Source organism: Citrobacter freundii complex sp. CFNIH4, assembly GCF_002934505.1.
Classification (GTDB): domain Bacteria; phylum Pseudomonadota; class Gammaproteobacteria; order Enterobacterales; family Enterobacteriaceae; genus Citrobacter; species Citrobacter freundii.
The window spans coordinates 1,487,262-1,544,932 of sequence record NZ_CP026231.1 but is presented as its reverse complement, the minus strand read 5'-3'; the positions used below and the strand labels follow the sequence as shown (position 1 = coordinate 1,544,932).

Below are 57,671 nucleotides of genomic sequence, written 5' to 3'. Positions count from 1 at the left end.
GTGGTAAAACACCTCGCTTAACGACAGCGGATATTGTCCGAGGCATAGCGAACTGACGCCCAGCAACAGGACCACAACGATTAAGAGCGGTTGCTGGGGCAAAAAACGGTTACTTAGCTGCATCAGACTGCCAGTTCACACGATAAAAACGCTGATAGTAATCATGCGCCTGCGCATCAACGTCCACATCTTTATAGGCATCCGGATACAGTTTTTTGGCCATCCACAGTTCACCGATCGCCAACGCCTCCGGCATCGGATAGCCCCAGGCTTTGGCGTATTCAGGCATCAACCAGACACGATGATTTTTCACCGCATCAATCCCCTGCCAGTTCGGATCGTTTTGGATCTGAGTTACCACCTGCGGATAGCGATCCTGGACAAAAATCACCTGCGGGTTCCACGCTAATACCTGCTCCAGCGCAACCTGACGGGCCCCTTTCACACTGGCAGCCGCCACGTTCAATCCCCCCGCGTGCTGCATCATCAGTCCGGTGTACTTCCCGGAGCCGTAAGTCATCAGGTCGGGGTTAGCCATATAAATACGGACTTTTTGCGCATCCGGGATGTTTGCAACCGGCGCATTGAATTTTGCTCGTGCCGCAAAAACGTAGTCGATTAACGTTTCAGCCTGCGGTTTGCGCCCCACGACATCCGCAATCAGGCGAATACCCTGCTTTAACCCTTCGTTGTAGACCTGCTCTTCATCGGCCATAGTCGGGTTCATTTTATTCTGTTGCCCGTCGGCATCTTTGCGCAATGAGATAGCCACGACCGGAATACCGGCGTTCTGAATCTGCTGGATCATCTCCGCGGGCGCATAGTTGGCGACAAACACCACCTGTGGATGAATTGCCAGCAGGCTTTCGATGTTCACGCTGGTGAGATCGCCCGGCGTCGGCAATGTAGTAATCGTCGGCATAAAGCGCGCAAATTCAGGCCCGAGCTGTTTTTTCCAGCTCGACATCACGCCAACAATGTCCTGCTGCGCATTGAGCTGGACCAGAATATTCAACGTCTGGTGTTGCAGCACGACCACTTTGTCCACATGGTCAGGAATCGTGACCTGACGACCAAGCTGATCGGTGATCGTACGGTCGGCCTGCGCAGAAAACGCAAATAACATGCTGGCGCATACCAGCACAAAAGAGCGGAAAGTTAACATGGGATACCATCTGAATAGAGGAGTAAAAACGATATGCATTAAATTATATAACGTAATGACTGGCAACCCATTCGCGATAAATACCGCGCTACACACGAGGAAGATCAATTTATGCCGGCAATAATAAAGCCGACGGTGATGACAACCGTCGGCTTTATGTCTTTTCTGCGGTATACGGGACTATTTCGTCGCCGCTTTGATGATCTGAAGCGCTTTGGCGAACTGATCCTGCGGAATCGTCAGCGGGTAAAGGAAACGAATAACGTTGCCATACTGACCGCAGGTCAGCAGCAGCAGTCCTTGCTCAAGGGCTTTCTTCTGCACGCGTTGTGCGGCGGAAGCGTTGGGTTCCCCTGTCGCTGGATCACAGAATTCAGCAGCAATCATAGAACCTAAACCACGCACTTCGGCCAGTTCAGGACACCCTGCTTGCGCATCTGTCAGAGCGGCGCGCAGCTGTTCGCCGAGGGCCGCCGCACGCTGGCACAGCTGTTCATCATGAATAATGTCCAGTACTGCATGGGCCGCCGCGATCGACAGCGGGTTCCCGGCGTAAGTTCCACCCAGACCACCCGGCGCAGGTGCATCCATGATTTCGGCTTTGCCCACGACGCCAGATAGCGGCATACCGCCCGCGAGGCTTTTCGCCATGGTCATCAGGTCCGCTTTATCGGCGTAATGATCCATCGCAAACAGCTGGCCCGTACGGGCAAACCCGCTTTGTACTTCATCGGCGATCATCACGATGCCATGCTCGTCGCAAATACGGCGGATGGCAGCCACAAATTCCGGCGGTGCCACCACGAAGCCCCCTTCGCCCTGGACGGGTTCGAAGATAATTGCCGCAACCTGGGTTGGATCGATATCGGCTTTAAATAGACGCTCAATCGCTTTTAGGGAATCCGCCGTGGAAATACCCTGTAATTCAGAAGGATACGGAGCATGGTAAACAGAGCCAGGGAACGGACCGAAACCTTTTTTATAGGGTGCCACCTTGCCGGTTAACGCCATCGTCATGTAAGTACGACCATGAAAACCACCGCCAAATGCGATAACGCCAGGACGCCCGGTATGTGCGCGCGCAATTTTCACCGCGTTTTCTACCGCTTCAGCCCCGGTGGTGAAGAATGTGGTTTTACGCTTGCCATCGATTGGCGCGACGGCGTTGATTTTCTCAGCCAAAGACACATAGCTTTCGTACGGGACAATCTGATAAGCCGTATGGGTAAAAGCCTGAAGTTGCGCTTCGACTGCCTGCACCAGGCGAGGATGGCGGTGTCCGGTGTTCAGCACGGCAATCCCGGCGGCAAAATCAATGTACTGATTGCCTTCGATATCGGTAATCGTGCTGTTTTCTGCCGACTGGGCATAAAAATCACACATCACACCCACGCCACGCGGGGTGGCATCCAGACGACGTTGTTGCAGGTTTTTATTGTTCATTCTCTACACCTTGCCCATTAATACATTTCGGTTGAATTACCCTTTAAATTTAGACGCCGTCTGGTACTTTAATCGAGAGCCAAATCGTTTTATTTTAAGGATCCAAATGCGTTCACTTGCCGGAGATGTGATCAAGCATGCATTTAGTCAGCAGACTGACGAAAAACTACATCGCCGCCTGTATGCCGCCATTTGTAGTTGCATCCTCGAAGGTAGCCTGAAACCGGCTACCCGAATGCCTCCGTCACGTGACCTGGCAGGAGAGCTGGCGCTATCGCGCAATACCGTCCTGCGGGTTTACGAGCAGTTGCAGGCCGAAGGTTATATTTCTGCGCGTACCAGTAGCGGCACATTTGTCACTGACAGCGTGCTGGACAATCTCAACCTGCGTCCCAATAAAGAACCTGTTGCTGCGGCTCTGGAGGATCACACCCGCTTATCTGCCCGCTGCCTTGAGCTGTTAGGTAATGCCAGCGCCAGTCCCCGTCAGTGGGGCGCGTTTATTCCAGGCGTACCTGATGTAGAGCATTTCCCACACCGGGTGCTCAAAAAAATTCAGGACAGGCTGGCAAGACGATTGCGCCCGGAGTTTCTCACTTACGATGCCGCAGGCGGTGTGAATGAGCTGAAAGAAGCGCTGGCGGACTATCTGCGCACCGCTCGCGGCGTGCGGTGTTCGCCGGAGCAAATTCTGATTACCGAAGGTATTCACCAGGCGCTGGATCTGGTGACCCGAACGTTATGCAACCCGGGCGATCACGCCTGGATTGAGGAGCCGGGCTACTGGGGAATCAAAAATATTCTGCGTATCAATGCGGTGAATTTTTCGGCTATTCCTGTTGATGAACAAGGTATGGTCCCGCCGGAGGCAGGCGAAACACCGCCAAAACTTATTTTTGTGACACCGTCACATCAATACCCTCTCGGTTCGGTGATGAGCCTCAGTCGCCGCCGGCAACTTATCTTTCGCGCACGTGAAACGCGAAGTTGGATAGTGGAAGATGATTACGACAGTGAGTTCCGCTTTTCCGGCCAGCCGATCCCCTCTTTGCAGGGGCTGGAAGAAGAGACACCGGTCATCTACATCGGGACATTCAGTAAAACACTCTATCCCGCACTGCGACTCGGGTATGTCGTGCTACCTAAATCGTTAGCCGCTCCGCTGAAAAAGGTTCATAACGACCTCTATCGTGGTGGACATCTGTTGATTCAGGCCGCGCTGGCGGAGTTTATTCGCGAGGGTTATTACGCAGCGCACATTCGGAAAATGCGCCAACTATACAGTCGTCGTCGCCAGATGCTGGTAGAGCTTATCAGCCGCCAGCTTGGTGAACATTATCTTGGTTCCTTCAGCAGCAACGCCGGGCTGCATATGATCTTACAGTTACCCGCAGGGAGCGATGACGCGGTCATTGCCCAACAAGCGAATGCGCAAGGGTTGTTGGTGCGCCCGTTATCACGCTATTACGTGAATGAAGAGAAACGCAGCGGCCTGTTGCTGGGGTTTGCAAGTATTGAAGAGCATGAAATGTCGGCGGCGTTTACCCGACTCGCGGATATTATCAGGGTAAACACCGTGTAAGCACTGCCGGATGGTGGTGCAAGCACCTTATCCGGCATACTGTTTAATGTGATGCTTTTTTAATCCCAGCCAGATCTTCATGGCTTACTTCGCCATTCCCTTCACCCCAGGTCTTACGCACGTAATTAATCACGTCGCGCATTTCGTTGTCACTTAACATGCCTCCGTAAGCGGGCATCTTGAAGGAGACGCTGCCACGCGTTGTCGGTGTTTCTGCGCCGTGGGCAATCACTCTGAACAGCGGCGTCGGGTCATCAACCATGACCAGCGGATTGTTGACCAAAGAAGGTGCGTTATCATCCGTACCTTTCCCTTCCAGACCGTGACAAGTTGAACAGTAACGGTTATAGGTCACTTTTCCCGCCTCAGGTGAATTCGACCAGGATGCTGTAGTCGCAGCAGCACGCACCGTTTCAGGCTTCGCGCTTTTCAGACTCAGCAGATATTGGGCGATCGCCGTGGCATCTTCGTCGGTCAGATACTGTGTACTCTGCGTGACGACTTCAGCCATCGAACCTGAAACCGCAGCATGCTTGCTCTTACCGGTCAGCAACAGCGATTTTAACGCCTGCTCAGACATACCGCTGCCCCGCAGCGAAGGCGCATACCAGCCGTCAATCATCGCGCCACTCAGGTACTCGGCATCAGCATGGGTATAGGCTTTTTCATTCATCGCCATGCCTCTCGGTGTATGGCAAGAACCGCAGTGCCCGGGACCTTCCACCAGATAAGCGCCCCGTTTTATCAGGGCTGCGTTTTCATCTGGTTTCGCGCTATCTACTGTCGTCGCTGGCGCGTCGGTAAACAGCCAGTTCCAGATATGCAGTGGCCAGCGGGCGGAGAGTAGCCACGGAATGGCATTCTCTTTATTGGGTTGCGCAGACGGTGTGACATCATGCATAAAATAGCGATACAGCGCCTGAACATCCTCGTCAGAAAGTTTTGCATAAGAGGGATAAGGCATGGCCGGATAGAGCGGATGACCGTCTTTGGCAATTCCCTGGCGTACCGCCTTTTCAAAATCCTCGTATGAGTAATTACCAATACCCTGTGCCTTGTCTGGGGTTATGTTGGTCGAATAAATATCCCCCACCGGAGTAGGAAACTTTTTGCCCCCCGCCATCGCCGCACCACCTTCAGCGGTATGACAGGCGACGCAGTCTGAAATTCGCGCGATGTATTCACCGTTAGATTCAGCAGCGCTTACCGAAGCGGTAAATAAACAGGCGGCGAGAATGGTTACGTTACGCATAGATCACCCCATATCCTTGAGTTCATTAACCGCACGCCATGCCTGATCGATTGCTGTGTGGGCATAAGCACTCCAGTCAGAATCTGAGTTAGCGATGGCAATGCGACCGACTGGCTGACGCGCCCGCTCGATAATTTCTGGCATTTTATCCATATCATCGAACAGTGAATTGGCGTAGTACGCATAGCCATGCGCCCAGCGGTTAACGGTAATGGCGGAGATATCGCGTTGATTATCAAAGCCTGTTGAGCCAAACATCTCCTGCAACTGGGAGCGAATCATCTCCTCATGCGCCGCAAAAGTGGTCCCCAGCAAATAGGCTCGTCCCAGGCGGAACTGCTCTCTGGCCGATAGGTTACTGCCCGGGTAGGTCGGCACATAGACCATGTGAATGACCATCGGATCGTCCGGGGAGGCCGGATGCTGATACCCACCAATACTGACCGGATAGTCGAGCTTAACCCGGCTGTAAGGTGCCGCTGGAGAATAAAATTCATGTACGCCAAGCTGTTTGAACGCCTGCCAGTTTTTGACCACCACGTTGGTGTACACCAGCGGAGCCTTGACGTTCAGTTTGAGATCCGCCTGCTGCTGTTCCGGCATCTCAGGCACCAGATACGGGATCATCATGTTATAGCCTGCCATGATGGTGTTCTTACCGCGCACACGGTGCATTTTACCGTCACGCAGGTAGGTCACCACAACGCCATCCTGCACGTTGGCCGCATTAATCACTGTGCTGTTCAGGCGCAGGCGCGTGGTGTTTTCTGGTAGATCCAGCTTTTCATAATGTAATCTGGCGAGAACAGAGTCTTCCATCGTGTTACCCGGTAGCGCATCCGGCAGCATATACCTGACTAACAGTCGGGCCAGACCGGCGTTACCGTCCGGGAAATGGTAAACATACGGCTCTTCGAGGTCGGCCAGCGACTCTCCGTCCAACGGCGGTAACCCCATCCCTTCCATGCCGGGTAAGGCGCACGCCCTGGCATCGCTGCAGGAGATGCCTTCAATGCCGATGGCAAAGAAGTCATTGGAACGCTGCTGAAAATAGAGCAGCGCCATTTTGCTCAAACCCACTTTTGTTGCTAAAAATTCACTGTAGCTGTGGGTATCCAGCCATTCCATTTTCTCATCAACCGTCATCCCCGGAAGGTAATCGCCAGGGCGCACATGCAGGTCGATCAGCGCTTTTCTGTCGTTCTCACCTAGCGGAAAATCATTGATAAAGTCTTCAATTTTACGGCCATTGAGCCTGTCCGGCGGAATATCATCAGATACCGCGCGGCCCGGATCGCCGCTGACGATTTTTGTTACGCCAAAATTCTTCTTGTCGAAAAAAACCCCGCGACTGAGCTGCCAGTCGGGGTAGAAGTTTACGTCAAAACTCTCTTTTAACCGCGTGACGCTGACGCCCACGGTTTCCATCAGTTTTTGTACTTCAGGGCTGAAATTATGCGCGGGTGACTGGAATGCTTCGCTGCCGCCATAACCGAGTAATTTCTTGCCCGAGCTGGTAAATTCATTACGTTTGGCGTGTCCGCCAAAATCGTCATGGTTATCGAGGATCAGGACCCGGCTATTTTGCCCGGCAACTTGACGCCAAAAACAACCGGCAGCTAACCCGCTAATCCCGCCCCCAACAATCACTAGATCGTATTCTTCCTCAACGGGCAGAGCGTTTAAATCAAAATGCTTCTGCTCGCGGCCTAGCGCATGCGCCATTTCAAATGATCCAGGATGATTACCCCGCAGCCCTGTCAGCGCAGGAGGATAATAATTTCCATCTATAAATGCGTTTCCCTTTCCTGTCGCCCTGACCCACTCCAGCGGGGTAAGTCCCGCCGCAATGGTCACCGCGACGCCGTTGAGAAAATCACGTCTGGTAATTGCCATTAACTTTTTTCCTTATTGCTACACACTGCCTTTAATACGACACAAATAAGAGAAATACCCCCTTCTTATTTATAAAGGGGTACAACCGACTACTTCACTGGCTTTAACTCTTCATCCAGTTTTTTAGAATCATAATAATCACCCTGCCAGGTGATTTTTCCTGCTTTAACATGAATATAGCTTACGCCTTCAAATTTGATCGGATTATTTGTCGGCGGACTCCCTGCCCATTCACCACTATTTTTGCCTGAAAATTCCCAACGGAATGCCACGGTGTCTTCGTCGTAGACGGGTTTGCCAACCATTTTCCAGTTCAGATCTGGCACCGCCTTAATAAAAGCGCCGATAACCTCTTTTTCCGCTTTTTCTCTCCCGTTTACCGGTTCACCCGCGGCGGCATCATAATAAACCGCATCATCCGCAAGATATTGAGCGGCTCGCGAAGCATCATGCGCATTCCACGCCGCCATATATTCTTTTACGGTACTCAGCGATGTACTTTCTGCAAAGCTATAGCCAGAGAGCATCACTAATGAAAGAACCGCAATTTTTACTGTTTTCATCGTAATCCTCTCTATTCAGAAATGTCACACATGATATGTTTCACCCGAGTGTATTCTTCGAGCGAATAGGATGAGAGATCTTTGCCATAACCCGATTTTTTGAACCCGCCGTGCGGCATTTCGGCACACAGAGGAATGTGATTGTTAATCCACACCGTGCCAAAATCGAGGTCAATGCTGAAGCGCTGCGCGCGACCATGGTTACTGGTCCAGACGCTGGCGGCAAGACCATACTCCACATCATTCGCTTTGTGTAGTGCCTCTTCGTCAGTAGAAAACGACTGAATGGTCATTACCGGACCAAATACTTCATGCTGAATAGCTTCATCATTTTGATGCAATCCGGAGACAATCGTCGGCTCAAAATAGAAGCCCGGACCTGGCCCGGCGCGCCCACCGGTTTCAATTTTTGCATGTGCCGGTAAACGCTCAATAAAACCTTTTACCTGCTCCAGTTGATTCCGGCTATTCAATGCGCCGTACAGCGCATTCTGATCTTCTGGCGGCCCAAATTTGATACTTTTTGTTTTCTGGATCAGTTTTTCCAGAAACTCAGCATAGATGGATTGCTCTACCAGGATCCGTGTAGCCGCTGTGCAATCCTGCCCGGCATTAAAAAAGCCTGCCGTAGTGATTGTCGCTATCGCCTTGTCCATATCCGCATCGGCGAACACGACTGCAGGCGCTTTTCCACCCAATTCCAGGTGTGCTCTGGTCAGGTTTGCCGCCGCCGAAGCCGCAACCTGCAAACCCGCGCGGACCGAACCGGTAATCGAAACCAGTGAAGCCTTCGGATTTGAAACCACCAGCGAACCGGTGCTGGCTTTGCCCAACACGACGTTAAACGCCCCCCTCGGAAACAAAGGTGCGGCCAGTTCAGCCAACAGCAGCGTACTAACTGGTGTGGTGTCGCTTGGCTTTAACACGACCGTGTTGCCTGCCGCCAGCGCTGGTGCAATCTTCCACACCGCCATCATGAACGGGTAGTTCCACGGCGTAACTTGCCCAACGATACCCAGCGGTTCACGACGGATGGTCGATGTAAACCCGGCGGAATATTCTCCGGCCGCCTTCCCTTCAAGACAGCGCGCCGCGCCAGCAAAAAAGCGGATGGCATCGCAGGATGCCGCAATCTCCTCTTTCTCAATAAAATGGCGAAGCTGACCGGTTTCCTGACTCTGCGCGGTTACCAGCCACTCAACGTTGCGTTCAATCTCATCGGCCAGCAGCAATAACGCCTTTTGCCGCTGTGCTGGCGTCGATTTTCTCCAGATGCTAAACGCCGCTTCCGCTGCTGAGTAGGCTTGCTCTACCTCCGCCTCGTTAGCGTTGGGAGAAATTGCGTATGTTTCACCGTCAACCGGACTCACCAGTTCGAAGCTATCTTCGCTGCTGCCTGCTACATAGTGCCCATTAATAAAATGCTTCAGGGTTTTCATGCTTGTCTCCTGCCAATTAATACATAAAGAATCTTATGTAATATATATATTGTAAAATTTTTTCAAATGCGCAACATTGACACTATGATAAGCCTCGCATTTTTAACTTAATTTTCACATTTGTAAGGTAAGGCTTTTCATTGCCAGCTGACGCGTTATGCTCAGCTCATCATGAGGTTATCGGGACACACATCCGCTTGTGCAGTGACGTTGCGCCCAGGCATGTAAAATAACTCGGCCATTCTTACCTTCCTTGCCCGACGGGCATGTGTTAAAAATGGTCGTTGTTTCAGGGAATTGAGTACAGAAAAGATTATGATTACTCACGCGGTCATATTTGCGCCTATCGGGCAGGTCAGTCGTTCAGACCAGATAGTCCAGCGCCTTTCAAATGCCATTATCACGGGGTTGCTGGAGCCAAAAGAACAGCTTCCCAACGAAACTGATTTGGCAAAAATGATGGGTGTCTCACATATCACTATCAGAGAAGCGCTAAACACGCTTCGGGCTAATAATCTTATCCATACGGTTCGTGGTCGTAATGGCGGGAGCTTCGTTTGCGAAAATATCGATGGCAAAAATAGCGCCCTGCACCCGTTCAAAGCGATCAGTACGGATTATCTGTCTGATCTGGGTGAAATGCATTGTGCCATTATTAGCCATAGCGCGAGGCTGGCTTCCCGACGGATGACCGGTGCGGATATCGCCAAATTTCGCGAGTTTGTCGAGGTACTCAGAAAGGCAAACTCACCTGAGCTGATGACCCAGGCCGATATGCGTTGTCTGCTGGCGATTGCCGCCAGTTCGCATTCAGCGCGACTGGCCAATCAGGAGCTGCAAGTTCAGGCTGAATGGGCATCACTTGTGGCGATACTTTATCGCACAGACAGTATTCATGCGGAAATTATCGCGCTTTATTCAGCGCTGGCCGATGCACTGGCTGCTCACAACGAGGCAGAGTCAGTACAGTTTGCTACACGGATCATCGACACGTTTACCTACTACCTTATTGAAAAAAAGCTGAAATATAACTCGAACTGACAATCAGTGAAGGCAGGACAGACAATGAGCTCTTCGACATCCCTAAGCGCATTAATCCGTAAAATTGATGACATAACTGTTTCTACCGTAGATTCTACCGTTGCGCTAGCGAGGAGCATCCATGAGGCGATTTCAGGGGTACAAAAGGCCTCAGCCGAGGTCGTTCTCGACCCATCAGTAAGATCCACCGTTCAACAGCACATCAAGCGCACGCTCAGTGACAACCATTACTGTTCAGGAGCGGGATTCGCCAGCCATATTGAGAGCACCGCAAACACAAAAGAGTACTGGTTGCTGGAGTGGTGGTATAAGAAAGATAATGGTTTGAGCCAGGCGCATCTGGATTTGGATCAGGCCACGCAACAACGACTGGATTTCAGAACCTTTGAGTGGTTTAAGCATTCTCCTCCGGCTGGCAAAGCCTATATCCACGGTCCCTACGTCGACTATATTTGCAATATCTCCTATACCCTAACGTCAGCCGTCCCGGTCTACTACAACGACCAGTTTCTCGGTGTTGCCGCGGTCGATTTGCTGGTCAGTCAGATAGAAGCCGAACTGCTCTCCTGCGCTCATCCTGATTATGTGATTCTGACCAATCTGGAAAACAGGATCATTTTCTCCAGTTGGCCACGTTTTCGCGTGGGTGAATTGCTGTCACCTGCAAATAGTACCGTGGTGTATCAGAGCGACTACTTTATCCTTTATCACTATCAAAACTAAGGGCCCGAAGGCCCTTAGTTTTTAGTTATCCTGCCCCATATTGAGCTTACTGGCATACGCAATGGCGTCGTTTTCCGGCGCCGCTGAACGACCAAACGGACGGGTCAGGAACATATAAATAAGTCCTGAGCCAACGACAATCGCCAGGCCGAACAGGACCGTCCAACGGTCAATGAAGTCGCTGCTGTCTGCCGGTTGCGCCAGTAACCAGATCCCGCACAATCCGTAAGCTAACGCCAGCACATTCACGATTACGCCCCAACCGCCAATGGTCCACTCCCCCGCCGGTTTCCAGCCTTTCAGGCGCTGACGCAGCGCGGCCAGCACAACCATCTGGAACGAGATGTAAATCCCGATAACAGCAAACGCGGTGATACGCGACAGGTTATCTGGCTGGAAATAAACCCAAACACAGATGATCACTGGCAGTAGGCAACTGACGACCATGGCATTATCCGGAACACCATTTTTAGAGATTTTGGCCATCCATTCACTTCCCGGCAGCATTCTGTCGCGGGAGAAAGAAAAGATAAGACGGCTTAACGCAGCCTGGAGAGACAAAATGCACGACAACATGGCGATAATCGCGACGACGATAAAGACAGTCGCGCCGGTTTCGCCCAGCGCTTCATTAAGGATTGCCGGGATCGGATCGGACGTTTTGCCATTCACGATGCTGACCAGATTCGGTGAAGCCAACAGATAACCCATAACAGAAATAATGGCGGAAATCGCGCCGAATACGATGCTTAAAATCATCGCCACTGGGATCTTTTTACTGGGATTCTGCACCTCTTCCGCAACGTTACCGCAGGCCTCAAAGCCAAAGAACATAAACAGTCCCATCAGCGCAGCAGACATAAATGCGGTGGAATAGCTGCCGTCATGAGCCAGCACACCCATCGAGTCAAAAATTACAGAGAACGGCTGCGAACGGTGGAAAATCAGCAGATAAATCCCCAGCGCGATCACGCTGACAATTTCACACCAGAAACCAATTTTCGCCACCCGGGCCAGATTTTTAGTCCCGGACATATTAACCGCCATCATCAACAGTAGCAGCAGGACGGAAGTCACCAACATCGTGGCTGGAGTCTGACCATAGTGGAAGAGTGATTCAACAAACGTTGATGTATATTCCGCGATCGACGTAATGGTGACCACCAGTGCCCACAGGTAGATCCAGGCGGCGATCCACGCATATTTCTTGCCCCACAACCTTCTGGCCCAAGGGTAAAGCCCGCCGGTTATCGGATACTGGGAAGCGACCTCACCAAACACCAGCGCCACCAAAAGTTGCCCACATGCGACGATTAAAATCCACCATACTGCAGGCGGCCCCGCCAGCGTTACGGCCAGCGCAAACAGCGAATAGACGGCGGTAAGCGGCGACAGGTAGGTAAAACCCAACGCAAAGTTTGAAATTAAACCGATCGATCTATTGAACTGTTCTTTGCCATCTTTTTGAAAATTATCGTTTTTCTTATCAGGTGTCTGTTCCATATAGCTTTCTCTTTTGTGGAATAGTCGCAGGGTTGAACAATTAATGTATAAAAGATATTAAGTTATATGTATAGTGATTTTGTCGCAGATTTGTTAAAAATGATCGCGTATCACGTTAATGAAAAAGTGGGAATAAAACGGTAGAGAGAGCGAGAATTTTGCGGTATTTACAACCAACAATTCTTTAGCAATTGCGAACCGTGGGCCACTTTGGCGGATAAATACGCACAGCGGATTGCGTTCGATGCTAAGTAGCAAGAATCGCTGCTGTTAAGCAACATTTTTGCAATATAATAACGTGATGTTAAACGCTGAACCTGAGCAGGTGAATGATGGAAATTGATCTCGATAATCTGGTCTTTGATGGACTGGAAGAAGCGCAAGAGCGTAACGCTGAACGTCTGGAAGATGCAGACAAGAAAGCGCAAGAAATTATTGCTGATAATGATTGCGGTGACGCCTGCAAAATCTGATTTCCGAACCGGCGCAATGCCGGTTTTTTTTACCTCCTGGCTATGCCCTCTCGCCTGGCTACATATCGCATTGCGTTTACCCATTGTTAACACCTTTTTCACTAATAACATTTTGTAAATAGATAAGAATTTTTTCTTATTTTGTCCTGAACCTGAGTTATGGGAGCGTAAAAAGCACAAACCAAAAAAAACGACAGGGACTTACAAAATGATGGTAACAAAAACTCACAGCGCGAAAAAAACACTGCTGGCACTCGGCATCCTGCTGGCATCAGGCATTAGCGTCTCACAGGCTCAGGCCGACCAACTGGCCGATATCAAAGCCGCAGGCGTAGTAAAAGTCGCAACATTTGACGCGAACCCGCCGTTTGGCTCCATCGATGCCAAAACGCATAAGATTGTCGGCTACGACGTCGATTTTGCCGAAGCGCTGGCCAAATCTCTTGGTGTAAAACTGGAACTGGTGGCGACCAATCCGGCAAACCGAATTCCGTTATTACAATCTGGTAAGGCCGATTTAATCGTTGCGGATATCACGATCACGCCTGAGCGGTCGCAGGTAATAGATTTCTCCGTCCCCTATTTTGTTACCGGCCAGCAGTTTCTTGTGCCAGCAAAATCTCCGGATAAGCTCGATCAATACAGCAAAGCACGCATCGGCGCGGTAAAAGGCACTACTGGTGAACAGGCACTGCATCAGCGCTTCCCGCAGTCGCGCGTACTGGCCTATGACGATATCCCGCTAGCGTTAACTGCACTGCGCAACGGCAATGTTCAGGCCATCACCCAGGACAGTACGATTCTGGCCGGTTTATTAGGCGGTGCGCCGGATAAAGCAGATTTCAAAATTCTACCGGACCTGCTGAGCAAAGAAGAGATTGGCGTGGGGGTGAAAAAAGGTGAGCCAGCGTTGTTAAAAGCCGTCAACGATGAACTTTTGAAGCTGGAATCTACCGGGCAGGCGGCCAAAATTTATGATGTCTGGTTTGGTCCTGAAACCAAAAATCCACAAGCCCGCGCTTTTAAAATAGAAGCCAAATAATATGCTCTCAGCCCTTTTTCATCGTTCCGCAGCTTCGGCTGCGGATTTTACCCATTTGCGTCAGGCGAGCGTCGAGCTACGCAATGTGGTTAAAGAGTATGGCGCTCAAACTGTACTTAACGGCGTCAACCTGGCAGTTGAGCCCGGTGAAGTGGTGACCATTCTGGGACCTTCCGGTTCTGGAAAGTCCACTCTTATACGTCTTATCAACCAGTTGGAGTCGCTCAGCGATGGCGAAATCTTCATTGATGGTAAACCAATTAGCCAGTTGCGCGGGGCGGCATTACGCCAGCTACGCAGCCGTATCGGTTTCGTATTTCAGCAATTCAATCTCTATTCGCATCTGACTGCACTGCAAAACATCGCGCTGGCGCTGGAATATGTTCACGGCTGGAATAAGACGGAAGCGGATCGTCGGGCACTTGAGTTGCTGGAAAAGGTGGGACTGGCGGAAAAAGCCAATGCCTATGCCGCACAGTTGTCCGGTGGACAGCAGCAGCGCGTGGCCATCGCCCGCGCGCTGGCTTCATCACCGCAAATTATTCTGTTTGATGAGCCCACCTCCGCGCTGGATCCTGAAATGATCGGCGAGGTATTGCAGGTGATGAAAAATCTCGCCCACAGCGGTATCACCATGATCGTCGTGACCCACGAAATGCATTTCGCCCGCGAGATTGCCGATCGTGTGGTTTTCATCGATGGTGGCGATATTCTTGAAGTGGCCCCGCCGGAGGATTTTTTCGTCCAACCACAGCACCCGAGAACCCAGCGTTTCCTGAAAAAAGTGCTCGACCCGTTACACCAGGAGTCATCATCATAATGCATGCAATGGACTGGCAGGGAGTGCTGAGCGGGCAACCCCTGCAATGGATAATTTCTGGTTTTCTTACCACGCTTTGGGTGACGCTGGCAGGTATCGTGCTCGCCACGCTCATTGCCATCTCACTGCTCAGCCTGCGACTGACGGGCAATCTTCTCGCTAAAACGATGGTCGGGGTGTGGGTCTCGGTGTTTCGCAATACACCTTTACTGGTGCAACTGATGTTCTGGTATTTTGCCGCATGGAACTGGCTTCCCCGTGACGTCATTAGCTTCATCAATGCTGATCATCCATGGTCAATTCTGCCGGGTGATGTCTGGTGGTTAACGCCGGAGTTTATCTGTTCAGCATGGGGACTGGGCGTATTTACCTCAGCATTTTTGGTCGAAGAGATCGCCTCAGGTTTACAGGCAGTTTCTGCCGGACAACGCGAGGCTGCCGTGGCGCAGGGGTTTTCATCCTGGGCGATATTTCTTCACATTCTGCTGCCTCAGGGACTGGCAAACGCCTGGCAACCCATTGTTGGGCAATATCTCAACCTGATGAAGCTTTCCTCGCTTGCCAGCGGTATTGGATTTGCTGAGCTCACCTACCAGGTACGGCAAATTGAGAGCTACAACGCGCACGCGCTGGAAGCCTTTGCCCTTGGCACCGCACTCTATCTGTTTACCGGCATCGTGCTGGGTATGTTGCTTACGCGTCTTGGGCCGCGGCCGGCGGCGGGTAAATCGTCAAAGGTAAGAATGCGCATCTTCAGCGTCAGGAGCATACTGCATGATCGCTAATATTTCGGTCATTACCGACAATCTTGACTATCTCCTGTGGGGACGTGTGGCTGAGGGGCAACCCGGCGGTGTACTGCTCACTTTGCTGATGGCTATCGGTGCGGCTTTGCTGGCGCTGCCTGGCGGGATCGTTCTTGCCTGCTGCGCCTGGCGATTTCCAGGCGCGGTTCGCAACGGGTTGTTTATCTGGGCGGAATTTATTCGCGGCATTCCGCTCATCTTTGTGATTTTCTGGATGTGGTATTTGCTACCCATGCTGACCGGAAGCGATCTGCCCGGTGCCGTTACCGTGACGCTGGCGCTGGCATGGTTCACCACCGCTTCGGTGATGCACTCGGTGTATGCTGGAATTAGCGCACCGCCTGGTGGGCAATATGAAGCGGCAATCGTTCAGGGGTTTCGCCCGGATCAGGCCCTGTGTCTTGTCTTGCTGCCGCAGGTGCTGCGTAACGTACTGCCGTCGTTGACGGGGATTTTCATTGGGCTACTGAAGGACACGTCACTGGCATTTATCGTTAACGTACCGGAACTCACGACGGTTGCCGGTCAGGTTAACAGCCGGGTGCAAATCTACCCGGCAGCCATTTTTATCTTTACCGGACTGGTCTATTACCTGCTGTGCTTTAGCCTGGAGAAAATCACCCAGCGCCGCTTCGCACTAAAATAACCTCTCGGCTCAACATTCCACAAACTGATGGTCTTCGTTGAGCCGATATTTCACGCCCGCCCGAATGTTTTTTTCCCCTTCAACGGCAAGCGCAAAGCGCATTCTCTCGCCATCGTGATAAGCCAGCGCCGCACATCCGCCGGGACCGAGCGTTATCGAATCTACAGTACCGGTACTGGCAACAACGGCGTTCTCTCCGCTGGCAATAATGTGGATATTGTCCGCGCAGTTAGCGATTTTTGCCTCTGCGCCAAAACAGGCTACCTGGGTTAAATCACCGCTACTGGCAACCCGGTTTCGGTCGCCAAGCGAACTGATGCGTACGCGCATGCCGGTACTGGCGATACGCGTTCCGTCGCCCACACTGCTGATACGCGCCGAATTTCCCGCAATCGCTATTCGCCCACGATCGCCTGAACTGCCGATATGCGTGTTATAGCCTACACTGCCAATCCGTGCGCTGTAACCGGCACTGGCGATCTGTGCGGCATACCCGGCGCTGGCAATTTTAACGTTGTCACCCGCACTGCTAAATCGGGCATAATCTTCCGCACTCGCCAACGGACGACTGGTTTCCTCCGCAGCTTGCTCACAGGAAATATTCCCCATTGCGTCAATATCCTGCTGAGCAAAACTCGCCTCTTCCCGCCATTTCGACCAGCCGTATTCCACCAGGCTATTTGCCCAATCGGTATACCCTTCCCGCTGGAGCGCGCGATGAACATCGGCATAGCTTCCTCCTGCGGGAAACGCGCGTAGAAACCAGCGATACATGACGGGCCCAACACGCCAGGCCCGTAAGTCACTTCGTGTAATCATCATCGCTTAATGCCGGTGGTAGCCATCCACCATACACTTGAAGGTTTCGCCCGGCGTGCGGCCCGTAGTGCAAAGATAAAGATGCCCAAAAATGAAAAACAGACTGACAATTGCCAGCGCAAAGTGCGCCTGAAGCAGCCAGTAACGCACACCAGGAAACAGATCTCCGACGACCGTCGGGTAAAGCGATAACAACCCAGAAATCAGCAGTAGTGGCAGCAACCCATACATCACGCCAACGTAGGCCGCCTGCTGTAGCGGATTGAATTTAGAACGCGGTGATGCCGGGAATGGGTGTGACTCGCCCTGCATAATGCCAAACAGGTAAAAACGTGTTTGTCTTTGCGCGCGAGCGATCCAGCCCTGACGTTGAATAATATAGTGATGTCCGTTGCCGCCAATCAGGTTGATCAGCACAAAACCAACCCAGCAGGCGAGTAGCAAAAAGCCGCAAACCTCATGAACGGTAAGCAGGCTTTTCATTACCGGTGCGCTGACGGCAGAGAAGTGATTGACCAGGCCACTGACCAGAAGTAGCAAAAACAACAGCGCATTCGACCAGTGCCACAAACGAACAGCCTTCGAATATAAATAGACCTTCTCACCGTGCCCTGCCGACGTTTTATGTGCCGCCCGAAAGCGCAGCATGGCGTGAAGCGCCAGCACCAGCCACATTCCCACCAGCATTAACCCGGCAACGACTAACCACACGGGCCAGTAGTCCGGTGAAAACAGGGGAACATACTGCGCAAGCTGGGCGTGAAACTGTTCGGCATTTTGCGACGCGTTCATACATTTTCCTTTTTAATCAAATGTTGACCGAACCGACGATACAGATGGGGTTTCCCGGCGCCTGCAAGTTGATATTCGTAATACTTGTTTTCTCGCAACCAGGTCTGAATTTCCGGGCTATCTTCACGGCCAAAAATCAGCGCATGTTCCGGGCAAGCGTTAACACAGATCGGTGGAAAACCTTTCGCCAGGCGTGATTCAGCGCAAAAGTCGCATTTATCCGCCACTTTGGTATGCGGGTTGAGATAACGAACCTGATAAGGACACGCACCAATACAGTAACTGCAGCCGATACAGGAAGACGTATCTACTCGCACAATACCGTTCTCATCCCGCCAGGAGGCACCGGTCGGACACACCTCAATACAAGGCGCATCATCACAATGCTGGCAGGATTGACGGAAGTAGTGATACAGCGTTTCGTTGTCGTTGTCTGAGACTGGAATATGCGCTATCGACAAACGGCTGCCCTGGGCAGGAACATGGTTGGTTTTCCTGCAGGCCCGCGCGCAGATATTACATCCGTTACACAGTGATTCGTCGTGAATCATGACGTAACGAACGGCTTTAGGGCTCCTGGTACTCGCTAACAGATTTTGACCTGGGCCGGTGAAAAAAATCACCGTCCCCATGCCAATGACAAATTTTCGTCGGGTGAAGGACATCGGGTTATCCTCTAAACTGTGACAGTGGTCGTCCACACGTTCCATGACATCAACCTGAATAATTCAGGGGTTCTGATACTGCTCAACCTCAAGCCATTCACACAGGCCGTACGCTTTGCCATAACTCATAAAACGTTCGCTAAACAGATAAGGTTCCGCATTTGACGATTCCACAGTACGTATATCTGCGTAATCGGGATGCGTTTCCATAGCCGTTAGCGCCGCTGTAATCTGCTGAGATTCAAAGCTATACGGCGGTTGCGTCAACATGGCGACCTTATAGGGGCGAGGATACGTGCGGCCGTCGAAGCGTACCGCCTCGGCAATCGCACGGCAGATGTCGTTTTCCACCACCTGCACGCACATGTCGGCGTAGTTTGCCGTCATGGTTTGCGTTGAGTAGAAATAGACATCTTCCGCGCCCTGCACACGGGTGATATCCGCGTTAATTGCGTCCTGACACAGCACATCCAGCAGCACGGATAGATCGGTTTCAGGGACGGAATAAGGTGGCTGCAGAAACACGCTGCGCCCCACCAATTGCCCCGATGCCGAATGCTGGCGGATAAAATCTGCCACAATCGACTCCGGGCTGGCAGGATCCTGAACCTGCGGCGCAGTCACCTGCTCTACCGACGGGTGAAACGCCTGCAGCCAGTGTCTCTTTTGACTATCAACCTCGTCAGGAAGCGCCTCTACGGGTGCCAGAACGTTGCTCACGTTAGTCATCTCACGTTCCTTACGCTGGCAACAGATCTTGCGCCGCCAAATCAGTTGCCACGTCTTCAAGTCCGAGTCGGTTCAGGGTTTCACGCGTTGGGCAACCCAGCTCTGGATCCCAGCCCATTTCCTGATAGAACATCGTCAATGACTGACGCATATCCTCCCTGTCCATCTTGTCGGTTCCTTCAGTGAAGACCGGGATCTTCGGATCTTTATCGAATACCCAGGAGCAGATGAGATCGTGCTCATTGCGCATATCCTTGGTTTGCATCAGTTTGACCGTATAAGCGCGATGCAGGGTAAAGATGCGTTCAGCGGCAAGGTCCAGACTCGCCTGCGTGGTTTCATCACCGGTGACTGCCTGGAAGAACTTCGCCTCCAGATCCAAGTCTCCGCGATAGTTACGGCTCTTGAGTGGTGAAACCGTCATCGGCCAAACCCAGTTACACAACGTAACCGCGTTATGCAGACAGACTTTCAGCAGCGTCCATTTGGCATATTTGATCTTGGCAGCATTGATCGGGGTGTAGTTTTTGGTTTCATCGTAGGCATCCTGTGAACCAAACAGCTCGCCCGCCACTTCGCGCTGCAATTTCAACGGCAAACCGGAGCCGATGAAGTTGATATGGGTGTGCGCCATGCAGTCACGGTTAAACATACAGTTGGTGATCGCCCCCACCTGCGCTGAAGCCTCGTTCGCATGGTGAACAGGAAAACCGAACGGCGACCACAGTTTATTTTTGGCATAACCCCAGTACTCTTCGCCCAAATCCCAGCGTTCAGCAATGGCATACGAGCCGTCCGCAAGGTGACTGAGTTCCCCCACGCGATGCGCCAACCGATAGTAGAAGTCTTTAATAAAATTAGGATCACCCGCTTCCAACTGATCCCAGCGGATTTCCGCATACTCTTCAGCCGGCAGTACGCGCTTAAAGACGCCTTTCGAATAGCAATAAGTAAAATCACGGTGCAACTGGCCGTAGTTACACCAGATACCGTAATCGTCAAACAGGTTCAGACCAATCAGGTTTCCCACCACGCGCCCATCGTCTTTATCGTCAAAATCTTTCGGGCCATGGGGGAAAATGGTGGTGTGTACAAAGTTCGCCACACAAGTGTTGCCGCCGGTACTCGGCACGCCAAAATCTTTCACCCGCGGAACATTGAGCTGCGACATACAACGAATAGGGCATGAATGACAGCCGCTCATTTTGACCGTGTATTTTTCTGCGGCTGGCCCCAGATCGAACACCGATTTATAGGTACGGAAACCTACCGTATTTTGATTGCCCGGCGGGATTTCCCCGGTTTCGATTGGTCCGCCTTCTGCTGCGCCCCAGAACAGCCCTTTACGCGCCGTCCAGCGCGAGTTTGGCGAAGAGTATTCTGCCCAGGCCTGCGGGGTGCTTGGCACAACGTGGTTGTTGTTAGCGCCGATGAGCTCGGTCATCATGTAGTCATTGAGCCGCTTCATCTCTTTGCGATCGGCAATATTGACGCCTTTGGTCCCTTCTACCGCAATAGCCTTCAGGTTTTTCGAGCCCATTACTGCGCCAGTACCAGCTCCGCCGCTGTGGTTGCGACTGTTGATCATGCAGGAGAGCGGCACCAGATTTTCCCCCGCCTGGCCTATCGCGGCGACGCAGGTTTCCGGGCTGGTGATGCGACAAATTTCTTCAGTTGTGGCGCGCGTCCCCTTACCCCACAGGAAATCGGCTTTTTCGATGCTAACCTTATCGTCTTTAATGTTGATCCAGACCGGCGATTCGGACTTGCCTTCAATAATAATGGCGTCGTAACCGGCGAATTTCATTTGTGCAGCAAAGAAACCGCCCATATGAGCATCCACGACTAAATTGCCTTTGGTAAATGTCGATAAGGAGGTGATATTGACGCGGGAGCTACAGGGAGCGCCAGAACCCGTTAATGGTCCGGTGGCAAAAACCAACTTATTCCCTTCATCAAAAGGCATGGTGCCTGGCGGGACTTCGTCGTACATAATTTTATAACCAAAGCCCATCCCACCGACAAATTTTTTAAATTTACTGGAATCTTCAAGGGTGATATTACCCGTGGTGAGATTGACCCGTAAAATAGTACCTGTCCAACCATTAGCCATCATGTTTTCCTTTGCAAGAAGGTTTAATAGATATACCCGCCATTCTTCAGGCAGCTTTTTTATCCAAAACTGCGGTATTTTTGGCAATTAATGGCGCGAATCAGGTATGCCTGCTATCTATCAAACAGTAATATCTTTCCACTCGATAATTTTTAATGCCCCAGTCGGACAAGCATTGGCGCATTCCCCGCATAACACACATTTTGAGGACTTTTTCGTTTCGGTATTTACGGTCGCCATCATCCACGGGCAGGCTGTGGTACACGCGCTACAGCCAATACAGCGTTTGTGGTCCACCGCAATACAACCGTCTTCCTGCTTCCAGGTAATTGCACCTATCGGGCAGACCTTCATACACTGCGGATCTTTGCATTGCCGGCAGGTATCAGCGGTATAGTTTAAATCGCCATACAGCCCACCACCGGACCCGACACCATCATCGCCAAAGAAGAAATTGCGATGGATTTTTATCCGGGAAAAGAAGGTACCCACCGCACCATCGTTATAATTGGTACAGGAAATTTCGCAGCGGTGACAGCCCGTACAGCGAGCTCGCTGGGTCACCAAAACCCCTTTAGGCGTATTGATAAGCCCAACAGTCCCACTATCGACATCTTCCTGCTTACAACCAAAAAGGGATAACAGCGCGGGAGCAATCGTTAATCCCGCCAGTCCTTTTCCTGATATCCGCAGAAATTCTAGTCGCGTTAAACCACAATCTAAAAATGGACGATCAACCTGGTTCATTTATTTCGCATCCTCTTCGCAAATGCTGTGGTAGCAACACCTTCAGGCTAATTTAAACCAGCGCAGGTCAAGCCATATCGGGCGGTTAATGTTGCCAACAACACGTAAATTTTTGCCCTAACCTGATCGCATAAATGACGGTGGTTAAACTGAATGAATCTAATCCTTTAGGGTTAGGCACAGAAATAATGTGGTTATTCAGCATGCATAGTCTTGATCGTCATCAATTAAAAAACGGAAGGGATATAATTAATGCGGAGTGAGATTTATTATCATTAAGATAAATTGAAATAGCACTTCATATGTATTGCAAATATTTGTGACTCCACTCTCATATATATTTTTATATATCATCCGATATACAATTAAATATATAGCGAGTTTGATAGCATTAATTGCAACGCTAAATTATAATTATTGATAGATTAACGTAATGAGAATAAGAGGACGGCGAGAGAAACTACCGCCCTCTTTTTGCGGATTATCCGGCCAATGCTTTAATTACGGTCTCAATAGCCTGTTTTTCTAACTCACTGCGCTTCACACGCTGGTTCGCAAGGGTGGTTCTCAGTACTCCCGCAATGACGATATGCTTAGACTCTTGTCCCAGATCGCGCATTTCCAGCACTACTTTACCGACTACTCTGCACATTTCACGGTACAACTCGTCGTCTTTCGTCTGATTTCCCATTTTTGCCCGCTCGTCATTAACTCAAACCAACAGCATATATCACTCTGAGTATTTAGACAAAATTCAATGAAAATCAAAGAAATGTCATCATTCTACTGAACTCTCTGAAGTCGATTTACAAGCTCAGCAAGACTTCCCGCCTGCATTTTTTCCATCACCCGCGCCCGGTGCACTTCAACCGTACGCACGGCAATATTCATGGCATCAGCAATTTCCCGATTCATTAATCCTTTTGCTACCAGATGCGCCAGTTCCCGTTCTTTTGGCGTAAGTTGTTGATAGCAGCAGATGATCTCTTGTCGCGAGAACGCCGCTGCCGAGACCTGCAAGGCATGTTCTAATGCTGCCTGAAGCGGCGCGGCTGACACCGGTTTTTGCAAAAAATCGACCGCGCCACGTTTCATTTGCTCAACCGCCATCGGCACATCGCCATGCCCGGTGAGAAAGACCACCGCCAGCGTGCTTGCTTTCTGACGCATGATTTCATGCACAGCGTGCCCATCCAGTACCGGCATACGCATATCCAGCAGCAGTACACCCACCTGGTGCAGATTTGCCTCAGCGAGGAATTTCTCACCTTGCTCCCAGCAAGACACTTCATATCCCAGACTTTCCAATAAAAACGCACAGGCCTGGGTGACGGCAATGTCGTCATCCAGCAGATGAATTATCGCCACTACGGCCTCCTTCCCGATTTGGTTTAAAATATAATGTCACTCTCGCCCCCGCTTTTCCGTCCGGGGCCTGCTGATTGTTGATCTCAATATCTCCGTTTGCGTAGCGCACCAGTCGCTGACAAATGACCAGCCCTAGTCCCATGCCTTCTTTACGCGTGGTCATAAACGGCTGAAAAGCTTGGTACAACTGAGTCTCGTCAATGCCTCCGGCATTATCCTGCACCTGAATACTCACACCACCATCCTTATGCAGGGCGCTAAACCAAACTGTGGTAGCCCCTGCCTGGGCGGCATTGAGTACCAGATTGGCCAGCACCTGCTCAAGAAGAACGCTTGGCAGCGTCAATGTTAACGCCTTGCTGACCTGTGTGTGCAGCGTTACCGCCGGGAATTGCTGGGGCATGCGTAGTAATTGCCAGACGTGATGGATAGCATCGTGAACGTTGATGGCTTGCCAGTCATCGGGAAGTACCGGATTGCCCTGTGCCTGGCTGACCCACTGCCGGAGATTGCGCAGCGTATCGGCCCCCCTTTGTGCCTGGGTGTCGATGTGCTCAAGCACGGGCAGCAACGGATGCTGCTCATCCTGACCGCGCAGGCGAATCAGACAGCCTTGGGCATAATGGCGGATAGCCGACAACGGCTGATTGAGCTCATGGGCAAAACCGGAGGTCATCTCCCCCAGCACGCTCATTTGTCGGGCAGTCTCCAGCGCCTGTTCCTGTTTGTGCAACAACACGTTGTTCCGCTCTAGCTGCCTGCCGCGTCGGCGAACCAACAGCATTACCCAGATGTAGTTGAGCGTCAGCAACAGCAACACGATGGCCACGCCCCCCATTGCCAGTCGGTGTTGAATAAACCAGCTTTTGACATCCAGCCACAGCTGACGCTGCTGCGGATGCTGGCGGACATCGCGCAACAACGCTTCCACCTCGCGGGTCGAGGCGGGCGCTCCCCAGCGAAATGTCGCGTTTTGCGGTGCATTGAACAGCACCCGCGTGACGCGATCGGCCAGCTCGTCACTCACTGCAGGTAGTGCGGCAAATGACCAATCAGGATAGAGCGGTGTACTGGTCAGACAGGGAATTGAGGTCGGATGGTTCAACACGGTCATAAAATCGGTTTTACGAATGAGGCCTTCTTCATCCATTTTTTCCAGCAGGCACATCGGCACGATCACCGCCTGCACGGCTTTTTCACGTAATAAATAGAGTAAGGCATCGGCGGGAAATCCGGTAAACGTCAGACGTAAATCGCGTTCAGGGCGCAGACCGGCATCACTGAGCGCTTTATATCCCAGCAAATAGCCGCCAAACGCCTGAGCATCAATGGCGCCAACCGTTTTGCCGATCAGATCGTGTGGGGAGGTTATCCCGCTGTCGCGTCTGACGAGGATCGCGCTGCCGATCACGTTACTGGTGGCTTTCCCACCACGGGTGGAGCGTAGCGACGCCAGCCAGCGCAGCGCAGAACGGCTGTTTAGCTGAACAAACTGCGCCGGATTAGTGACAACAAACTGCACCGTTCCACGATTCACCGCCTCCTGCATCTGGTGCAGATCCAGAGGTTGAATATGAAACTGTTCGCCGGGGATTTGCTGATTCAACAATGTTTCCAGCGGCTGCCAGTGATTACGTGTAGAAACCTCCCCGCGCATCGCCAAAACGCCAATGTTCCATGTCTGCGCCCTGACCGCGCCGCTTAGCATCCACAGCGACGCCAGCACTGTCAGACATCTTACTACGTTGCGTCCCACTCAATTGTCCCTGTCAATTATGTTGTTTTAGATCAACAACAAGCCGGGTATGTGGTTAACCACAATAGAGTATACCCCGTCACGATTTTTACACTGTAAATCATTGAGATTCTTTATTCATCACACGCAAATCAACGGCGTGACCAATGTTTCGTTGTTGCATCGTGACGGGAGAAAATATGGACAGCAGTAAACGGCAGTTTCTCCAGCAACTGGGCGTCCTGACCGCTGGCGCATCACTGGTTCCGCTGGCTCAGGCGAAATTTCCCTTTTCGCCTGAACGCCATGAAGGCTCACTTCAGCATCGCTACGCCATGCTGGTTGACCTGCGACGCTGTATTGGCTGCCAGGCCTGTACCGTCAGTTGCGCCATTGAAAACCAGACGCCACAGGGCGAATTTCGTACCCTCGTCAACCAGTATCAAGTACAGATTGAAAGTCAGCAAAGCGTCACCAACGTCCTGCTGCCGCGACTATGCAACCATTGTGATAATCCCCCTTGCGTGCCCGTTTGCCCGGTACAGGCCACTTTCCAACGCGAAGACGGCATCGTGGTGGTCGACAACACACGCTGCGTTGGCTGCGCCTATTGCGTGCAGGCCTGCCCTTATGATGCGCGATTCATCAACCATGAAACGCAAACCGCCGATAAATGTACCTTCTGTGTTCACCGCCTCGAAGCGGGGCTGCTTCCGGCCTGTGTAGAATCCTGCGTCGGCGGCGCGCGCATCATTGGTGATATTAAAGATCCACACAGCCGCATTTCACAAATGCTGCATGAACACCATGACACCATCAAAGTCCTGAAGCCGGAAAGCGGTACGTCTCCTCACGTGTTCTATCTGGGACTGGATGAGGCATTTGTCACCCCATTGATTGGACGTGCTCAACCCGCTCTCTGGCAGGAGGTTTAAATGAACCATTCACTAATTATCGACGAGGTTCTGGCCCATCCCCAGGACGTAAGCTGGTTACCCTGGGCCGTACAATATTTCTTTTTCATCGGCATTGCCGCCTGCGCCGCACTGTTTGCCTGCGTTCTCCACTGGCGCAAAAAAGAAACGGCAGATCTGGAGAATCTGACGCTGTTAATCGCCCTGACCTGCGCGATTACCGCACCACTGGCGCTGACCGCTGATCTACACCAAACCGCCCGCGTCTGGCATTTCTATGCGTATCCGACGCCGTGGTCCTGGATGCCGTGGGGCGCACTGTTCTTACCGCTGTTTACCGGTTTTTTAGGTCTGTGGTTTCTGGCGCAGCACGTTAAACGGCTAACGCTAAAAAGTTACAACGTCACAAAATGGTTAGCACTTGGTAGCGCACTGTCCGCCATCGGATTGCTGGTTTACACCGGCCGTGAAGTGTCGGTAGTGCAGGCGCGTCCCATCTGGTTCAGTTACGCCTTTCCGGTTGCGATGTTCCTCAGCGCGCTGCAAACGTTTCTTGCCCTGCTTATTGCCACGACAAATAACAAGGACGTACTGCCGCGTAAGCTAGCGTGGGGGCAAATGGTCACGTTGATCGCACTGGCTATCGTGGTGTTGATCTGGGCGAGCGGTAATACGCTTTCCGGTTCGGCTATCCGCCAATGGCTGGATGTGGCTTCTTCAGCACAACACTACGCTATCGGTTGGGTTGCGTTATGGCTTGTTTCACTTGTTCTTTGCGGGTTGGTTGTACGTTACCCCTTGTCGCTACCGCTGCGCGTATTACTCGCTTTTAGCGCCATGGCGCTGTGCTGGCTAATGCGCTGGACGTTACTCATCCAGGTGCAGACCATACCGAAATTTAACGCGCAGTTTAATCCCTACACCCTGCCCGGCGGCACCGATGGCTGGCTGGCCATTGTGGGTACCTTCGGCCTGTGGATAGCACTGATTATTATTGTTCGTGAAGCCCTGAACGCGATCGCAAGGAGAATGCAACATGGCTAATTTAACCCGTCGTCAGTGGCTTAAAGTGGGCCTTGCCGTAGGTGGCATGGTGACTTTTGGCCTGAGTTATCGGGATGTGGCAAAGCGCGCGATAGACGGTTTGCTGGATGGAACCTCGGGCAAAATTACCCGTGACCGCATCTTTGCAAACGCGCTCATCCCTGAAGCCAACGCCCGGCCGCACTGGCAGCAAAACCCGCAGCAGGTGATCTCCATGACACAGTGTTTTGGTTGCTGGACGCAGTGTGGCGTGCGGGTTCGCGTTGACACTGAGCAAGGCAAGGTGCTGCGCATTGCGGGCAACCCTTATCATCCGTTGTCGCACGAGCACCATATAGACGCCTCCGTCCCCTTTACCACGGCAATGGAACAGTTGGCCGGGGAGTCAGGTCTTGACGCACGTTCCACCGCCTGCGCCCGTGGTGCAACTTTACTCGAAGGTCTGTACAGCCCGTTACGTATTCTGGAGCCCATGAAGCGAGTCGGTAAGCGCGGTGAGGGAAAATGGCAGCGCATCAGCTTCGAACAGCTGATCAAAGAGGTGGTGGAAGGCGGAGATCTGTTTGGTGAAGGCCACGTTGATGGTCTGAGAGCCATCCACGATCCCGCTACACCGCTTGATGCGAAACATCTCGGCTTTGGCCCAAAATCCAATCAACTGCTGGTCACTAATACCAGCGATGAAGGACGTGATACCTTTTTACGTCGCTTCGCACTGAACAGTTTCGGCAGTAAAAATTTCGGTGCTCATGGCGCTTACTGCGGTCTGGCCTATCGGGCCGGTTCCGGCGCGTTAATGGGCGATCTGGATAAAAATACCCACGTGAAACCAGACTGGGATAACGTCGAATTCGCGCTGTTTATGGGCACCTCTCCGGCGCAATCCGGCAACCCGTTTAAGCGCCAGGCCCGCCAGTTGGCCAGCGCCCGTTTACGTGACGACTTCCGCTATGTTGTGGTAGCGCCCGCCCTGCCATTAACCACGGTGCTGGCTGACGATCGCGGCCACTGGCAGCCCGTACGACCGGGAAGCGACTCCGCGCTGGCGATGGGGATGATAAGCTGGATTATCGATAAACAACGCTATAACGCTTATTATCTCGCCATTCCCGGCGTACAGGCCATGCAGCAGGCAGGAGAAAAAAGCTGGACTAACGCCACTCATCTTGTGATTACCGATGAAATTCCAACGCTTGCCGGACAACACCTGACCCTCGCCCATCTGAGCACAAACGCCGTCCAGGAGCCGGTGGTCGTCAACGAGGCCGGTGAGATTGTCGCCGCCAACAGTTGCCCGCGTGCGCAACTGTTTGTTACCCGCGAGGTGACGCTGGCTGACGGGCAGACGGTAACGGTAAAAAGCAGCTTCCAGTGTCTGCGAGAGTCCGCAGAGAAACTGTCGCTAACGCAGTACAGCCAGCAGTGTGGGGTGTCAGAAGCAGACATTGGCGCTCTGGCCGACGCATTCACCCGCCACGGACGTAAAGCGGCAGTAATTACGCACGGCGGAATGATGGCAGGCAATGGATTTTATAACGCCTGGTCGGTAATGATGCTCAATGCGCTGATTGGCAACCTCAGTCTTGAAGGCGGTGTGTTTGTTGGTGGCGGCAAATTCAATGGTGCCACCGACGGTCCGCGCTACAACATGGACAGCTTCGCCGGGAAGGTAAAGCCGAAAGGGTTAAGCATCGCGCGCAGTAAAACCGCTTATGAGTCTTCCGAAGAGTACCGCAATAAGGTAGCTGCCGGACAATCCCCCTTCCCGGCTAAGGCCCCGTGGTATCCGTTTGTCGCAGGTCAGCTTACCGAACTCCTCGTCTCAGCGCTTGAAGGTTACCCTTATCCGCTGAAAGCATGGATCTCAAACATGACCAACCCGTTTTACGGCATTGCGGGATTACGTGGCGTGGCGGAAGAAAAGCTCAAGGATCCTGCTCGCTTGCCGCTGTTTATCGCGATTGACGCCTTTATGAACGAAACCACGGCGCTGGCAGATTACATCGTGCCGGATACCCACAACTTCGAAAGCTGGGGATTTAGCGCTCCGTGGGCAGGCGTGGCCAGCAAAGCCACCACCGCGCGTTGGCCTGTCGTCAGACCTGCGTCCAGCCTCACGGCTGACGGTCAATCGGCCTCGATGGAATCTTTCTGTATCGCAGTGGCAAAGCGCATTGGGCTACCCGGATTCGGCGACAATGCGATTACCGATCCGCAAGGTAATCACTATCCGTTGAATCGTGCGGAAGATTACTACCTGCGCCTCGCCGCCAATATTGCGTTTATGGGCAAAGCCCCGGTTGCAGAGGCACAGCCGGAAGACATAGCGCTGACCGGAGTACAGCGGATCATGCCTGTGATGACCCAAACGCTGAAACCCGATGAAATCAGCCGAGTTGCGTTTATCTACTCCCGCGGCGGGCGCTTTGCGCCGGACATCAGCGGGCGAGTTGATAACCGCGTCGGCAATGCCTGGGAAAAACCGCTCCAAATCTGGAATGCGAACGTCGCCGCGCACCGTCATGCAATTACCGGCGAGCGCTACAGCGGCTGCCCGGCCTGGTATCCTTCACGTCTGTCAGATGGACGTGCGGTCGAGGAGTTGTTCCCGGAACAAGAGTGGCCGTTGAAACTGATTTCCTTTAAATCCAATACCATGTCCAGCGCCACGGCGGTTATCCCGCGCCTTCATCATCTGAAACCGGTTAATCTGGTGGCGCTCAATCCGCAGGATGGTCAGCGGTATGGTTTAGCACACGGCGATATCGTGCGTATCACCACCCCTGGCGGTCAGGCGCAAGCGCAGATAAGTCTGCTGCATGGCGTCATGCCGGGCGTGATCGCCATTGAACACGGTTACGGGCATAAAGAGATGGGCGCAGCTCAGCATACGCTCGACGGCAAGCCAATGGCATTTGATGCACAGATAAAGTCAGGGATTAATCTCAATGATTTGGGCTTTGCGGATCCTACCCGGCAGGTTGCCAATACCTGGCTTGACTGGGTGTCAGGTGCGTCGGTGCGTCAGGGGTTGCCAGCGAGAATTGAGCGAGTTTAGCTCTGCGTGAACGCGTTTTACCCGGCCTACAAGACGTCGTAGGCCGGATAAGGCACTGCCGCCACTCGGCAAAAAGCGGATCAGTTATTAACCGGGATCACCGCGCCTTTATATTTAGTACGGATCCAGTCCTGGATTTCTTTGGAGTGCAGGACATCGACCAATGCGACGATATCCTTCTTCTTCTCGTCGCCACGATGCACGGTAATGATGTTGGCGTACGGGTTGTTTTCACCGCTTTCAACGGCAATCGGATCTTTCACCGGATCCAGCCCGGCGTCGATGGCGTAGTTGGCGTTAATCACCACCGCATCGCCTTCGTCGTTGTTATACATCTGCGGTAACAGCGCGGCTTCCACGTTTGGCAGGAACTTCAGCTTTTTCGGGTTTTCGACGATATCGCTAATGCGCGCGGTTACTTTATCCACGCCCGGCTTCAGCTTAATAACACCCTCTTTTTCGAAGATCGACAGAATACGGCCTTCCTCAGATACCGCATCGCGCATGATGACTTTGCCGCCTTCCGGTAGTTCTTTAAGCGATTTCACTTTTTTCGAATAGATACCAATTGGCTCAATGTGAATTGCTCCGGCGCTGACGAAGTCATACGTTTTATCGCCCGCATGATCTTTAATCACACTGTTCAGGTACGGAATATGCTGGAAGTAGTTAGCGTCAATCTCACGACCAGCCAGCGCGGTGTTCGGCAGAATGTAATCCTGGAACGGTTTAATCTCCAGATCGATCCCCTGTTTCGCCAGAATCGGTTTGGCCTGTTCAAGGATCTCCGCGTGCGGCACGTTAGACGCACCAACGGTCAGAGTGTCTGCCCAGGAGGCAAAGCTCAGGGCGCTTAAGGTTGCTGCGGCGAGTAACGTCAGTGATTTTTTCATGATAATGGTTTCCGTATTTTATTAGCGTTTATCTAACAGAGAGGTGATCACATCGCCGCAAAGCTGGATGATGAAGACAATGAGCAAAATCGTCACCGTCGCCACCAGCGTGACGTCGCTGTGGTTGCGCTGGAATCCTTCCAGATAGGCCAAATTCCCTAAACCACCGGCACCAATTACCCCTGCCATCGCGCTGTAGCTAACCAGCGCAATTAGCGTCACGGTGATCCCGGACACCAGAGCAGGAGAGGATTCCGGCAGTAAAACCCGAAAAATAAGCGTGCTCAGCCGTGCGCCCATCGAACGTGTCGCTTCAATAACGCCTTTATCCACTTCACGCAGAGCGATTTCGACCAGACGTGCATAAAACGGCGCAGCACCGACGATCAGCGCAGGCAACGCGGCATTGGCGCCGAGAATGGTGCCTACCATCGCTTTGGTAAACGGGATCAGCAGCACGATCAAAATGATGAATGGGATTGAACGAAAGATATTCACCACCAGCGAAATAGCGCTATATACCGCTCGGTTGGGGAACAATCCGCCGCGCGCGGTCAGGAACAATGCCAGACCAAGCGCGATGCCCAGAATAAAGGTCGCAGCACCCGAAAGAGCTGTCATATACAGCGTTTCCTGGGTTGCCGCTAACAGTTGCCCCCACTTCAGATGGGGAAACAGTTCTTCAGCCATGTTGAATCACCTCGCCTTCAATGTCGCTCTGGCGCAGGTCGGCCAAAATATTGTTCAATTGTTCCTCAGAGGCCACCACGTGCACCCAAAGTTGACCAAACACACCGTGTGCGGTTTGCGCCATTTTGCCGTGCAAGATGTTGAATGGCAGGCCATAGCGCAGGGTCAACTCGCCAACCACAGGCCGGTGCGTGCGTTGCCCGGTAAACGTAAGCTTGATAACTACGCCGCCAAGCTCACTTGCCAACTGCGGATTAAACTCGTCTTCCTCGGTGTACTGACTCACCTGACGAACGAACTGTCGGGTGATCGGCTGCTGTGGATGGGTAAAGACGCTGAGTACGTCGCCTTCCTCAACAACTTTGCCATTTTCCATTACCGCCACGCGATCGCAGATTTTGCGTACTACATGCATTTCATGAGTGATCAGCACAATGGTCAATTTGAAGCGACGGTTAATATCGAGGAGTAAATCGAGGATCTGATCGGTAGTTTGCGGATCCAGCGCCGAGGTGGCTTCGTCACACAGCAGGACATCCGGATTGTTCGCCAGCGCGCGGGCAATTCCTACACGCTGTTTTTGCCCGCCGCTGAGCTGGGACGGATACGCATTTTCACGACCGCTCAGCCCAACCAGCGTAATCAGTTCAGCAACCCGCTGTTTGATGGACGTTTTGGACGCGCCAGCGATTTGCATAGAGAAAGCAATATTTTCGCTAACGGTCCGTGACCACAGCAAATTGAAGTGTTGAAACACCATGCTGATTTTCAGTCGTGCCTGGCGTAACGATTCCCCACGGGCGGCAGAGATACCGTGGCCGTTAATCATCACGCTGCCGGAAGTCGGTTTTTCCAGCCCATTGAGCAAACGAATTAAGGTGCTTTTACCTGCCCCGCTGTAACCAATAATGCCGTAAATCTGTCCCTGTTCAACCGTCAGGTTGACGTTATCGACAGCGGTGATGGCAAGCCTTCCTGGCGTAAACACTTTCGAAATATTTTTCAGGACAATCATGTCGTTTGGGTATCCGCTGCTGCTTATTGTTCTTCTGCTATCGCTTTTGGCTGTTTAGCAGTATGGATGTCCAAACGAGTGTAATCAGCGGAATTGTCTTTTAAAATGAATTAAAAAGTATTTGATATAACATTTAGATATATATGTCGCGAACACTGAACAGATATCCGTTCTATCCCAGCCACGATGATGGAAAAACTCCTGACATTTTTGTTCACTGTTTTTTTTATCTCAATCCATCTCAATTTATAACTGAATCGAGCAAGCCAGCATCTTTTAAATGAGACATAGGAAATTGCAAAACTAATACATGACTGTGCTCACAAGATATCTTGCGTTAATTGTAAACATATAAAAATAAAGAACGTGTAATCCACTTTTTATTATTCTCAATAATTTGGTTTTGCTTCCGGTTTACAGCATGATCTGTGATTCATTTCACCACATGGCAACATTACTATAAATACAATTCAGCAAAATACACGGAGGCTTTAATGTTTAAAGAAGAAAGGCGTACATCTATTCTTAACTTACTCATCAAAGATCATAGTGTCAGCGTGAGAAAACTCGCCGTTCTTTTTAATGTTAGCCAGGAGACTATACGTTCAGATCTTTGTTATTTTCAGAAAACAGGAATGCTTTTGCGTTGTTACGGTGGTGGTATTGTTAACCGCCAGGCATTAAGCAAGTTGATAACAGAAAATAAAATTGACATCTCCGGCACAATTTCAACTCCGGCAAACAAAGATTTTCGATTACATAGAGAAGGCACGAAAATGTCGGGAAAAGTTTGTATATTAGGTTCATTTAATATTGATGTATCGGCTACCGTCCCCTGGCTTCCGCAAAGCGGTGAATCAATCCTCGCAAGCCAGTTCGGTTTTTATCCAGGAGGTAAAGGTGCTAATCAGGCATTGGCCGCAAATAATGCTGGCACCGACGTCCACTTTATTTTTAAAGTAGGTAAAGATCAGTTTAGCTCTTTTGCCCTCAATCATATTATCCAATCTGGTATAAATTCATATTGTGCTTATCAGACTGATGATGCCCCCACCGGAAGTGCATTAATTTATGTTTCAGAGCAGGATGGTGATAATATCATTGCTATCTATCCTGGTGCCAATATGATGCTAACCAGGCACGAAATTAATGAACAGCAGGGTCATATATCTGAAGCTAACGTTTTGCTAATGCAGCTGGAGACTAATATCGATGCTATTGAAGAATTTGTTCGCTTGGGTAAATTAGCAAACAAGACAATTATTTTGAATCCGGCACCTTATACCAAAAATGTTAGCCGTTTATTACCTTCAATAGATATTTTAACACCTAACGAAACAGAAGCATCATTTTTATCGGGTATTACAATATTAAATATTGATGATGCTCAAAAAGCAGGGAATATCATTCTTCAATCAGGCGTTGAGAAGGTCATTATCACTCTCGGCGCACAAGGATCATTACTGTGCGAACGCCACCGTACTTTGTTTATCCCAGCCTGGAGTGCCGTCGTCAAAGATGCTGCGGGCGCGGGTGATGCATTTAATGGCGCACTGGCCGCCTCACTTGCCCGTAAATCAGACCTTGTATCAGCCATTCAGTATGCCTCTGCCTTTGCTTCACTGGCAGTTGAACAAGAAGGTGCATCGAGCATGCCGCAGCATGAGCTGGTACTACACCGGATGCGCACTCAATCGCATGATATTATTAATATCAAATAATAGGATCTCAGTATGAAAATTTTATTTATCGGTGAGTCATGGCATATTCATATGATTCATTCTAAGGGATATGACAGCTTCACATCCAGTAAATACGAAGAAGGCGCTGACTATCTATTATCCTGTCTGCGCCAGCAAAATATCACTATCGACTACATGCCAGCGCATATTGTACAAACCCGCTTCCCGCAGACGGTAGAGGAACTTGATATATACGATGCTATCGTGATTAGCGATATAGGCAGCAATACCTTTTTGTTGCAAAACAAAACTTTTTATCAGATGAATATCATCCCGAATGCGTTAGCGCTGATTAAAGAATATGTCTCAAATGGCGGCGGTCTGTTAATGATTGGTGGATACCTTTCCTTCACCGGCATTGAAGCGAAAGCAAATTATAAAAACACCCTGCTGGCCGAAGTTTTGCCTGTCGAAATGCTGGAGCATGATGATCGCGTTGAAATTCCGGAAGGATGCTGCCCAATCAACACGGAGGAACAGCATGTCATTACGCAAGACCTGACACAGTGGCCCCCCTTGCTCGGTTATAACAAATTGCGTGCCAAGGTGAACAGCATCACGTTGGTCAAAATAAATGACGACCCACTATTAGTTCTCGGTGAGTACAATAAAGGCAAAGTCGGCTGTTTTGCCAGTGATTGCGCACCGCACTGGGGAAGTCCGCAATTTATGCAATGGGAACATTACAAGTCATTCTGGTGTAACATTCTGCAAGCAATTAAAAAATAAACGCCAATCTGCAGGTGATTATTGAATCACCTGCCCTTTTCCCTCCGTATCGGTTAAAAATATGCAAAGTCACTACAAATATGGTGAAATGTTTTGCGATAGCATATTAACCAGCTATCGTATTTATGGCGACCCGGCATCTCAATTAATGCCATTAATTATCTTACACGGCGGTCCATCAGGCGGTTTTGATTATCTATTAAATTATCATGAGCTGTCTGATGATGGACGCATGGTGATATTTTACGATCAATATGGCTGTGGTCGTTCGACGCATTTTCCGCTGGCGGATGCCTCATTCTGGACAATAGAACGTTATCTTCAGCAACTTCGCCAATTAATCAGTCATCTGAATATTGGTCAGCGATATTCATTACTCGGACATTCCTGGGGAGGTATGCTGGCAGCAGAGCACGCCTGCACGCAACCGGAAGGGTTGAGTGGTGTGATATATGCCAGCGCTCCCGCCAGCATCCCACTTTGGCAAAGCGAAGTACTGCGATTGTTTACAGAACTCACGACTGGCGCTGATGCAATGTCAGACGATGCCATTATGCAGGCAAAAATCTATCAGCATCCGCCTGAACAACTTATTGCCTACTACAAAAAACATGTTTATTCCCTGGCGCAAGAACCGCTGCATATTCAGCGTTCTGATGCGCAATTTGCCGCCGATCCCACCGCCTACCATGTGCTATGGGGCGCGAATGAACTTGCGGTGAATGGCTTGCTGGCGCAGTGGGACATCACCCGTTCATTGCACAAGATTCGATGCCCAGGATTAGTCCTTCATGGTGAGTATGATCAGGCGACATCACAGGTCGTTCAACCGCTTATTACCCATATAACCCACTGTCGGGGTGTCACGATTCCTGACAGCAGCCATAACCCACATGAAGAAAATACCGAGCCTTGCCTCACTGCTGTCCGTGAGTTTTTACGAGGCCTTGATTAACACGAATTGAGGTGTTTACTATGAGTAAAATAAAAAAGTTATCTCTCACAGATTTGGTGCTGTACGGGCTGGTATTTATGGTGCCGATCGCGCCGGTTTCTCTCTATGGCGTCGTATATAATTTATCTCATGGCATGGTCGCGCTCGTGTATATTATTGGCGCTATCGCGATGTTTTTTACCGCCCACAGCTATTCAACATTATCAAAGCACATCTCATCCTCCGGGTCGGCTTATACCTATGCAGGCGTGTGCATCAACCCCGCTGTGGGTTTTCTCACCGGATGGATTTTGTTGCTGGATTATCTGTTATTCCCTACGCTGGTTGCCGTCCTGGGCGGTGTTGCTGTTCATGCAATACTTCCGCAAATACCGATTTGGGTATGGCCGTTAATTTATGTGGCTATCGGAACGGGCATAAATTATTTGGGAATACAACAAACGGCTAAATTCGACAAACTGCTGGTCTTTATTCAACTCGGTATTCTGGCCATTTTTGTGGTGCTGATTTTGCGACTGCTGATGCTTGATAGCAGCCACGTGTCATTTTCTTTCAAACCTTTTTTTGATTCTCAGTGGTTTACGCCTGGCTTAATTGCTACCGCGATCTCTGTTGCGGCGCTCAACTTCCTCGGATTTGATGCCATTAGTACCCTAAGTGAAGAAAGCGAAGGCGGAGGGAAAGCAGTCAGTAAGGCAACCCTTCTCGCCCTTATCCTGGCCACCGTGCTGTTTATTATTGTGGTGACCTTTGCCGCATTCGCTACGGGTAAAATCGACAGTTTTGCGGAAGGTACAGAAACTAACGAGGCCTTTTTCACGATTGCAGGCGATGTTGGCGGCATCTGGCTTAAAGTTGCATTTTCTATCATCGTAGCGTTCGTTTGCGCAGTCGGGAATATCATTACGGCGCAAACTGCCGTTTCGCGCGTCCTGTTCTCTATGGGGCGAGATAAAATGTTACCCACATTTCTGGCGCATGTGCACAGTAAAAGAAAAACACCTGACTATGCAATTCTGTTCACCGGGGCTGTGACACTATTCCTTAGTTACTTGTTTTCCGGGAAAATTGAATCCATATCCACCCTTGTCAACTTCGGTGCGCTTTTCGCATTCTTTATGGTGAACCTGAGTGTCTTCGTGCTCTACAACGTAAAGATGAAAGTGCATCGTCGTTTTGTCCCTCATGTGATTTCTCCTGTGCTGGGGATGGTCGTCATTGGTTATGTCTGTATGAATATGAACATTCACGCGCTGACGCTCGGGGTTATCTGGTCTGTAATCGGTCTGGCGGTTTTGTGGTATCGGAAAGCGCATAAGCAGGACATCCATATCGATCTTGAGGGGCGAAAGCTGCTCGACTAAGGCTGAATGCTGAGTTTGCAACACGTTATTTTTTTCTTGTTGCGCAACACCGTCTGAAGTTGGGCGGTGTTTTGTTAACCAACCCGAAACAATTTAATGCTGATTCTTTGTAAAACTGCACAGAAGTGTTTTGAAACGCTGTTTCCATTTTCCTTTTTGATAATTTTCAGCGTATAATGCGCGCCAATTGTCTCTTGAATGGTTTCAGCACATTGACCTGTAAAACTCAACGACTACAAAACTCACCATCCCGTTGGGCTGAAACACAAGCACACATTCCTCTGCACGCTCTTTCGATGTCACCTATCCTTAGAGCGAGGCATCACAACTTTCGTAACTCAGGTTTAGCTTCCCGTCCGTGCGCGGCGGGAGCCAGATTTCCATATCCTTCTCAACTTAAAGACTAAGACTGTCATGAAAAAGACGAAAATTGTTTGCACCATCGGTCCGAAAACCGAATCCGAAGAGATGTTAACCAAAATGCTGGACGCGGGCATGAACGTCATGCGTCTGAACTTCTCTCACGGTGATTACGCAGAACACGGTCAGCGCATCAAGAATTTGCGCAACGTCATGAGCAAAACCGGCAAGAAAGCAGCAATCCTGCTCGACACCAAAGGTCCGGAAATCCGTACCATCAAACTGGAAGGCGGTAACGACGTTTCCCTGAAAGCGGGCCAGACCTTCACCTTCACCACCGACAAATCTGTCGTAGGCAACAACGAAATCGTTGCTGTTACTTATGAAGGCTTCACGAAAGATCTGTCCGTCGGCAACACCGTTTTGGTTGACGATGGTCTGATCGGCATGGAAGTTACCGCCATCGAAGGTAACAAAGTTATCTGTAAAGTGCTGAACAACGGCGACCTGGGCGAAAACAAAGGTGTTAACCTGCCGGGCGTTTCCATCGCACTGCCAGCACTGGCTGAAAAAGACAAACAAGACCTGATCTTCGGTTGCGAGCAAGGCGTTGACTTCGTTGCAGCGTCCTTTATCCGTAAACGTTCTGACGTCGTTGAAATCCGTGAGCACCTGAAAGCGCACGGCGGCGAAAACATCCAGATCATCTCCAAAATCGAAAACCAGGAAGGCCTGAATAACTTCGACGAAATCCTCGAAGCGTCTGACGGCATCATGGTTGCGCGTGGCGATATGGGCGTTGAGATCCCGGTTGAAGAAGTTATCTTCGCGCAGAAGATGATCATCGAAAAATGTATCCGTGCACGTAAAGTCGTTATCACTGCGACCCAGATGCTGGACTCCATGATCAAAAACCCGCGTCCGACCCGTGCAGAAGCCGGTGACGTAGCGAACGCCATCCTCGACGGTACCGACGCAGTAATGCTGTCTGGCGAATCAGCAAAAGGTAAATACCCGCTGGAAGCCGTTACCATCATGGCGACCATCTGTGAGCGTACTGACCGTGTGATGACCAGCCGTCTGGACTTCAACAACGACAGCCGCAAACTGCGCATCACCGAAGCCGTTTGCCGTGGCGCGGTTGAAACTGCAGAAAAACTGGATGCTCCGCTGATCGTCGTCGCAACCCAGGGTGGTAAATCTGCTCGCGCAGTACGTAAATACTTCCCGGATGCCACCATTCTGGCGCTGACCACCAACGAAACTACCGCGCGTCAGCTGGTGCTGAGCAAAGGCGTTGTTGCACAGGTGGTTAAAGAAATCAGCTCTACCGATGATTTCTATCGCCTGGGTAAAGAAGTCGCTCTGGAAAGCGGTCTGGCTCAGAAAGGTGACGTTGTGGTTATGGTTTCTGGTGCACTGGTTCCGAGCGGCACCACCAACACTGCATCCGTTCACGTGCTGTAATAATTCCATCGCGAATTAATTTGCTTAAAAAAGCGCCCTGGTGGCGCTTTTTTTATTTAATCGATAGCCACAATTAATAAAAAATCAAATCGGATTTCACTATCTAATCCGTGATTATCTAAGATGAATCCGATGGAAGCTTTCTGTTTTCACTCGGTTTTTTAGCCGTTTTTGCACAATTCGATGCTTCTTTGAGCGAACGATCAAAAATAAGTGCATTCCCATCAAAAAAATATTCTCAACATAAAAAACTTTGTGTAATACTTGTAACGCTACATGGAGATTAACTCAATCTAGAGGGTATTAATAATGAATCGTACTAAACTGGTACTGGGCGCGGTAATCCTGGGTTCTACTCTGCTGGCAGGTTGCTCCAGCAACGCTAAAATCGATCAGCTGTCTTCTGACGTTCAGACTCTGAACGCTAAAGTTGACCAGCTGAGCAACGACGTGAACGCAATGCGTTCCGACGTTCAGGCTGCTAAAGATGACGCAGCTCGCGCTAACCAGCGTCTGGACAACGCAGCTACTAAATACCGCAAGTAATAGTATCTGTGTAATAAAAATGGCGCACATTGTGCGCCATTTTTTTTGCTCTGAATTCCCCTTCCCTGTTATTGCGTAGCGCGCACCTCAGCATCTTCTCCTGGCACACCATTTTGCGCAGACTTCACTTCTGGCCCATTGCTCGCGACCGATGCTTGCCCGGCAGTGACGGTGACCGGATAACCTGCACGACGATACAACGCCCTTTCCACCAGACTGTTATCCACCGCTTTATTGTCTTTAAACTGGGTAAAGCCGGCTGGTAACACATACGGCATGGTCTGGACGTTTTGTTCCTCTTCAGGCGACAGCGGTCGATGCACTTCGACATACCTCATGCCGTTTGGCTCTATCGAATATTTTATCGGCTCATTAATCACCCTGACCGGCGTGCCTGTGCGGACCTGAGCAAACAACGCTTTGATATCCGGCGCGTTCATGCGAATACACCCAGAACTCACTCGCAGGCCCACGCTGTCCGGCGCGCTGGTGCCGTGGATCAGATATTCACCGTTTCCATGCGCCAGACGCAGTGCAAAGCGTCCTAACGGGTTATTTGGTCCGGCAGGTACAACAGGCGGTAATGTGATGCCACGCTCCAGAGCGCGTTTACGGATGCCTGGTGTAGGGGTCCAGGTTGGATTCGGGATTTTCTGCCCAACCCGGGTTTCCATTACCGGCGTTTCCAGCCCCTGCAAACCGATACCAATCGGGAATACCTGAACAATATTCTCTCCCGGCGGGAAGTAATACAGACGCAGTTCCGCCAGATTCACAATAATGCCTTCGCGTGGTGCATCCGGCAGCAGTAATTGTGAGGGAATAGTGATCAGCGTTCCGGGTTTAGGTACGGGGGCAATAGTATTGTTGGCTTCAAGGATCAGCATTGCAGCGGTATCAAACTTACGGGCTATCGCCTGTAGGTTTTTATCGCCTTCCTGCACGGTGTAGGTTTGGTTTTGCCCAACAAGGCGGCTGTTCGCCTGGGGCAAAGGATAATCGACCGCCCATGCGGCCTGAATAGCGCTGTAGGCGCCGATTAGCATTAACGTAATAACAGACGCGCGTTTCATACTCACTCACCCCCCTGGCGTTCTTGCCGGACGGCGGCGAGCGCCCGATCCGGCCTACGAGTCACTGCGTTGCCTTACACGAACGCTTTCAAGTCGGTCTGAAAGTTGACGTGTTTTATCAGTTTAGCTAAGAGTTGCGGCTTTGGCGCGAATAGCCCGAATCATCGCCTCCAGCCCTTGTGAACGAGACGGTGTGAGATGCTGTGCGAGCGCCATTTTTTCAAACCACGGGCGCACATCAAAATTCACAATATCCTGAGCCGTCATGCGATCATACAAAATGAATACCACGGCAATAAGCCCTTTCACAATTGCCGCATCACTGTCGCCCTGTAATTCAATAATCCCTTCACCATTCTGACGCATAACAATCCATACCTGGCTTTGGCATCCCTGAATGCTATTTTCCGGGCAGCGTAAGTCATCGTTTAGTTCCGGCAAACGCTGACCCAGTTCAATAATGTACAGGTATTTCTCTTCCCAATTAGCGCAACGCAGAAAATTACGCAACAACTTTTCTTTATCCGGTAGCGCAGCCATAACGCCTCCCTGTTAGCCCAGTAAATGGTGAATACGCTTGAGGCCCGTTACCAGGCGATCCACTTCTTCATGGGTGTTATACATTGCAATCGACGCCCGGCACATCGCAGGAACGTTATAAAAGGCCATCAGCGGCATTGCGCAGTGATGCCCCGTCCGCACGGCGATGCCATAGTTATCGAGAAAACTCCCGACGTCATAGGCGTGATGCTTGCCGAGGTTAAACGCAATCACACCCAGACGGTTATCCGGTCCGTAGATTGTTAAATCCGGCACATCCGCCAGCTGTTCCAACGCATAGCGCATCATGAACTGTTCATATTCGCTGATTTCAGTCAGCCCCAGCGCTGAAACATATTCAATAGCCGCGCCGAGTCCGATAATGCCCCCGGTGTTTGGCGTTCCGGCTTCAAACCGCCAGGGCGCTTTGGCCCACGTCGTTCCCTGACTCAAACTCACCGTCGCAATCATTGAACCACCGCCTTCCCACGGCGGCATCTCCTGCAGCAGCGACTCTCTGGCATACAGAACGCCAATACCGGTTGGACCGTAAAGTTTATGCCCGGAGAAAACATAAAAATCGCAATCCAGCGCCTGCACATCCACCTGATGATGCATCACCGCCTGCGCACCATCTACCAGCACTTTCGCGCCGTATTGATGCGCCAGCGCGATCATCTCACCCAACGGGTTTTCCGTGCCCAGCACGTTAGATACGTGGGTAATCGCCAGCAGCTTCGTGCGATCGTCAAACAGCGTCGGCAGCGTTTCCAGCTGCAACGTACCATCGTCATTGAGCGGGATAACGCGCAGTTCTGCACCTACGCGGGCACACAGCATCTGCCAGGGCACAATATTGGCATGGTGCTCCATTTCGCTGATGATAATGTTATCGCCCGCCCGCACATTGCTGCTGCCCCAGCTGTTCGCCACCAGATTGATGCCCTCCGTCGTACCGCGAACAAACACCAGCTCTTCGGCGGAGCGGGCGTTAATAAACAGCGAAACGAGCTTGCGCACATTCTCCATTTTTTCCGTAGCCTGAGCGCTCAGCGTATGGATACCGCGGTGGACCGCCGCATAGCCGTGACGGTAGAACTCGGCTTCGGCATCAATCACTTGGTTCGGCTTTTGCGCGCTGGCCGCGCTATCCAGATACGCCAACGGTAAACCATTCACTTCACGCGTCAGAACAGGAAAATCGGCCCGCACTTTTTCAATGGGAAATGTCATGCTACGCCTCCCGGCAAGCGTTGGGCGATCCGTGCCAGTACCTGTTGTTTCAGCGTTTCCTCGCCCAGGGCTTCCGTTAGCTCAGCGGCAAACGCATAGAGAATCATTTGTTGGGCATCTTGCTGGCCGATCCCGCGCGAACGCAAATAGAACATCTGCTCGTCGTCGATCCGCCCTACCGTCGCCCCGTGACTGCATTTCACGTCGTCGGCATAGATTTCAAGCTGCGGCTTGGTATCCACTTCCGCCAGTTTACCGAGCAGCAAATTATTGTTGGTCATCTGGCCATCAGTTTTAATAGCGTGCTGAGCGACGTTGATTAGGCCATTGAATACCGCCCGCCCCTTATCGCTGACGATCGTTTTATGCAGCTGGCGGCTGTTGCAATATCCTTTGTTATGCTCAAGCCAGGTGCGGGTGTCGCAGACTTCATTTTTCACCGGCATTGCCAGGCTGTTGAGCCGAAGCGTGGTGTTTTCGCCGTTAAGCTGGGTGCTGGTGTTATGACGCAGCACCGCATCACCGAGTAAAAAACTGTGGCTGGCGGCCGTGGCATCCGCCCCCAATTGAATGTCATTGTGCGCGAAATGGTGGCTCTGTGGGTTCTCAAACGCCAGTTTGATGTGGCGCAAGTGCGCATTCGCCGCGACATTCATGGTTAAACGTGCGCCGGTGAAATGGCGAAGCTCGCTGAGGCTGACATAGTGTTCAATAACGGTGGCTTCTGCGCCTTCCGCCAGCTCCAGATGGTGGCGATAGTGCGCCGTGTTCACCTCATCGCCCGCCAGCCCCTGGGTAATGTGCAGTAGCAGCAGCGGTTTCGCTGGGCGCTGGTTACGCTTCACCTGAATGTGAGTGACGCTACGCGACAGGCTTTCGGTCAGGTGCAGAAACACTTCCGGTTGGATAGCCGCTGGCAGCATCTGGCGCGCATCGTCAATGGTAATGTCAAAACCACTACCTTCCGCTCTGTCGCTCAGCGTTGGTGAGAATTGCCCGTCGACAAATACCAGTCGTATGGCATCAATTGCCGGCGCTAACGCTTCACACTGGGCTGACGTTATCTCAGTGACATGACTGACAAACTGGCTATTGGTTAACCCCTCCAGCGGCGTGTATTTCCAGTCCTCATGCTTACGCGTTGGCAGCCCCAGACGCAGCATCTGCTGCAGATGCTGCTGGGCATGTTGCGAGCGCTTCTCTCCTTGCGTTTCAAACAGATGGTGCCACTGTTGCAGCACGTTACTGCTGTTCGCTAAGCCAGCCATAACCTTGCTCCTCAAGTTGTTTGACCAGCGTAAAATCACCGGACTTCACTATTCGCCCCTGGTAGAGAACGTGAACATAATCGGGTTTGATATAGTCCAGAATGCGTTGATAATGGGTGACGATAATGAATGAGCGTTGCCCGTCGCGTAGTGAGTTCACGCCGTCGGCGACGATTTTCAGCGCATCGATATCCAGCCCGGAGTCCGACTCATCCAGAATGCACAACTGAGGCTCCAGCACCGCCATTTGCAAAATGTCATTACGCTTTTTCTCACCGCCGGAGAAACCAACGTTGACCGAACGCGTGAGCAAATCTTCCGGCATCTTCAGCAACGCAATTTTTTCTTCCATCAGATCCTGGAAGTCAAACCTGTCCAGTGACTCTTCGCCACGGTAGGTGCGTACCGCATTCAGTGCCGTTTGCAGGAAAAACTGATTACTGACGCCGGGGATTTCCACCGGATACTGGAATGCCATGAAGATCCCTTCACCGGCCCGGTCTTCCGGTGACAGTTCCAGTAAATCCTTACCGTTGAATTCTACCGTCCCGCCGGTGACTTCATAGTCATCACGTCCGGCCAGGGTGGCGGAAAGCGTACTTTTCCCGGAACCATTTGGCCCCATAATGGCGTGCACTTCTCCGGGGCGAATTTCAAGACTCAGCCCACGCAGGATCGCCTTATCTTCCACACTGACCTGTAAATCTTTGATGCTTAACATGTGCTTTCCTTAAATTTTAACCGACGCTGTGTTCAAGACTTATGGCGAGAAGTTTTTGCGCTTCCACGGCAAATTCCAGCGGCAGTTCAGAGAACACGTCTTTACAGAAACCATTCACGATCATCGAAATGGCATCCTCTTCGCTGATACCGCGCTGCAGGCAGTAAAACAGCTGATCTTCACCAATGCGCGACGTCGTGGCTTCGTGCTCAAGCTGGGCGCTGTTGTTACGACACTCCACATATGGGAATGTGTGCGCTCCGCAATCCGCCCCGATCAGCATCGAGTCACATTGGGTATAGTTGCGGGCGTTGGTGGCGGTCGGCATGATTTTCACTAAACCGCGATAGCTGTTCTGGCTGTGTCCGGCGGAGATCCCTTTCGAGATAATGGTCGATTTGGTGTTTTTACCGATGTGGATCATCTTGGTGCCTGTATCTGCCTGCTGATGACCACTGGTCAGGGCCACGGAGTAGAATTCGCCGATAGAGTTGTCGCCACGCAAAATGCAGCTTGGGTATTTCCAGGTAATGGCCGAGCCGGTTTCCGATTGCGTCCACGACATTTTGCTGTTTTCACCTTCGCACAGAGCACGCTTGGTGACGAAGTTCAAAATGCCGCCGGTGTTACCATCCCCGGGGAACCAGTTTTGCACCGTCGAGTATTTCACTTCGGCATCTTTGTGGATGATGACTTCCACTACCGCGGCATGCAACTGATAGCTGTCGCGCACCGGAGCCGAACAGCCTTCGATATAGCTGACGTAGCTGCCCTCATCCGCGACCAGAATAGTGCGTTCAAACTGCCCGGTTTTCTCCGCATTGATACGGAAATAAGTCGACAGTTCCATTGGGCAACGTACACCTTTTGGTACATAAATAAAGGTGCCGTCGGAGGCCACCGCCGCATTCAGCGCGGCAAAGAAGTTGTCATTACCCGGAACCACTGTGCCCAGATATTGTTTTACCAGCTCAGGATGATCGTGAATCGCCTCACCGAACGAACAGAAAATAATGCCCTGTTCCGCCAGTTTGTCGCGATAGGTGGTCGCCACCGATACCGAGTCAAAAATAGCATCAACCGCCACCTCTTTGCCTTCACGGACCGGTACGCCAAGCTGTTCAAAGGCATCCTCAACCTCTTTGCTTAAAAACGCATTCGCCCCCGTTTGCTGCACCGCTCCCGGCTCAGATGCGCAGGTTTCATCGCAGTTACCGCAGGACGGTGCGGAATAATAGCTATACTCCTGGTAATTCAGCTTGTCGTAGTGCGCTTTTAGCCAGTGCGGCTCTTCCATGGTCAGCCATGCCCGAAAGGCATTCAGGCGGAATTCCAGCATCCAATCGGGTTCATTACGTTTTGCCGAAATCGCGCGCACGACCTCTTCGTTGATCCCTTTCGCCAGCTCATCGGTTTGCAGTTGGGTGAAGAAGCCCTCTTTGTAATTAAGGTGCCCGCCAGCCCAGGTGTTGACATCGTCAGTTGCTTCAGTATTACGAGACATAGTACCGCCTATACCCCAAAACTTTCGCCACAGCCGCATTCGTTCTGGGCTTTCGGGTTATGAAATTTAAATAACTGATTTAATCCTTCGCGAACGAAATCGACTTCTGTGCCGTCGATGAACGGCATCGCCTGTAAAGGCACATACAGTCTGGCGCCATCCGTTTCAAACAGGAGATCGTCTTTTTGGGCCTCGCGCACGGTATCCAGCACGTAGCCGAATCCCGCGCATCCCGTTTGCTTCACGCCCAGGCGTACGCCCAACATGTCGGGTTGCTTTGCCACCAGTTCACGGATATGCGCCGCAGCCGCAGGTGTTAACGTCAGTCCACGCCAGGCAAAATCGTCCGGGTTAAATGTTCCTGAATGCAATTCCATAGGGTTACCTCGAGTCACTAGCTTTTAAGCTATAACAACATGTTAGTGATAATGATTATCACTTCAACCCCTCAACAGCAGGGGCATTCGGGTTAACCGCCCTTTTTGACTACTTTTACTAAGCATAGACCCTGCAGCGAGGGTTTACAGGAATGGAATTATTTGTTCAATGCATTGATTAATAATGGATTATAGAAATCTAATCGTTCAGGCAGGTCAAAGATTAAAAGATGTATAGATAATGTCTATTTAAGGGATAGGTAGGGATAAAAACAGGGAAAACAACTATTCAAATAATATGCTAATGACAAAAAACCCTTAAGTCTGCTTGCTGGCAGGCTTAAGGGTTCCGGCCCCATCCGGCGCTTATCTCCGGCACTCACGATGGCTTAGCTCTTGAAGGGGCGATAAGAATAATCTCATACACCGTTAAGTTTTTTTTAACACAACTTGCGGTTTGACTATTTTGTGAGCACGTTTAGCTACCTTTTTAGCATTGCGCCGCCCCACTAAGCGCATCCAGCAGCAAACGTAGCCCCGCAGGCTGATGCTCCCGAGAAAGGTATAAGCCATAAATTGGTAAGCATTTAGGTTGAAGTTCTGGCAGTAATCGAATTAACGCTCCCTGCGCCAGCCCTTCCTGCGCTTCCAGTTCTGGCACCAACGCGATTCCCATTCCTGCCACCGCCGACTCGCAGAGCAGCGAAGAGATCCCTGCACTCAAATTCCCTTTGATTGCAACGGAGACAGACTGCCCCTGGGCATCCAAAAAGTGCCAGGATTGTCCGGCAAAACCGCTGTAGTACAGGCAATTGTGCCGAGTGAGATCGTCGACTGTCTCAGGCGTGCCATGTTGATGCAGATAATCTGCGGACGCGCAAAGTACCGATTTACAGTCGCCCAACCGACGGGCGATGGTTCCTGGCTCGGGATTATCCGTTATGCGGATCGCCACATCGATGCGTTCCCCCACAAGGCTTACCGGTTGATTATTGATCTCCACCTCAATACGTAATTGCGGATATTGCTCCATAAACGCCGGCAGAACCGGAGCAAGAATATGCATGGCGGTAAAATGGGCGCAGGCCACACGTAGCGTGCCTGAGGGAATTTGCGCGCCACTGGCGGCACCAATATCCAGCGAAAGTTGCGCCAGAGAACGCGTTTTCAGTAATGCCTCTTCACCCGCTGGCGTGATCGTTAACCGACGCGATGAGCGATGGATAAGCCTTGCGCCTGCCCATTTTTCCATCTCGTCGAGGTAACGACTGACCATCGGACGGGAAAGCCCCAATGCACGTGCAGCGGCGCTCAGACTGCCCAAATCACAGATATGGTTAAATACCGTTGCCGCCATCACTCTGTCCATTGCATCCCATCCGATCGTTTTATGAAACTCAGCATGTCCTAATGAGGGAATTCTAACAGATACGAATATGCTTAAAATACGGGAACTATCAAAAGTCAATTCCCTGCATAAGGTTACCTGGTATGAAAGTTAAATCTCTGGCCCTGCTGTTACCTCTGTTTGCGTCTTCAGCTTTCGCCGCACCGCTACATCTGAACGTCTATAATCCGCAGGAGAAGGGTATTTTCCCGGTATCTTCGACGCTGGTGTCTGGCCCCAAAGAGGCGATTTTGTTTGACGCCCAGTTCAGCACCAAAGATGGCGAACAGCTGGTGCAGATGATTCGCGCCAGCGGCAAAACGCTGAAGGCTATTGTTATCACTTCCGGCGATCCGGATTTCTATTTCGGTCTGCAGCCCATCGTCAACGCTTTCCCACAGGTAAAAGTTCTGGCAACACCGCAGGTGGTAGACCATATCCGCGCCACCAAAGAGGCCAAACTGCAATTCTGGGGCCCGCAAATGAAGGACGGCGCGCCAACATCGCTCACCGTTCCGCAGGCGACGACGCAAACGCAGTTCACGGTTGATGGTGAACCGCTGGAACTGCGTCACTCCAACGATTATGCAGCGTATATCTGGATCCCGGCGAATCGGGCCATTATTGGCGGCACAGGCGTGGCTTCAGGTATTCACGTCTGGACGGCGGATACACAATCTGAAGAACAGCGTAGTACATGGCGTAACGTACTGAGCGAAATGCAGAGCTTACAGCCCACTCAAGTGGTCCCGGGTCATTACATTGGCGAACGCCCAACCGGCGATAAAGCTATTCGCTTCACCCAGGACTATTTGCAGTCGTTTGAGCAGGCGTTAGGGGCGAAGAAAGGATCGGATTATGTGATTAAAACCATGACGGCAGCATGGCCAGGTCTGGCAGACGCAAGCTCGCTGGAACTAAGTGCGAAGGTTAACAGCGGTGAGATGAAGTGGTAATGAAGATTTAAGGCCAAAATAACCCCGAACACGTGTCGGGGTTTCGTTACGATAAGCATACCGGAATCAATGAACGCCCATGCGCCAGGCAAAATAGATCTCTTCTTTCAGTTCAGTTGAAGAGAGCGCCAACAGATCTGCAAACTCCAGCTCAAGCTGTTTTAGCCTTTTCAGGTACTGAGCCGGTGAAAGATCGGTTTTATCACGACGTAAAAATTCTATTGCCAGTTGGGCAGGGTCTAATTGGGTAGACATATCATCCTCGCTTGTGTTCAAAACCTGCACAGTATAACACCATTCCCTGTGCAGATAATGACCAAAAGCAATATGCATCACAAAATTGCGGTCGTCAGACGCGACGTACAGCACAATCGTCCCTGCTCATCGAAGATCTCTATTTGCCAAACCTGGTGACGAGAGCCGGTATGTAACGCGCGACATACACCCCTGACGAGCCCTTCCCGCGCAGAACGGATATGGTTGGCGTTGATCTCCAGGCCCACCACTTTCTGCTCACCCTGAGTACACAGGTATCCCGCTACCGAACCAATACTTTCCGCCAGCACCACGGATGCGCCGCCGTGCAGCAACCCAAAGGGTTGTTTGGTGCGATGGTCCACCGGCATTGTAGCTTCCAGCGTATCGTCACCAATGTGCACAAAACGAATATCGAGCAACCCAACCATATTTCCTTCACCCATGGCATTGAGCGCCTCGAGTGTGACTTCACGTTTCCAGATCATCCTATAATCTCCAGCAGTGCCTGTAATGGGTGGCGAACGCCCGTACCTTCAACGCGTTTAACCTGACTGCGACAGGAGTACCCGGTAGCCAGACAACGGTTACGTGGCAATCGTTGCATTGCCTGGTGCCATGATAACTCATAGATCCCCAATGAGTTTTGGTGATTCTTTACTTCGTGGCCGTAGGTGCCAGCCATACCACAGCATCCCACGCTGACGTTCTCCAGCTTTGCGCCAAAGCGAGCAAAAATAGCCGCCCACTGTGCAGGCGCGCCCGGCAAGGCCGTCACTTCGGTACAGTGGCCAAAGAAGTACCACGGTTCACCGCCAACAGCGACTGGCTGCTGTGCTTCCACAGCTTTCGATAACCATTCGTTGGCTAGCAACACATGGAAATCACCCCGTTGTTCGCCCAGCGCCAGCTTGTATTCATCGCGATAACAAAGCACCAGCGCCGGATCAACACCCACCATCGGAATATTCAGCTTCGCTACCCGGTTAAGAAACTCGGATGTCTTTTTCGCCGTTTTGGCAAAACGGTTTAAGAAGCCTTTAATGTGCTGCGCCTTGCCGTTTGGCGAAAACGGCAGCAGTACCGGCTGCATGCCCAGCTTCTCTACCAGACGTATAAAGTCAGCAACCACCTGCGCATCGTAATAGCTGGTGAAAGGGTCCTGCACCACCAGCACCGTACGGGCTTTTTGCTCAAGGCTGAGTAATTCGAGCTGTTCCAACGTCATATTGGCGGAGCGATGCCCCACCAGTTGGCGTTGCAGCGACGGTGCAGACAACAGAGGTAAATCAACCATTCCAATGTGCTTTTTAGCCAGGTTTCGCACCAGCGGCTGGTTGATGAAGAAGTTAAACGTTTTGGGCGCTCGTGCCATTAACGGCGCATAGCTCTCAACGGTCGCCACCATGTGATCGCGCAACGGGCGCAGATAACGCGTGTGGTACAGCTGGAGGAAGCGCGAACGGAACTCCGGTACATCAATTTTAATTGGACACTGGGTGGAACAGGCTTTACACGCCAGGCAACCTGACATCGCCTCTTTTACTTCGTGTGAGAAATCGTATTCACCCTTGCGCGCATGCCAGCTGTTGCGGGTACGGGCAATCAGCGAACGTAAACTGGCGCGTTTTTCCGGTAGCTCTTTTTCCAGCTGTATTGGGTCAATCCCGCGATCCGCTAACAAACGCAGCCATTCACGCACTAACGTGGCTCGCCCTTTTGGCGAATGAATACGGTTGAGGCTGATTTTCATCGACGGACACATAGGGCTTTTCGCATCGAAGTTAAAGCATAACCCGTTGCCGTTACACTCCATTGCCCCGCGCCACTCCTGGCGTACGGCCAGAGGGATCTGACGGTCATACGTTCCGCGTTTCACCGCGTCCACTTTCATCATCGGCGCATCTACGTCTTCCGGTGGACAGATTTTCCCAGGATTCAGCCGGTTTTGCGGATCAAACACCGATTTCACTTTGCGCAGTTCGCGATACAGCTCCTCGCCGAAGAACGCCGGGCTATATTCTGCACGAAAACCTTTCCCATGCTCGCCCCACAGCAAACCGCCATATTTCGCCGTCAGCGCCACAACATCATCAGAAATGCGTTTCATCAGCACTTCCTGCTGCGGGTCACACATATCCAACGCCGGTCTGACATGCAGCACGCCTGCGTCTACGTGACCAAACATGCCGTAACTCAGGGCGTGGCTGTCGAGTAGCGCGCGGAACTCGGCAATATAGTCCGCCAGATGCTCCGGCGGAACGCAGGTATCCTCGGCAAACGGAATTGGCTTCGCGGAACCTTTTGCATTGCCCAGCAGACCGACTGCCTTTTTGCGCATGGCGTAAATTCGTTCGACTCCCGCCAGTTCGGTACACAGCTGCCAGCCAATGACACCCGCTTCCTGACGAGCGATTAAGCCATCCAGACGTTCACACAGTGCGCTGACCTGCGAATTAATCAATACTTCGTCGTCACCGGCAAACTCTACAATGTTCAGACCCAGCATCTCTTTATCAGGTACATCGGTAATCAATTCACTTACCGAGTGCCAGACGATATCTTCCCGCGCCAGATTGAGTACTTTGGAGTCAACAGTTTCTACCGACAATGCGCGTGCTTCCACCATCACCGGCGCATTACGCAACGCCGAGTCGAAAGAGTCGTACTTGACGTTAACCAGTTGTCTGACTTTTGGCAGCGGCGTGATATCCAGACGGGCTTCGGTGATAAACGCCAGCGTACCTTCAGAGCCGGTGAGAATGCGGGTTAAATCAAATTCGGTCATCTCATCGTTAAAGACGTGCCGTAGATCGTACCCGGTCAGGAAGCGATTAAGTTTCGGGAATTTATCCATGATCAGCTGTCGGTTATCGCGACAACGTTCATAAACGGTCTTATAGATGCGGCCAATGGTGGTATTGCTTTTCCCCAGCATTTCGGCAAGCTCGATCGGCATTGGCTGAGTATCAAGAATATCACCGCCCATCAGCACCGCACGGATGCCCAACACATGATCGGAAGTTTTACCGTAAACCAACGATCCTTGCCCGGACGCATCGGTGTTGATCATCCCGCCGAGTGTTGCCCGGTTACTGGTGGATAATTCCGGGGCAAAGAAATAGCCGTAAGGCTTCAGAAACTGGTTGAGCTGATCTTTTATCACCCCGGCTTCTACCCGCACCCAACCTTCTTGCGGGTTGATTTCAATAATGCGGCTCATATAGCGGGACATATCAACAATAATGCCCTGGTTCAGCGCCTGACCGTTGGTCCCGGTGCCGCCGCCGCGCGGGGTAAAAATCAACGACGAGAAAAGCGGTTCTGCCGCCAGACGGGCGATTAGCGCCACATCTGCGGTTGAACGAGGGAAAACGACAGCATCAGGTAGCAGCTGATAAATACTGTTATCCGTCGACATTGTTAGACGATCGGCATAGCTCGTTGCCGTATCGCCCGTAAATCCTTGCTGCTCCAGCGCCTGCAAAAAGTTGAGCACCAGTTGAACGACACCTGGTGCCTGAGAAATTTGTGGAATCATTATAGTGACCCTTTCCTGCGGTCTGTGTTGTGAATTTAATCGTTTGCGTGTTGCTTTGTTTGTTGTATCACATTTTTTTCTAATACGCTCAGCAGATTTACAGGCAGAATCCGCCTGTTCAAAACCGCTGAAATTGCTCATTATTACAGGGTGTGATTTAAGTATTCACGTCGCGTCAACGTTCTGGCGCAAAGACAAAGGTGAAAAGTATTTATGGTAAATTTCCGTCAGCCCAGGGATATTGCACAAGTGCTGCTATCGGTGCTGTTTTTAGCCATCCTGATTGTGGCCTGTCTCTGGATTGTTCAGCCCTTTATCCTCGGTTTTGCCTGGGCAGGCACGATTGTCATTGCAACCTGGCCTATCCTGCTACGCTTACAAAAATTGCTCTGGGGACGCCGTTCACTTGCCGTACTGGTGATGACACTGTTGCTGGTGCTGTTGTTCATCATCCCCATCGCGCTGCTGGTTAACAGCATCGTCGATGGCAGTGGGCCGCTGATCCATGCCGTAACCGCAGGTGATATGACACTACCGGATCTGGCATGGTTGAACAGCATTCCACTGGTGGGTGCCAAAATGTATGGCGCATGGCACAGCTTACTGGATATGGGCGGTTCGGCGATTATGGCCAAGGTTCGTCCTTATATCGGCACCACCACCACCTGGTTCGTCGGTCAGGCCGCGCATATCGGCCGCTTTATGATGCACTGTGGCCTGATGCTGCTGTTCAGTGCCCTGTTGTACTGGCGCGGTGAACAAGTCGCATTAGGTATTCGTCACTTCGCCTGCCGTCTTGCCTCAAAACGTGGAGATGCTGCCATTCTGCTGGCAGCACAAGCCATTCGCGCCGTCGCATTAGGCGTTGTGGTCACCGCTCTGGTACAGGCAGTGCTCGGGGGTATTGGTCTGGCGGTAACCGGTGTGCCGTATGCCACACTGCTGGCGGTATTGATGATCCTGTCATGTCTGGTGCAACTGGGGCCGCTACCGGTACTGATTCCGGCCATTATCTGGCTATACTGGACGGGGGATTCAACCTGGGGCACCGTGCTGCTGGTGTGGAGCGGCGTGGTCGGAACACTGGATAACGTGATTCGACCGATGCTGATTCGCATGGGTGCCGATTTGCCACTGCTCCTGATTCTCTCCGGAGTCATCGGCGGATTGATTGCCTTCGGCATGATTGGTCTGTTTATCGGTCCAGTAGTACTGGCCGTTTCCTGGCGTCTGTTCTCCGCCTGGGTAAACGAAGCCCCTGCACCAGGTACCAATCCGGATGAAATCCTCGAAGAAATTGCTGAAATCGAACGCAATAAGTAATCCAACATCAGGCGGCAACGCCGCCTGATTGTTTAACAATACTAATCAATCCCTCCCTCTTACGGGATTAGAACCAACTTCGTCCCTCTTTCAATACTCATTTGTGTCGCAAATTCTTTACAGTTTTTAAACTATTGAGATGAATCTGATCGACGTAAAAAATCAGTATGCCTACTATTAGCCCATGGCTTTAGATCAACACATTGATTTATAAGCATGGAAATCCCCTGAGTGAAACAACGAATTGCTGTGTGTAGTCTTTGCCCATCTCCCACGATGGGCTTTTTTTTGTCCTTCGCGCGCCACTCCACCAACCTTAACGCACTAAGGAAGGTGCGAACAAGTTCCTGATATGAGATCATCATATTCATCCGGAGCGCATCCCAGAGGGACATCATGAGCCATCAACTCACCTTCGCCGATAGTGAATTCAGCACTAAGCGCCGTCAGACCCGAAAAGAGATTTTCCTCTCCCGCATGGAGCAGATTCTGCCATGGCAGAATATGACCGCTGTCATCGAGCCGTTTTATCCCAAGGCGGGCAATGGCCGACGGCCCTATCCGCTGGAGACCATGCTGCGTATTTACTGCATGCAGCATTGGTACAACCTGAGCGACGGTGCCATGGAAGATGCCCTGTACGAAATCGCCTCCATGCGCCTGTTTGCCCGATTATCCCTGGATAGCGCCCTGCCGGATCGCACCACCATCATGAATTTCCGCCACCTGCTCGAGCAGCATCAACTGGCCCGTCAATTGTTCAAGACCATCAATCGCTGGCTGGCCGAAGCAGGCGTCATGATGACCCAAGGCACTTTGGTGGATGCCACCATCATTGAGGCACCCAGCTCTACCAAGAACAAAGAGCAGCAACGCGATCCGGAGATGCATCAGACCAAGAAAGGCAATCAGTGGCACTTTGGCATGAAGGCCCACATTGGTGTCGATGCCAAGAGTGGCCTGACCCACAGCCTAGTTACCACCGCGGCCAACGAGCATGACCTCAATCAGCTGTGTAATCTGCTTCATGGAGAGGAGCAATTTGTCTCAGCCGATGCCGGCTACCAAGGAGCGCCACAGCGCGAGGAGCTGGCCGAGGTGGATGTTGACTGGCTGATCGCCGAGCGTCCCGGCAAGGTAAAAACCTTGAAGCAGCATCCGCGCAAGAACAAAACGGCCATCAACATCGAATACATGAAAGCCAGCATCCGTGCCAAGGTGGAGCACCCGTTTCGCATCATCAAGCGGCAGTTCGGCTTCGTGAAAGCCAGATACAAGGGGCTGCTGAAAAACGATAACCAACTGGCGATGTTATTCACCCTGGCCAACCTGTTTCGGGTGGACCAAATGATACGTCAGTGGGAGAGATCTCAGTAAAAACCGGAAATAACGCCAGAAATGGTGGAAAAAATAGCCTAAATAGGCTGATTCGATGTGTTTGCGGGAAAAAAATCGGCCCAGATCCGCGAAATTTTAATCAGCGAGTCAGCTTGGGAAGAAATGACCTGCTTATTCGCACCTTCCCTAATCTGATGATTGCCTTTATTCTGGCCGTTTGCGTTGGCGTGGCAAACTCGGCACTGGATACCGGCGGGTACCCGGCGTTAATGGAATGCTTCCCTAAAGCCTCTGGCTCAGCCGTTATCCTGGTGAAAGCTATGGTCTCGTTTGGGCAGATGATCTACCCCATCGTCGTCAGCACCATGCTGCTCAACCATATCTGGTACGGTTATGCGGTCATTATCCCGGGTGCGTTGTTTGTCGTCATTACCTTGATGCTGCTAAGAAGTCGCTTCCCTGGCCAGATGGTGGATGCTGGCATCGCGAAAGATCTGCCACAGATGAACAGTAAACCGTTGGTCTGGCTGGAAGGTGTGGCATCCGTCATGTTTGGTGTTGCTGCCTTTTCGACTTTTTACGTCATCGTGGTCTGGATGCCAAAATATGCGATGGCCTTTGCCGGCATGGCAGAATCTGACGCACTGAAGACAATCTCTTACTACAGTATGGGATCATTGGTCTGCGTATTTATTTTTGCCGCTCTGTTAAAAAAATGGGTTCGGCCTATTTGGGCAAATGTGTTTAACGCCGGGCTGGCAACCATCACCGCAGCCGTCATCTACTTATATCCCTCTCCACTGGTGTGTAACGTCGGTTCATTTCTCATTGGATTCTCTGCCGCTGGCGGTATTTTACAGCTCGGTGTCTCGGTGATGTCTGAATTCTTTCCCAAGAGCAAAGCCAAAGTCACCAGTATTTATATGATGATGGGTGGCGTAGCCAACTTTATTATCCCATTAATCACCGGATACCTCTCTAACATTGGTCTGCAGTACATCATTTTGCTGGACTTTGCATTTGCTCTGCTGGCCTTCATCACCGCCATCATCGTCTTTATTCGTTACTACCGCGTATTTGATATCCCCCAAAATGATGTGCGGTTGGGCGAACGTTATTTTCAATAAATTGTTTAGAAGGAGTATCAAATGGACGTAACAGCTAAATATGAACTAATTGGTTTGATGGCCTACCCTATCAGACACAGTCTGTCACCTGAAATGCAAAATAAGGCATTAGAAAAAGCGGGATTGCCATTCACTTATATGGCATTTGAAGTCGATAACTCAACGTTTGCTAATGCAATTGCCGGGCTGAAGGCCTTAAAGATGCGTGGTACAGGGGTCTCAATGCCCAACAAGCAGCTAGCATGTGAATATGTTGATGAATTAACACCTGCCGCCAAACTGGTCGGTGCAATTAATACTATCGTCAATGATGATGGTTACCTGCGTGGTTACAATACCGATGGCACGGGTCATATTCGTGCAATTAAGGAAAGTGGTTTCGATATCAAAGGTAAAACCATGGTACTGTTGGGCGCAGGCGGTGCGTCGACAGCCATTGGTGCACAGGCAGCGATTGAAGGCATCAAAGAAATTAAACTCTTTAACCGCCAGGATGAGTTTTTTGCCAAAGCGCAGGAGTTTGCCAAACGCGTCAATGAAAACACCGACTGCGTGGTCACTGTTATCGATCTCGCAGATCGCCAGGCTTTTGCTGACGCACTTGCCAGCGCGGATATTTTAACCAACGGAACAAAAGTCGGCATGAAGCCGCTGGAAAATGAATCTCTCGTGACCGACGCTTCCCTGCTACGTCCGGAACTGCTGGTAACCGAATGCGTCTACAACCCGCATATGACCAAATTATTGCAGCAGGCACAAAGTGCTGGTTGTAAAACAATTGATGGTTACGGCATGTTGTTATGGCAAGGGGCTGAACAGTTCAAGCTCTGGACCGGGAAAGATTTCCCGCTGGAGTATGTGAAACAGGTTATGGGTTTTGCCGCCTGAC

53 protein-coding genes, 1 other RNA gene and 1 pseudogene (1 of these 55 only partly in view) are annotated in these 57,671 nt (G+C 51.3%); 24 read left to right on the top strand and 31 right to left on the bottom strand.

Features of this window, described 5'->3' with window-relative positions:
• The 3 genes from C2U41_RS07900 to puuE form a co-directional block, all read right to left on the bottom strand.
• Positions 1–123, bottom strand: the start of a protein-coding gene (locus tag C2U41_RS07900) for a FecCD family ABC transporter permease (protein WP_003029283.1). The gene continues 882 nt to the left of window position 1, outside the view; the window shows 123 of its 1,005 coding nt (coding positions 1–123); the start codon lies at positions 121–123; its stop codon lies beyond the left edge, outside the window.
• Positions 110–1,165 (bottom strand): ABC transporter substrate-binding protein, encoded by a 1,056-nt coding sequence (locus C2U41_RS07895; protein WP_071687004.1) that lies wholly within the window; start codon positions 1,163–1,165, stop codon positions 110–112. Before C2U41_RS07895 ends, C2U41_RS07900 begins: the two co-directional genes overlap by 14 nt.
• Positions 1,166–1,345: 180 nt before the next feature.
• Positions 1,346–2,608: a 4-aminobutyrate transaminase gene (puuE, locus tag C2U41_RS07890; protein ID WP_032935874.1), complete on the bottom strand. Its 1,263-nt coding sequence runs from the start codon at positions 2,606–2,608 to the stop codon at positions 1,346–1,348.
• Between the two features lie 106 nt (positions 2,609–2,714).
• Here puuE and pdxR point away from each other — a divergent pair, with 106 nt between their 5' ends.
• Positions 2,715–4,190 (top strand): MocR-like pyridoxine biosynthesis transcription factor PdxR, encoded by a 1,476-nt coding sequence (gene pdxR, locus C2U41_RS07885; protein WP_103848728.1) that lies wholly within the window; start codon positions 2,715–2,717, stop codon positions 4,188–4,190.
• 43 nt (positions 4,191–4,233) lie between these two features.
• Here the strand turns inward: pdxR and C2U41_RS07880 are convergent, their stop codons facing one another.
• The 4 genes from C2U41_RS07880 to C2U41_RS07865 all read right to left on the bottom strand — a co-directional run bounded on the left by C2U41_RS07880 (position 4,234) and on the right by C2U41_RS07865 (position 9,340).
• Positions 4,234–5,442 carry a c-type cytochrome gene (locus tag C2U41_RS07880; RefSeq protein WP_044699939.1) on the bottom strand — a complete coding sequence of 403 codons (1,209 nt, stop codon included), beginning with the start codon at positions 5,440–5,442 and terminating at the stop codon, positions 4,234–4,236.
• 3 nt (positions 5,443–5,445) lie between these two features.
• Positions 5,446–7,338 carry an NAD(P)-binding protein gene (locus tag C2U41_RS07875; RefSeq protein WP_003843507.1) on the bottom strand — a complete coding sequence of 631 codons (1,893 nt, stop codon included), beginning with the start codon at positions 7,336–7,338 and terminating at the stop codon, positions 5,446–5,448.
• 89 nt (positions 7,339–7,427) lie between these two features.
• The gene (locus tag C2U41_RS07870; protein WP_032935878.1) at positions 7,428–7,901 is read right to left on the bottom strand and encodes an ester cyclase; all 474 of its coding nucleotides are present in this window, start codon (positions 7,899–7,901) and stop codon (positions 7,428–7,430) included.
• Positions 7,902–7,912: 11 nt separating this feature from the next.
• The gene (locus C2U41_RS07865) at positions 7,913–9,340 is read right to left on the bottom strand and encodes a gamma-aminobutyraldehyde dehydrogenase (protein ID WP_032935879.1); all 1,428 of its coding nucleotides are present in this window, start codon (positions 9,338–9,340) and stop codon (positions 7,913–7,915) included.
• Positions 9,341–9,655: 315 nt separating this feature from the next.
• Here C2U41_RS07865 and C2U41_RS07860 point away from each other — a divergent pair, with 315 nt between their 5' ends.
• The gene (locus C2U41_RS07860) at positions 9,656–10,381 is read left to right on the top strand and encodes a FadR/GntR family transcriptional regulator (protein ID WP_003029304.1); all 726 of its coding nucleotides are present in this window, start codon (positions 9,656–9,658) and stop codon (positions 10,379–10,381) included.
• Positions 10,382–10,405: 24 nt separating this feature from the next.
• The gene (locus C2U41_RS07855) at positions 10,406–11,104 is read left to right on the top strand and encodes a cache domain-containing protein (protein ID WP_003029308.1); all 699 of its coding nucleotides are present in this window, start codon (positions 10,406–10,408) and stop codon (positions 11,102–11,104) included.
• Between the two features lie 21 nt (positions 11,105–11,125).
• On the opposite strand, the gene C2U41_RS07850 is transcribed toward C2U41_RS07855, so the two are convergent.
• On the bottom strand, positions 11,126–12,607 hold the full coding sequence (locus tag C2U41_RS07850; protein WP_003029313.1) for an APC family permease: 1,482 nt from the start codon (positions 12,605–12,607) through the stop codon (positions 11,126–11,128).
• Between the two features lie 332 nt (positions 12,608–12,939).
• On the opposite strand from C2U41_RS07850, the gene C2U41_RS07845 reads away from it, so the two are divergent.
• The 5 genes from C2U41_RS07845 (at position 12,940) to C2U41_RS07825 (ending at position 16,394) form a co-directional block, all read left to right on the top strand.
• Positions 12,940–13,080 (top strand): hypothetical protein, encoded by a 141-nt coding sequence (locus C2U41_RS07845; protein WP_003832695.1) that lies wholly within the window; start codon positions 12,940–12,942, stop codon positions 13,078–13,080.
• Between the two features lie 208 nt (positions 13,081–13,288).
• Entirely contained in the window at positions 13,289–14,122 is an 834-nt protein-coding gene (locus C2U41_RS07840) for an ABC transporter substrate-binding protein (protein WP_003836534.1), read from the top strand.
• A 1-nt stretch (position 14,123) separates the two neighbouring features.
• The gene (locus C2U41_RS07835) at positions 14,124–14,942 is read left to right on the top strand and encodes an amino acid ABC transporter ATP-binding protein (RefSeq protein WP_003029322.1); all 819 of its coding nucleotides are present in this window, start codon (positions 14,124–14,126) and stop codon (positions 14,940–14,942) included.
• Complete coding sequence (locus C2U41_RS07830; protein WP_049016162.1) at positions 14,942–15,727, top strand: amino acid ABC transporter permease; 786 nt, start codon at positions 14,942–14,944, stop codon at positions 15,725–15,727. Before C2U41_RS07835 ends, C2U41_RS07830 begins: the two co-directional genes overlap by 1 nt.
• On the top strand, positions 15,717–16,394 hold the full coding sequence (locus C2U41_RS07825) for an amino acid ABC transporter permease (RefSeq protein ID WP_103848727.1): 678 nt from the start codon (positions 15,717–15,719) through the stop codon (positions 16,392–16,394). The genes C2U41_RS07830 and C2U41_RS07825 overlap by 11 nt, the downstream gene beginning before the upstream one ends.
• Before the next feature lie 9 nt (positions 16,395–16,403).
• Here the strand turns inward: C2U41_RS07825 and ydhT are convergent, their stop codons facing one another.
• The 9 genes from ydhT to ttrS form a co-directional block, all read right to left on the bottom strand.
• Positions 16,404–17,168 (bottom strand): protein YdhT, encoded by a 765-nt coding sequence (ydhT, locus tag C2U41_RS07820; RefSeq protein ID WP_369700982.1) that lies wholly within the window; start codon positions 17,166–17,168, stop codon positions 16,404–16,406.
• 51 nt (positions 17,169–17,219) lie between these two features.
• Complete coding sequence (gene phsC / locus C2U41_RS07815) at positions 17,220–18,005, bottom strand: thiosulfate reductase cytochrome B subunit (RefSeq protein WP_003029330.1); 786 nt, start codon at positions 18,003–18,005, stop codon at positions 17,220–17,222.
• A complete protein-coding gene (locus tag C2U41_RS07810) occupies positions 18,002–18,670 on the bottom strand; it encodes a 4Fe-4S dicluster domain-containing protein (protein WP_003029332.1) in 669 nt (222 codons plus the stop codon). The genes phsC and C2U41_RS07810 overlap by 4 nt, the downstream gene beginning before the upstream one ends.
• 63 nt (positions 18,671–18,733) lie before the next feature.
• Complete coding sequence (locus tag C2U41_RS07805; RefSeq protein WP_003836542.1) at positions 18,734–19,399, bottom strand: YdhW family putative oxidoreductase system protein; 666 nt, start codon at positions 19,397–19,399, stop codon at positions 18,734–18,736.
• A gap of 10 nt (positions 19,400–19,409) precedes the next feature.
• Positions 19,410–21,512 (bottom strand): aldehyde ferredoxin oxidoreductase, encoded by a 2,103-nt coding sequence (locus C2U41_RS07800; RefSeq protein ID WP_103848726.1) that lies wholly within the window; start codon positions 21,510–21,512, stop codon positions 19,410–19,412.
• Positions 21,513–21,632: 120 nt separating this feature from the next.
• Complete coding sequence (locus tag C2U41_RS07795) at positions 21,633–22,259, bottom strand: ferredoxin-like protein (protein WP_003029338.1); 627 nt, start codon at positions 22,257–22,259, stop codon at positions 21,633–21,635.
• Positions 22,260–22,740: 481 nt separating this feature from the next.
• Positions 22,741–22,950, bottom strand: a complete 210-nt coding sequence (gene fumD, locus C2U41_RS07790) for a fumarate hydratase FumD (RefSeq protein ID WP_103848725.1) — start codon at positions 22,948–22,950, stop codon at positions 22,741–22,743.
• Between the two features lie 92 nt (positions 22,951–23,042).
• Positions 23,043–23,627 carry a tetrathionate respiration response regulator TtrR gene (gene ttrR / locus C2U41_RS07785; RefSeq protein WP_103848724.1) on the bottom strand — a complete coding sequence of 195 codons (585 nt, stop codon included), beginning with the start codon at positions 23,625–23,627 and terminating at the stop codon, positions 23,043–23,045.
• Positions 23,602–25,335, bottom strand: a complete 1,734-nt coding sequence (gene ttrS, locus C2U41_RS07780) for a tetrathionate respiration histidine kinase TtrS (protein ID WP_103848743.1) — start codon at positions 25,333–25,335, stop codon at positions 23,602–23,604. Before ttrS ends, ttrR begins: the two co-directional genes overlap by 26 nt.
• A 227-nt stretch (positions 25,336–25,562) precedes the next feature.
• Between ttrS and ttrB the strand changes: the two genes are divergently transcribed.
• From ttrB to ttrA, 3 genes are read left to right on the top strand one after another with little or no spacing between them, the layout of a single operon-like run.
• Positions 25,563–26,297 (top strand): tetrathionate reductase subunit TtrB, encoded by a 735-nt coding sequence (gene ttrB, locus C2U41_RS07775; protein WP_217438794.1) that lies wholly within the window; start codon positions 25,563–25,565, stop codon positions 26,295–26,297.
• On the top strand, positions 26,298–27,320 hold the full coding sequence (gene ttrC, locus C2U41_RS07770; protein WP_003836554.1) for a tetrathionate reductase subunit TtrC: 1,023 nt from the start codon (positions 26,298–26,300) through the stop codon (positions 27,318–27,320).
• Positions 27,313–30,378: a tetrathionate reductase subunit TtrA gene (gene ttrA, locus C2U41_RS07765; RefSeq protein WP_103848723.1), complete on the top strand. Its 3,066-nt coding sequence runs from the start codon at positions 27,313–27,315 to the stop codon at positions 30,376–30,378. Before ttrC ends, ttrA begins: the two co-directional genes overlap by 8 nt.
• A gap of 80 nt (positions 30,379–30,458) precedes the next feature.
• On the opposite strand, the gene C2U41_RS07760 is transcribed toward ttrA, so the two are convergent.
• From C2U41_RS07760 to C2U41_RS07750, 3 genes are read right to left on the bottom strand one after another with little or no spacing between them, the layout of a single operon-like run.
• On the bottom strand, positions 30,459–31,271 hold the full coding sequence (locus C2U41_RS07760; protein WP_016150148.1) for a MetQ/NlpA family ABC transporter substrate-binding protein: 813 nt from the start codon (positions 31,269–31,271) through the stop codon (positions 30,459–30,461).
• Between the two features lie 21 nt (positions 31,272–31,292).
• Positions 31,293–31,961 (bottom strand): methionine ABC transporter permease, encoded by a 669-nt coding sequence (locus C2U41_RS07755; RefSeq protein ID WP_103848722.1) that lies wholly within the window; start codon positions 31,959–31,961, stop codon positions 31,293–31,295.
• Positions 31,954–32,976, bottom strand: coding sequence for a methionine ABC transporter ATP-binding protein (locus C2U41_RS07750; RefSeq protein ID WP_103848721.1), 1,023 nt, complete (start codon positions 32,974–32,976; stop codon positions 31,954–31,956). Before C2U41_RS07750 ends, C2U41_RS07755 begins: the two co-directional genes overlap by 8 nt.
• Positions 32,977–33,470: 494 nt before the next feature.
• On the opposite strand from C2U41_RS07750, the gene C2U41_RS07745 reads away from it, so the two are divergent.
• The 7 genes from C2U41_RS07745 (at position 33,471) to lpp (ending at position 40,139) form a co-directional block, all read left to right on the top strand.
• Positions 33,471–34,697 carry a PfkB family carbohydrate kinase gene (locus tag C2U41_RS07745; protein ID WP_016150146.1) on the top strand — a complete coding sequence of 409 codons (1,227 nt, stop codon included), beginning with the start codon at positions 33,471–33,473 and terminating at the stop codon, positions 34,695–34,697.
• Between the two features lie 12 nt (positions 34,698–34,709).
• Positions 34,710–35,447 carry a glutamine amidotransferase gene (locus tag C2U41_RS07740; RefSeq protein WP_103848720.1) on the top strand — a complete coding sequence of 246 codons (738 nt, stop codon included), beginning with the start codon at positions 34,710–34,712 and terminating at the stop codon, positions 35,445–35,447.
• Between the two features lie 61 nt (positions 35,448–35,508).
• On the top strand, positions 35,509–36,402 hold the full coding sequence (locus tag C2U41_RS07735; protein ID WP_048233628.1) for a proline iminopeptidase-family hydrolase: 894 nt from the start codon (positions 35,509–35,511) through the stop codon (positions 36,400–36,402).
• Positions 36,403–36,422: 20 nt separating this feature from the next.
• Entirely contained in the window at positions 36,423–37,766 is a 1,344-nt protein-coding gene (locus tag C2U41_RS07730) for an APC family permease (RefSeq protein ID WP_060855295.1), read from the top strand.
• Positions 37,767–37,978: 212 nt separating this feature from the next.
• The gene (ynhH, locus tag C2U41_RS29945) at positions 37,979–38,173 is read left to right on the top strand and encodes a protein YnhH (RefSeq protein ID WP_242637968.1); all 195 of its coding nucleotides are present in this window, start codon (positions 37,979–37,981) and stop codon (positions 38,171–38,173) included.
• A 7-nt stretch (positions 38,174–38,180) separates the two neighbouring features.
• The gene (gene pykF, locus C2U41_RS07725; protein WP_003029366.1) at positions 38,181–39,593 is read left to right on the top strand and encodes a pyruvate kinase PykF; all 1,413 of its coding nucleotides are present in this window, start codon (positions 38,181–38,183) and stop codon (positions 39,591–39,593) included.
• A 309-nt stretch (positions 39,594–39,902) separates the two neighbouring features.
• Positions 39,903–40,139, top strand: a complete 237-nt coding sequence (gene lpp / locus C2U41_RS07720) for a murein lipoprotein Lpp (RefSeq protein WP_003029373.1) — start codon at positions 39,903–39,905, stop codon at positions 40,137–40,139.
• A 68-nt stretch (positions 40,140–40,207) separates the two neighbouring features.
• Here lpp and ldtE read toward each other — a convergent pair whose 3' ends face one another.
• The 8 genes from ldtE to C2U41_RS07680 form a co-directional block, all read right to left on the bottom strand.
• Positions 40,208–41,212 carry a L,D-transpeptidase LdtE gene (gene ldtE, locus C2U41_RS07715; protein WP_103848719.1) on the bottom strand — a complete coding sequence of 335 codons (1,005 nt, stop codon included), beginning with the start codon at positions 41,210–41,212 and terminating at the stop codon, positions 40,208–40,210.
• 123 nt (positions 41,213–41,335) lie between these two features.
• Positions 41,336–41,752 carry a cysteine desulfuration protein SufE gene (gene sufE / locus C2U41_RS07710; RefSeq protein ID WP_003029378.1) on the bottom strand — a complete coding sequence of 139 codons (417 nt, stop codon included), beginning with the start codon at positions 41,750–41,752 and terminating at the stop codon, positions 41,336–41,338.
• 12 nt (positions 41,753–41,764) lie between these two features.
• The gene (sufS, locus tag C2U41_RS07705) at positions 41,765–42,985 is read right to left on the bottom strand and encodes a cysteine desulfurase SufS (protein ID WP_096890452.1); all 1,221 of its coding nucleotides are present in this window, start codon (positions 42,983–42,985) and stop codon (positions 41,765–41,767) included.
• Positions 42,982–44,253, bottom strand: a complete 1,272-nt coding sequence (sufD, locus tag C2U41_RS07700; RefSeq protein WP_103848718.1) for a Fe-S cluster assembly protein SufD — start codon at positions 44,251–44,253, stop codon at positions 42,982–42,984. Before sufD ends, sufS begins: the two co-directional genes overlap by 4 nt.
• Positions 44,228–44,974, bottom strand: coding sequence for a Fe-S cluster assembly ATPase SufC (sufC, locus tag C2U41_RS07695; RefSeq protein ID WP_003029383.1), 747 nt, complete (start codon positions 44,972–44,974; stop codon positions 44,228–44,230). The genes sufD and sufC overlap by 26 nt, the downstream gene beginning before the upstream one ends.
• A gap of 16 nt (positions 44,975–44,990) precedes the next feature.
• Positions 44,991–46,478 (bottom strand): Fe-S cluster assembly protein SufB, encoded by a 1,488-nt coding sequence (sufB, locus tag C2U41_RS07690; protein WP_003836585.1) that lies wholly within the window; start codon positions 46,476–46,478, stop codon positions 44,991–44,993.
• Positions 46,479–46,486: 8 nt separating this feature from the next.
• Complete coding sequence (sufA, locus tag C2U41_RS07685) at positions 46,487–46,855, bottom strand: Fe-S cluster assembly scaffold SufA (protein WP_003029385.1); 369 nt, start codon at positions 46,853–46,855, stop codon at positions 46,487–46,489.
• A 490-nt stretch (positions 46,856–47,345) separates the two neighbouring features.
• A complete protein-coding gene (locus tag C2U41_RS07680) occupies positions 47,346–48,224 on the bottom strand; it encodes a LysR family transcriptional regulator (RefSeq protein ID WP_008323864.1) in 879 nt (292 codons plus the stop codon).
• A 122-nt stretch (positions 48,225–48,346) separates the two neighbouring features.
• On the opposite strand from C2U41_RS07680, the gene C2U41_RS07675 reads away from it, so the two are divergent.
• Positions 48,347–49,198 (top strand): Vmh family MBL fold metallo-hydrolase, encoded by an 852-nt coding sequence (locus C2U41_RS07675; protein ID WP_103848717.1) that lies wholly within the window; start codon positions 48,347–48,349, stop codon positions 49,196–49,198.
• A gap of 66 nt (positions 49,199–49,264) precedes the next feature.
• On the opposite strand, the gene C2U41_RS07670 is transcribed toward C2U41_RS07675, so the two are convergent.
• The 3 genes from C2U41_RS07670 to ydiJ all read right to left on the bottom strand — a co-directional run bounded on the left by C2U41_RS07670 (position 49,265) and on the right by ydiJ (position 52,994).
• On the bottom strand, positions 49,265–49,453 hold the full coding sequence (locus C2U41_RS07670; RefSeq protein ID WP_003030540.1) for a YdiH family protein: 189 nt from the start codon (positions 49,451–49,453) through the stop codon (positions 49,265–49,267).
• A gap of 77 nt (positions 49,454–49,530) precedes the next feature.
• Positions 49,531–49,941, bottom strand: coding sequence for a 1,4-dihydroxy-2-naphthoyl-CoA hydrolase (menI, locus tag C2U41_RS07665; RefSeq protein WP_008784603.1), 411 nt, complete (start codon positions 49,939–49,941; stop codon positions 49,531–49,533).
• Positions 49,938–52,994, bottom strand: coding sequence for a D-2-hydroxyglutarate dehydrogenase YdiJ (gene ydiJ, locus C2U41_RS07660; protein WP_103848716.1), 3,057 nt, complete (start codon positions 52,992–52,994; stop codon positions 49,938–49,940). Before ydiJ ends, menI begins: the two co-directional genes overlap by 4 nt.
• A 213-nt stretch (positions 52,995–53,207) precedes the next feature.
• Here ydiJ and ydiK point away from each other — a divergent pair, with 213 nt between their 5' ends.
• The 5 genes and pseudogenes from ydiK to ydiB all read left to right on the top strand — a co-directional run bounded on the left by ydiK (position 53,208) and on the right by ydiB (position 57,670).
• Positions 53,208–54,317, top strand: a complete 1,110-nt coding sequence (gene ydiK, locus C2U41_RS07650; protein ID WP_003030544.1) for an AI-2E family transporter YdiK — start codon at positions 53,208–53,210, stop codon at positions 54,315–54,317.
• Positions 54,318–54,501: 184 nt separating this feature from the next.
• Positions 54,502–54,609: antisense sRNA RprA (rprA, locus tag C2U41_RS07645), an RNA gene on the top strand.
• A 104-nt stretch (positions 54,610–54,713) separates the two neighbouring features.
• Positions 54,714–55,694 (top strand): IS5-like element ISKpn26 family transposase, encoded by a 981-nt coding sequence (locus C2U41_RS07640; protein ID WP_032170067.1) that lies wholly within the window; start codon positions 54,714–54,716, stop codon positions 55,692–55,694.
• A 146-nt stretch (positions 55,695–55,840) separates the two neighbouring features.
• Positions 55,841–56,782 (top strand): annotated as a pseudogene (locus tag C2U41_RS07635) (MFS transporter); the annotation flags it as partial.
• Positions 56,783–56,803: 21 nt separating this feature from the next.
• Positions 56,804–57,670, top strand: coding sequence for a quinate/shikimate dehydrogenase (gene ydiB / locus C2U41_RS07630; RefSeq protein WP_003836604.1), 867 nt, complete (start codon positions 56,804–56,806; stop codon positions 57,668–57,670).
• Position 57,671: the final 1 nt, after the last annotated feature.

Coding starts and splice junctions, on each gene's coding strand:
- C2U41_RS07835 (WP_003029322.1), top strand. CDS start 14,124: ATGCTCTCAGCCCTTTTTCATCGTTCCGCAGCTTCGGCTGCGGATTTT.
- ydiB (WP_003836604.1), top strand. CDS start 56,804: ATGGACGTAACAGCTAAATATGAACTAATTGGTTTGATGGCCTACCCT.
- C2U41_RS07830 (WP_049016162.1), top strand. CDS start 14,942: ATGCATGCAATGGACTGGCAGGGAGTGCTGAGCGGGCAACCCCTGCAA.
- C2U41_RS07850 (WP_003029313.1), bottom strand. CDS start 12,607: ATGGAACAGACACCTGATAAGAAAAACGATAATTTTCAAAAAGATGGC.
- C2U41_RS07670 (WP_003030540.1), bottom strand. CDS start 49,453: ATGTCTACCCAATTAGACCCTGCCCAACTGGCAATAGAATTTTTACGT.
- sufE (WP_003029378.1), bottom strand. CDS start 41,752: ATGGCTGCGCTACCGGATAAAGAAAAGTTGTTGCGTAATTTTCTGCGT.
- C2U41_RS07680 (WP_008323864.1), bottom strand. CDS start 48,224: ATGGACAGAGTGATGGCGGCAACGGTATTTAACCATATCTGTGATTTG.
- lpp (WP_003029373.1), top strand. CDS start 39,903: ATGAATCGTACTAAACTGGTACTGGGCGCGGTAATCCTGGGTTCTACT.
- puuE (WP_032935874.1), bottom strand. CDS start 2,608: ATGAACAATAAAAACCTGCAACAACGTCGTCTGGATGCCACCCCGCGT.
- C2U41_RS07875 (WP_003843507.1), bottom strand. CDS start 7,338: ATGGCAATTACCAGACGTGATTTTCTCAACGGCGTCGCGGTGACCATT.
- C2U41_RS07860 (WP_003029304.1), top strand. CDS start 9,656: ATGATTACTCACGCGGTCATATTTGCGCCTATCGGGCAGGTCAGTCGT.
- ydiK (WP_003030544.1), top strand. CDS start 53,208: ATGGTAAATTTCCGTCAGCCCAGGGATATTGCACAAGTGCTGCTATCG.
- sufB (WP_003836585.1), bottom strand. CDS start 46,478: ATGTCTCGTAATACTGAAGCAACTGACGATGTCAACACCTGGGCTGGC.
- C2U41_RS07730 (WP_060855295.1), top strand. CDS start 36,423: ATGAGTAAAATAAAAAAGTTATCTCTCACAGATTTGGTGCTGTACGGG.
- C2U41_RS07805 (WP_003836542.1), bottom strand. CDS start 19,399: ATGACTAACGTGAGCAACGTTCTGGCACCCGTAGAGGCGCTTCCTGAC.
- C2U41_RS07865 (WP_032935879.1), bottom strand. CDS start 9,340: ATGAAAACCCTGAAGCATTTTATTAATGGGCACTATGTAGCAGGCAGC.
- ldtE (WP_103848719.1), bottom strand. CDS start 41,212: ATGAAACGCGCGTCTGTTATTACGTTAATGCTAATCGGCGCCTACAGC.
- C2U41_RS07855 (WP_003029308.1), top strand. CDS start 10,406: ATGAGCTCTTCGACATCCCTAAGCGCATTAATCCGTAAAATTGATGAC.
- ydiJ (WP_103848716.1), bottom strand. CDS start 52,994: ATGATTCCACAAATTTCTCAGGCACCAGGTGTCGTTCAACTGGTGCTC.
- phsC (WP_003029330.1), bottom strand. CDS start 18,005: ATGAACGCGTCGCAAAATGCCGAACAGTTTCACGCCCAGCTTGCGCAG.
- sufD (WP_103848718.1), bottom strand. CDS start 44,253: ATGGCTGGCTTAGCGAACAGCAGTAACGTGCTGCAACAGTGGCACCAT.
- ttrB (WP_217438794.1), top strand. CDS start 25,563: ATGGACAGCAGTAAACGGCAGTTTCTCCAGCAACTGGGCGTCCTGACC.
- pdxR (WP_103848728.1), top strand. CDS start 2,715: ATGCGTTCACTTGCCGGAGATGTGATCAAGCATGCATTTAGTCAGCAG.
- C2U41_RS07675 (WP_103848717.1), top strand. CDS start 48,347: ATGAAAGTTAAATCTCTGGCCCTGCTGTTACCTCTGTTTGCGTCTTCA.
- C2U41_RS07795 (WP_003029338.1), bottom strand. CDS start 22,259: ATGAACCAGGTTGATCGTCCATTTTTAGATTGTGGTTTAACGCGACTA.
- C2U41_RS07840 (WP_003836534.1), top strand. CDS start 13,289: ATGATGGTAACAAAAACTCACAGCGCGAAAAAAACACTGCTGGCACTC.
- ttrA (WP_103848723.1), top strand. CDS start 27,313: ATGGCTAATTTAACCCGTCGTCAGTGGCTTAAAGTGGGCCTTGCCGTA.
- C2U41_RS07880 (WP_044699939.1), bottom strand. CDS start 5,442: ATGCGTAACGTAACCATTCTCGCCGCCTGTTTATTTACCGCTTCGGTA.
- C2U41_RS07760 (WP_016150148.1), bottom strand. CDS start 31,271: ATGAAAAAATCACTGACGTTACTCGCCGCAGCAACCTTAAGCGCCCTG.
- ttrS (WP_103848743.1), bottom strand. CDS start 25,335: ATGCTAAGCGGCGCGGTCAGGGCGCAGACATGGAACATTGGCGTTTTG.
- menI (WP_008784603.1), bottom strand. CDS start 49,941: ATGATCTGGAAACGTGAAGTCACACTCGAGGCGCTCAATGCCATGGGT.
- C2U41_RS07810 (WP_003029332.1), bottom strand. CDS start 18,670: ATGTCCTTCACCCGACGAAAATTTGTCATTGGCATGGGGACGGTGATT.
- ydhT (WP_369700982.1), bottom strand. CDS start 17,168: ATGTATCGCTGGTTTCTACGCGCGTTTCCCGCAGGAGGAAGCTATGCC.
- C2U41_RS07800 (WP_103848726.1), bottom strand. CDS start 21,512: ATGGCTAATGGTTGGACAGGTACTATTTTACGGGTCAATCTCACCACG.
- ttrC (WP_003836554.1), top strand. CDS start 26,298: ATGAACCATTCACTAATTATCGACGAGGTTCTGGCCCATCCCCAGGAC.
- C2U41_RS07870 (WP_032935878.1), bottom strand. CDS start 7,901: ATGAAAACAGTAAAAATTGCGGTTCTTTCATTAGTGATGCTCTCTGGC.
- C2U41_RS07825 (WP_103848727.1), top strand. CDS start 15,717: ATGATCGCTAATATTTCGGTCATTACCGACAATCTTGACTATCTCCTG.
- C2U41_RS07755 (WP_103848722.1), bottom strand. CDS start 31,961: ATGGCTGAAGAACTGTTTCCCCATCTGAAGTGGGGGCAACTGTTAGCG.
- C2U41_RS07895 (WP_071687004.1), bottom strand. CDS start 1,165: ATGTTAACTTTCCGCTCTTTTGTGCTGGTATGCGCCAGCATGTTATTT.
- sufA (WP_003029385.1), bottom strand. CDS start 46,855: ATGGAATTGCATTCAGGAACATTTAACCCGGACGATTTTGCCTGGCGT.
- C2U41_RS07750 (WP_103848721.1), bottom strand. CDS start 32,976: ATGATTGTCCTGAAAAATATTTCGAAAGTGTTTACGCCAGGAAGGCTT.
- sufC (WP_003029383.1), bottom strand. CDS start 44,974: ATGTTAAGCATCAAAGATTTACAGGTCAGTGTGGAAGATAAGGCGATC.
- C2U41_RS07745 (WP_016150146.1), top strand. CDS start 33,471: ATGTTTAAAGAAGAAAGGCGTACATCTATTCTTAACTTACTCATCAAA.
- fumD (WP_103848725.1), bottom strand. CDS start 22,950: ATGGGAAATCAGACGAAAGACGACGAGTTGTACCGTGAAATGTGCAGA.
- C2U41_RS07735 (WP_048233628.1), top strand. CDS start 35,509: ATGCAAAGTCACTACAAATATGGTGAAATGTTTTGCGATAGCATATTA.
- pykF (WP_003029366.1), top strand. CDS start 38,181: ATGAAAAAGACGAAAATTGTTTGCACCATCGGTCCGAAAACCGAATCC.
- C2U41_RS07740 (WP_103848720.1), top strand. CDS start 34,710: ATGAAAATTTTATTTATCGGTGAGTCATGGCATATTCATATGATTCAT.
- C2U41_RS07845 (WP_003832695.1), top strand. CDS start 12,940: ATGGAAATTGATCTCGATAATCTGGTCTTTGATGGACTGGAAGAAGCG.
- C2U41_RS07640 (WP_032170067.1), top strand. CDS start 54,714: ATGAGCCATCAACTCACCTTCGCCGATAGTGAATTCAGCACTAAGCGC.
- sufS (WP_096890452.1), bottom strand. CDS start 42,985: ATGACATTTCCCATTGAAAAAGTGCGGGCCGATTTTCCTGTTCTGACG.